Below are 56,962 nucleotides of genomic sequence, written 5' to 3'. Positions count from 1 at the left end.
CTGCGCATCACGGCGGGCACGCAATGGAATCTGCCGGCGCGGCGTCTGGCGCCAATCCGCTGGGTGTACTGCGCTGCGCCGTCGTACTTGCAGGAGCATGGTGGCACTACAGATCCGCGGGATGTGGCCGGACGCGAATGTCTGGTCTACCCGGCGATGACGCAGAACGGTGGCTGAGCGTTCGAGAACGGACGCTCGCATCTGAATGTGAAGGTCAAGGCCCGCATGACGTGCAATTCCAGCATGGCGTTGCGTCACGCGGCCATCCAGGGGGCAGGCATTGCGTGTTTGCCAACGTATGTCGTTTCCGAGGACATCCTCGAAGGACGTTTGAACGTCGTTGCCCCCGAGTACCGATGCACCATCGCCCACACGCTGTATGCCATGTACTTCCGATCCAAATACATCAATCCGGTGATCCGCAGCTTCATCGACTTCCTGGGGGAGGTGCCGCCGTGGGACGTAGCGATGATGGAGCGATACCCGTCGCTGATCCCGCGCTCAATCGCCTGACCGGATTCTAGCAGGGGGCGGTCGCTCCCGGTGACGCCCGGCTAAGGTAAAAAGGGGCATGCCGCCAGATAGGCGACATGCCCCCGCAACTGTGCTCTGCGATCAGGGATGCGCGGCGTGCCGGCCCGTTCGGATGGCGATATAGCTATGGCGCTCGGGCAGGAATGCCACCGCAACCAAGCCGATCACCAACCCAAGAATCACGTAGAAGATCGGAGCCATCGGCGATCCCGTGATGCGCAGGAGCCACGTGACGAAGAACTGCGAGAATCCGCCGAACACCATCACCGCGAGGTTGTTGACAATGGCGAGTGACGTGGCGCGCAGCCGAACGGCGTACAACTCAACCAACACCGTGCAATACACTCCGAGGAAGATCGCACTGAGCACGCCCATGACCAGTTGCGTGACCAGAAGGCGTTGGAACGACGGCTCCGCCCCAACCCAGACGTACAACGGGTAGACCACCGCCAGATAGCCTCCCAGCGAGGCCAGCAAGAGCTTCTTCCGATTGAATCGATCCGACAGCATGCCTGCTGCCGGAACGACAAGCATCATGACGATTGCCGCCAGCGTCTGAACGAGGAAGCTCTGATGCATGGGAATATGGAGCACTTCTTTCGCGTACGTGACGGTGTAGCCGAAGGTCACGTAGAACGACACAGCGCTTGCAGCGACCATTCCCATGCCGATGAAGAAGCTGCCGATGGATTGGTGCGCGGGTGAGCCATTGCCTGGGAGCTCCTCCTCCGTGACTTCTCGTACGAACGCCTGGGATTCATGCATGTTTCGACGCATGAAAAACGTAATGGGCACGATGGCCAGGCCGATGGCAAACGGGATTCTCCATGCGCCGGCATCCATCTGATCTGGCGTGAATGCCGTGGTCAGCAAGATGCCGAGGCTGGCACCGAAGACCTGCGCCAGAAGCTGACCGGCGATCTGGAGCGACCCATAGAAACCGGTCTTACCGGGCGGCGCGAGTTCGATCAGGAAGGCGGTGGATGTCCCGAACTCCCCGCCGACGGAGAATCCCTGCAGCAGGCGGGAAATCAGCACGATGATCGGTGCGGCGATCCCCGCCGTGGCATACGTCGGAGCGAACGTCATCAGGATCACCGAGACGATCATGATGGACATGCCCAGCATCATCGCGGCCTTCCGGCCTTTCCGATCGCCATACATCCCCAGAACAATTCCCCCGACAGGCCGCATGATGAACCCGGCGCCGAACAGCGCCGTCGTCAGAAGAATCGAGTTCAGTGGACTGGCGTCCGCCGAGGAGGGGAAGAAGAGCCGGTTGATGATGGGCGTCATGAAGGCAAACACCATGAAGTCATACCATTCCATGGCATTGCCCAGGACCGTTGCAACCAACTGGGTCTTGCGGCTCGGTGCGGCCCTGCCGTCGGGCCCGTGGGAAGTCAGTGCGAGGGGCATCAGTTGTCTCCTTGTGTTTATTATCTTGCGTGTCGCGTCAAAACGCCTCGACGGCGCAGAGCACCGCCCGGATGTTTTCATCGGGCGTTGCAAGGGGCAATACGCAACCCGGCCCGATCATCAGTCGTTCACCGTTCGTCTGGTCAATGGCGTCGCGGACTTCTGCTGCGACATGCTCCGGCGAGGCCCTTAATACCGTAGCATGTTCATTCAGCCCGCCGACCAGAATCTTGTGGAACTGGGTCGATGCCTGCCTGAGACCGGGTTTTGTGATGCGGTCGTGCCAGTTGAACATTTCGACGGGGTACCCGGCAAGGAGGGGAAACATGATGTCGTCCCCATGCGCATGGAGCATATTCAACCGAACCTTGCCTTGCAATGCGTCAAAAATCTCCAGGTCGTACGGACGCCCGAAACGCTCGTACTCTGCCGCGCTGAGCAAGCGGCTTGACGCCATCTGGCTTGCGAAGAAAAAGCCATGCGCTCCGGCTTCGACGGCGGCCAGACAGAATTCGATCGTCACGTCTGTGATGGTTCGCAAGCCAAGTTCGAGCGCGTCGGGTGAGCACCGCAGGTCGGTGAACACACGATCGCCTGCCAACTTGCGCGCGGTGGTCAGCGGGCTGAATACGGTCTGGAGCAGGGGCGTACGTCCGCCAAGCGCTTTGGCCACGTGACGCAATGCCTCGTTTTGCTGCGCGTAACACCCCTTCGTCACATCCAGCCGGCGCAGCGTCGCCCATTGATCCGCGTCGCGCACGACCGTCTTCACAACGCTTCTCGCACCGTTCCAGGCTCCTTCGTACGCGGTCTCCGCGCCCCAGTCTTCGACGCCATAGGTGCCCGAAGGCATGAACTTCACGAGGTCGAACTGCCACTTCCGCTGCCAGGTCAGCGTGTGCTCGACCAGCATCCCCACATCGCGGTCGTCATCGGGAAAGTGTTTCCAGAGCGATACGGGGATCCGATCGGGTTTGCCGCCGGCAAGGGAAGTTTCAATGCGCTGCCAATGATCCATGGTTGTCTCCTTGATGCGAAATCTGTGTTCTCAGGCCGGCTGGAGGACGCGATTAACGCCGGTGGTCACTTGCGTGCCGTCGACGCCGTACACGTGTACGGAAATGGCGCGACGGTCGCTGTTGTTCCGGATGCGATGAATGTGATGGAGCCCCGCAAGCGCCGACGAACCGTCGAGGCGTTTGTGCTCGAAGGTGAATTTCGGGTGCACGAGGTCCGTCTCTGCGTTGTAACCGAACACCTCCTCGCTCAGTTGGCCGTCGACCACGGCCAACGCGCACCAGACGTGATGCGCGTGCACGGGCGTGACCTGTCCGGGCTGCCAAACGATCGAAACGATCGTGAATCGGCCCGCGGGATCGGAATGCAAAACGTGGCGCTGATAGCTGGCCGAGCTTCCTTCGCAGTGCTTCGGCGCGAGCCAGCAGCCGTCGGCGAACGACTCGCGCAGCGCGTGCCGGACAACGGTGGGGAGGTTGGGCGGGCGGCGGGAAAGGGATTCCTCGATTTGAGCGAGGAGGTTGAACAGCTCGACAGGGCGAGTGTCTTGTAGTGCGGCAAGCATGCGTGACTCCGACTGATGGATTCGCGGGAACGCGAGGTTCGGTCTGCAGGACAGACCGTCGAAATGGTCGAAATCAGTGTGTCATTCGCAAAATTTCGCCACAAACGGGCATTGGCGAAGGGTGCTTTCGCCGTAGTCGAAAGGTCGACATTGTGTAATGATTGGCGCGGGGTGCAGCACCCGGATCCCCTTCCAATTGATTTGTTCACAGAACGCGGACGTCCTGATCAATGCGCTACGACCTCACGGATCTCAGACTCTTTGTTGCCATCGCCGTATCGGGAAGCATTTCCGGAGGTGCAGAGGACTGCCACCTTGCCCCGTCGTCAGCGAGTCTGCGCCTGAAGACACTGGAACAAGATCTCGGGACAAAGCTGTTCGACCGCGAGGTCCGCGGCGTCAAGCTGACGCCGGCTGGTGTCGTCATGCTTGAGCATGCAAGGCGATGCCTGGCGGATCTCGAGCAGATGCACGCGCATCTGGCGCCTTATGCGGAGGGCGTCGTCGGCCACGTCACGCTGTTTGCCAACAGCAGTGCGATCGCGTCATTCCTGTCCGATGACCTTGAACGTTTCCTGATGGATAACCCGAAGGTTCGCGTCGTGCTCGAGGAAAAGTTGAGCCACGACATCATTGCGGCTGTCGCGGATGGTCGGGCAGATATTGGTGTTGTGACCTGGGAGAACGTTCACCCCGGACTGACCTTTCACGACTATCGCGAAGACGAGTTGGTCGTTCTCTCCAAACGACGGCGCCAGGACTCCCTGCCTCCGACGCTGAGCTTCCTCGATTGCCTGAAATTTCCGTTCATCAGTCTGCAGAGTGGCGCGGCTATCCATACGTTTCTCGCTGGCAAGGCGTCGTCTGTCGGGCATCGGATGGATGTGAGAATCCAGGTGGGCAGCTTCGCGTCCATCGTGGCGCTGGTGCGCTCTGGCGCTGGCATTGCCATCGTACCTCGATCGGTGCTCAGGCCGATGGAGTGCGATGGTGTCGCTGTCTCGCAGCTGAAAGAAGAGTGGGCCAACCGGCGATTGCGGCTCTGTGTGCCGAGGCATCGGGAGATCAGCGCTTATGCCGTGAGCATGCTCGACAACCTTCTGCGCGCCGGATCGGCGAGCAAGGCATGAGGTTTGTTACAGTCGAAGATAATCTTCGGATGCAAAAAGTACATCGCCCTTGCGTGTGGGCCACAAAGGGCGCACACGTGAGGGCGATCAAGTGACCCGCTTCGGGTCGCCCTTCGCCTGAACGTCACGCCGCTTCGCGTGGCTTTGCGCCAAGCAGCGCAGTCGACGACTTAATCGCGCCTTAATCCGGCAAGGCTAAAGTGGGAAGTTTGTCTTGCGCCATGCCGAACGCTTCGTTTGGCTTTCAGATACTTTCCCTGTAGAGCACCATGAGCTTCCAACGAAAACTCGTTCTATGCCTTGCTGTGCCGGCAGTGCTGCTGAGCATTGCCCTTTCCCTCGCGGTCTGGAGTTTGCTGAGTATACAGCACGAATTCAACGTGTACATCGACCAATATCAGGCGGAGGCGACCGCAATCACCGATATGTACGCTCAGGGCCTCCAGTCGGAGCAGGCCTTGCGAAATATCGCGCTCGACCCGAACAACGCAACCGGCCACACCAATTTGCGAAATTCGAACGCCGGCTATAAAAAGACGCTCGATCTGGCCAAGCGTCTGGCGCGAGGGGGACCGTTGGAAGATCGCATGCAGAGAATCGAGAGTCTAAGCGCCGCCAAGGCAGGTGCCCAGCAACGTGTGCTTAATCTCATTGCCGAAGGTGCGCCGAACGTAACTGCTGTGCTGAATGCGGAAGAGACGCCCGCGTGGCGATCCCTTCGTGCCGAGCTTCTGGCGCAGATCGATGCGTGCCAGGCGCTTGCCAGAGGCGAGCACGACGCGACCGATAAGCATGCGCACGACATGACCTTCGCAGTTATCGCCATTGCCGTATTCGGCATATTCGTTGCGGCAGCACTTGGTTGGCATATGCGGAAAACGGTTCATCGCGAGCTTGGTGCCGATCCGGCTCTGGCGCGTCAGGCGCTAAAGAAAATTGCCGGTGGAGATCTCGGCAGCATCAACGGAGAAGGGACCTTTCCGGAGGACAGCATTCTGGGGGTGATGTCCACGACACGAACGAGTCTTGTGTCGCTGATCGATCAGGTCAAGACAGCGGCGGCCGGCGTTGCGTCTGGCTCTCGGCAGATCTCAGCCGGTAGTGTCGATTTGTCGTCCCGTACCGAGCAGCAGGCGGCATCGTTGCAGGAGACGGCCGCAAGTCTCGAGGAATTGACTGCGACGGTGAAGCAGAACACAGAAAGCGCATTTCAGGCCAGAACCTTGGCCGCCACCGCAGCGAGTGTCGCCGAAGAGGGCGGGGAAGCTGTGAGAAGGGTGCTGGGAACCATGCACGCCATCAATGCAAGTGCCACTAACGTTTCGGCAATCACCAGCGTCATCGAAGGCATCGCCTTTCAGACCAACATACTTGCGCTGAATGCGTCAGTCGAAGCAGCGCGAGCCGGGGAGCAAGGCCGAGGTTTTGCGGTAGTCGCAAACGAGGTTCGAGCGCTGGCGCTTCGCTCTTCGACCGCCGTGAAGGAAATCGGAAGCCTGATTGGCACGTCCGTTGCCCAAGCGGGGGACGGCGCAGTACTGGCGGGTGCCGCGAGCGAAACCATGAACAAGTTAACCACTGCGGTGCGAGCGGTCATGGACATCATGGATGACATCGCGAACGCGTCGCTTGAGCAAAGCCGGGGCATTGCGGAGGTCAGCCGTGCGGTGACTCAAATGGATGGCGTGACGCAACAGAACGCGGCGCTTGTCGAAGAATCTGCCTCCGCGTCGAAGTCACTTGAGGCACAAGGGCGATCTCTGCAGAGCGCCGTTGCATACTTCCGCCTCGAGAGGGCACGGTAGTTTCAACTCGGGACGCCGCCGCTGCGATGGGATGGTGGATCATGACTGATCGACCACATTTTCCACTGGGCGGAACGAGGCACGGCGGCAGCGAATTTTAAGGAGAAGCGTTTTCCACGCTGCAGACAACAGTGTTAGGCTGCGCGCTAATCCGTCTGGATGAACCCTGTCTTGATAACCGCCCCTCTTGAGCGGTCATTTTCTTCGGCGCGAATTTCGTGCGTCGCGTAACGCTGACAGTTAACCATGCGTTAACGTGGCGGAAGTATCGTCGCCGGACGTTCTCTACTGACTGGTCAGCAAGCGCACGTTCTCGCCGGCCGCTGGCGAAGCCCGCTACTTGCCATCGCGCCCATGTTCAAGAAGCTTCTCGTCGCTCTCCATCTGTTGCTCGCGCTGCTGATGGTGTCGTGGTCTGCGGTCATCCTTGCGCAGCCGATCGACGCGTCGTCGCTGCTGTCTCCGGACAAGGCATTCGCCCTTGGTGTCTCCGATGTCGACGCAGATTCACGAACGATGCACGTGACGTTCGACATCGCACCTGGCTATTACCTCTACCGCGAGCGGATCACTGCGGTCGATCCTCACACGGGCGCCGCACTTGGCGTGGACATGCCTGCCGGCGAGCAGAAGCACGACCCGAATTTCGGCGACGTGGAGATCTTCCACGGTCATGTCGCGCTTGACGTCAAACTTGCCGGTGCCGGACATGTCCATCTGGGCTGGCAAGGGTGCGCGGAAGCCGGCGTCTGTTTCCCGCCGCAGACGCGGACCATCGACGTATCGTCCGCTCCCTCGTCGGGCGTTGCATCTGAGCCCCCACCAGAAGCCTCGCACTCGACGATCAGCGCTGTAACCGCGTTGGGCGCAGACACGAGCGACGAGTCCATCGTGTGCACTCTGGGCGACCTCTCCCCGGTGTTGGCATTGCTCGCCTTGTTTGTGGTGGGAATCGCACTGGCCTTCACGCCCTGCAGTTGGCCGGTGCTGCCGATCGTGTCCTCGATGATCGTCGGGACGCGTGCTTCTCGTAATGTCGCGCTGGTGCTCTCGACGGTATTCGTGGTGAGCATGTCGCTGGTCTACGCCGCGCTCGGCGAGGCCGCCTCGCTGGCCGGTTCGACTGTGCAGGCCGTCTTGCAGTCATGGTGGGCAAACGGACTGTTCGCAGCCGTGCTTCTGCTGCTCGCGCTGTCCATGTTCGGTGTCTACCAGTTGCAGCTTCCCTTTGCGCTGCGCCAGTTGCTGTCGGGTGCCTCGGGACGCGCGAGGAGCGGCTCGGTTGTGGGCGCAATGTTCGCTGGTGCCGTGTCCGGTCTTCTCCGATCCGTCCATCGCCAGCGCCCTGACGGGTTTTTCAGTCATCCACGCCGACGTAACGGTCGCGGGCAAAGCGTCTGCAGATCTGATGCGCCAATTCGGCGTCGTGGGACCGCCTACGATCCTCCTGTTCGACAAAGGCGGCAATGAAGTCAGGACGTCGCGCATGATCGGCGAATTTTCGTCGGCCAATCTCCTGTCGCGAGTCGCCTCCATCAGTGGCTAAGCAACTTGGCCTTCCGAAAATCCAGTTTGTAAGTGAAAAGGTGTTCTATGAAGCATTCCATGTGGCGTCGGGGCACGCTCGTATCCGCGGCCGCTATGCTGGTGCTGACGGCGTCCGTCGCAGAAGCGCAGCGCATGGCAACCAGCGTCAAGCCGGCAGACCTCCCGCCTGCCGTACGTGCGTTGCAGCAAGGCGGATTGGTCGTCGTCAGTGGTGATTTGCCCGCTCCCAAAGGAATGAAGGGCTGGGCCGCTTACAAGGGGCAACAGCCGATCGCACTATATAGTTCCGACGACGGCAAGCAGGTCATCATCGGCTCGATGTTCGACGCTGCCGGCTACGACGTAACTCGCGACCCGCTCGAGCGGGCAGTAGGGCCCGCGATCAGCGGCGTGCTCTGGGGGCAGTTGCAGCAAAGCAACTGGATTCGAGACGGCAGCCCGAATGCCAAACGCGTCGTGTATGTCTTCTCTGACCCGAATTGCCCGTATTGCACTCGCCTTTGGTCCGATATGCGCCCGTGGGTAAAGAGCGGCAAGGTCCAGGTGCGCCACATCATGGTGGGGATCCTAACGCCGACAAGTCTTGGCAAGGCTGCGGCCATTCTCGCCTCAAAAGATCCCTCTGAGGCGCTGAACCAGCATGAAGTCGCGCAAACGTCTGCGGGAGGGTTTCTGACGTCGATGCACGTCAAGCTTCCGGATAACCTTGGCGTTCAACCGTTGACGACGATTCCCGATAAAGTGAAGGCCAAGCTCATTGCCAACGAGCAGCTGATGGCGTCGCTGGATGCGAACGCGACCCCGGCGATCTACTGGCAGGGCGAGAACGGCGAGATTCGTTCCACGCTGGGTGCCAACCCGGCGCTCTTGCCCAGCATCATGGGCTCGAAATAACGATCGTCCTTCCGGACGTCGCACACTGCGATCCCCATCTTCGACACCGTCTTGTGCCGGCGGGCAGCGGAGCACCGTCTGCGCCTGCCGCGTCCGTTGGCGAGTACTGCTCGCACAGCCGGCCAACATTTTCTTTCAGACAGGCATAGAAAATCTGGCTGGGCGACGGCGCGCCCTTTCGGCACACTTCGCGCGCTGCCTGCGCATCCGGGATACCCTCGTTTTCCCCGTGACTTCACGCAAGTCGATGCGCGGCTGCCTCCTGCGCGCGCTTTGAAGTCATCGTGTCGAATTCACGTCATCGCCTCGTATTTGAAGGCTGTTCGCCGACGGCGCGCTCCCAGTTAACGATGTATTAATCGGGCCATGCGACGCTGCGATACGGTAAGTCTCCAAAAAATGACTACGAGTTCAAAGAATACCGAGAGGTGACCAGTAATGACGGGAAGGAATCGACGTTCATCACGTAATGGGCGTGATGACGCATTGCATGTCAAAGGTGCGGGGCGTCAATGACATCGACGCTAGGCATCCTATTGGCGCTCAGTTTTGTCGTGTCGTTATGTGCACTCGGCATGCTCGTCTGGGCTATCGCCAACAAACAAATCAGCGCGGGCAAGAAGGAAGCGGCTTCGATCTTCCTCGCCGGCGAAGTCGGTGTCTTCGATGATCCGGCCTCGGCCGAGGTGGACCATAGCTTCGACGCGATGCGCGCCGGAGTCGACCGGCCTGGCAAAGGCGTCGTACTGCTGCTGTTGAGCGCGTCGGTGAGCTTCCTTATCGTCGGTTCGATCTTCGGCGTCATTGCGTCGCTCAAGCTCCACATGCCCGACTGGCTGGCCAGCACTGCATTCACGACGTTCGGTCGCGCGCGCACCATCCACCTGAATCTCGTCGCCTACGGTTGGCTCTCGGCCGCCGGCATCGGCATTGCGCTGTGGCAGATTCCGCGAATGTTCCATACGCCGTTGCGTCGTCCGGCAGTGGCTACGGTTGGCGCGATCGTTTGGGCGGTCGGTGTTACTGCAGGCGCGATCGCCATTGGCTCCGGCTGGTCGGATGGCCTTGAGTGGCTTGAGATTCCTTGGCAGATCGACATCGTGCTCGCCATCGGCGGCGCCATACTCGCGTGGTCGGCCGTCGAGACGGCGATTCACCGCGAGGTGAAGCACATCTATGTCTCGGGCTGGTATTTCCTCGCCGGCATGGTGTGGTTCCCGATCCTGTTCGTGGTCGCAAACACCCCGGGCATTCACACGGGCGTCGAGCAAGCCACGATGAACTGGTGGTTCGCGCACAACGTGCTCGGCCTGTGGCTGACACCGCTTGGCGTTGGGATCGCGTACTACCTGATTCCAAAGATCATCGGCAAGCCGGTGTACTCGTATAGCGTCTCGCTGCTCGGCTTCTGGGGCCTGGCGCTGTTCTACAGCCAGGTCGGCATCCACCATCTCATTGGCGGCCCGGTGCCGACGTGGGTGGTGACGCTGTCCGTCGTGCACAGCGTCATGATGTTCATCCCCGTGATCGCCGTGGCGATCAATCAGCACGTGACCGTCGCGGAGAACATGTGGGCGTTCAAGCAGTCGATGGCGCTGCGCTTCGTGTGGACAGGCGCGCTGATGTACACCGCAGCGTCGTTTCAGGGTTCGCTCGAAGCAGTTCGATCGATCAACTCGATTACCCACTTCACGCACTACACCGTGGGCCACGCCCACCTGGGCGCGTATGGCTTCGTGTCAATCGTCCTGTTCGGGGCCTTCTACTACATGATGCCGCACCTGACCGGGCATCGATGGCCCTGGCCGAAGGCGATCGCAGCGCATTACTGGCTGACGGTGATTGGCTTTGCCATCTACTTCATTTCGCTGACCATCGGTGGTTTCCGGCAGGGCATCGAGTTGCTGAATCCTGAGTCGAGCTTCGCCGACATCACTCGACACGTGATGCCATACCTGGAAGCCCGCTCGCTCGGCGGCAGTCTCATGACGCTCGGCCATATCCTGTTCGGCGTTCACTTCTTCGCGCTTCTTTCCCACGCCACGCAGCGTAAAGGAGCCGTCGCATGAACCGCCTGATTCCCATCGTCCTTGGCGCCTTCGGGATTCTCCTGTTCGCAACGTTGATGCTTGTGGTCCTGCCGGGGTGGCAGGTCAGAACCGAGCAGGCGCCGAAGTACCTGAAGCCGTACACGACGCAGCAGCTCCGTGGCCGCCAGCAGTACATCGCTAACGGCTGCGTGTACTGCCACAGCCAGCAACCTCGCTCGACCGGCCAGACGTTCTCGGACACGTTCCGCGGCTGGGGCCGTGCGTCGACGCCGGGCGACTACGCCTACGACTCGCCGCACCTGCTCGGCACGATGCGCACGGGGCCCGATCTTCTCAACATCGGCGCTCGCCAGCCGAGCCGGGACTGGAACCTGACGCACCTGTACCAACCGCGGTCGATCTTCGACTGGAGCGTCATGCCCTCGTACCCGTACCTCTTCCAGGTCAAGCCTGAAGCGCAATCCGGCGACGTGGTGGTGAAGCTGCCGAAGCAATATCAACCGACCAATGGAGGCGTGGTCGTCGCCACGCAGGACGCGCTTGATCTCGTTGCCTACCTGCAGAGCCTGGATCGCACGTATCCGGCATCGGGCGACGAAGAGCGTTTGCGAGACCAGGGTTACGATCCGCGCCAAGCGCCGGCAAAACCCAGCGTGAAGGGCGAAAACTGACATGAATGAGAGGAAAATTCAGGATCCCCGCGTTGAAGAGGTCAATGCCACGTTCGAGCCGTGGGAGCCGTCGCGGCCGATCCCGCTGCTGCTGCTGGCAATCTTCGTGGCGTTGATCGTGTGGGGCGCTCTGAGCTATTTCGGTGATCTGGCCCCCAAGCAGCCAACCGCGCCGACCATCAGCAGCGATGCCCGTCAGGCAACCCCGCAGCCAGAGGCGGCTGTGGACCCCAATGCCCCCGTGATCGTCACCACCGGTACCCCGCAAGTGTGGAGTTGTGCCTCCTGCCATGGCGCGCAGGGTCAAGGCGCAGGTGTGACACCCCGCATCGCCGGGCTGGAAGAACCGTACATCGCCAAGCAACTGCGCGACTTCGCGCATGGCTTTCGCTCTAACGAGTCCATGCAGTACGTCGCCAGGTCCTTGTCCGAGGAAGACATCGACCGAGTGGCAAAGTACTACGCGGCGTTGCCTACCGGCAACGCTACGCCGTGGGTGAGTTCGAGCGCAGTTGAGCGTGGCCGCCATCTGAACGAGAACGGCGACTGGAAGCGCAACGTCCCTGCATGCGCGACTTGCCACGGACAGTCTGGAGAGGGCGTTGTCGGCACCTTCCCGCGCTTGGCCGGGCAGCAACCTGACTACATCGCCAGTCAATTGATCGCCTGGCGCGACGGACGTCGGAAGAATTCCCCGCAATCGTTGATGGACGACATCGCTTCGCGCATGACCGACGAAGAGGTCTGGGACGCGGCCAATTACTTCGGGTCACTGAAGTGACGCGTTGCGAACATACATAGAGACAAGGAACGCGATGAACGATCCTCACGATGGCGCAAAGCGCACCCCAACCGGCCGAAGGCTTGCGTCGGCAATCGGCCTCGGCCTGATTCTGTTTGCCGTCGGGTATGGTGTCTATCGAACGCCCCTGTTCAAGAACCTGTACGCTCAAGTCGGCGGCAAGCCGACAACTGCCCCCGCTGTGCCCGTGTATTCGCGCGCCCAGATGGAGGCCGATCGCAAGCTCAGCCGCAAGGACGATGGCAAGACGCAGCCTCGCACACCCATCGGCGAGGATGGCTATTACATTCCGCCGTCCGATGCGGATATCCCGCCGGGGCCGTACGGCGATGCCATCCGCCGCGGCAAGGGAATCTTCATGAACCCGGGCCTTTACGTCAAAGATCACGTGGGTAATGCACTTGCCTGTGCGAACTGCCACCTGGACGGTGGTCGACGTGAGAACTCGGCGCCGATGTGGGCCGCCTACGGTGCGTATCCGGCGTTCCGCAAGAAGACGGGATCGGTCAGCACGCTCGAGGACCGCATCAAGGGCTGCTTCACGTACTCCATGAACGCCCAGGGCTCCTCGACAGGCAAGCCACCCGAAGCGGGCAGTCAGGTCTACCGGGATCTCGTCACGTACATGGCATGGCTGGCCGACGGGGCACCGGCTGGCGAGAAGCTGCGTGGCGCCCTGTACCCGCATATGGAGAAGCCCGCGGATGGTTACGACCTGAAGCACGGACTTGCCGTGTACGGGCAGAACTGTGCGCTGTGCCACGGCATCAACGGGCAAGGCACGCGTGACGACGCCGGCAAGGTCAAGTTCCCGCCGCTGTGGGGCAAGGATTCCTATAACTGGGGTGCGGGCATGGCCCGCATCGACACGGCCGCCGGCTTTATCAAGGCAAACATGCCGTTTGGCAAACCGTATTCGCTGACCGACCAGGAGGCCTGGGACGTCGCTGCCTACATCAATAGTCAGGAGCGCCCGAAGGACACGCGTCAGACCGGTACCGTCGAAGAAGCGGCGAAGAAATACCATGCTGGCGAAGACAGTTACTACGGGAAGGTCATCGATGGCCATCTGGTCGGGACCGGGAGCTGAACGTGACGAGTGAGACTCAATCGGGTTCCCCGTCGGACCTGGTTGACACCATGGAGAGTGCCCGTCTTGCGGGCCGCATGGTGCTGTCCGTCGACGGGATGTGGTGTGCAAGTTGCGCCATGGCCATGCAACGGGCCGTCGCGCGCGCCGACGGCATTACGTCGGCGGTCGTCAATTTCACATCCGGTACTGCGCTGCTTGTCTGGGAGCCGGACATTGTCGACTTCGAACAGATCGTCGACCGGGTCACCCGTCTGGGCTACACCCTGACACCCGTCAGTCGTAGCGGCGAGGTGGAAGCGGCCTTGGCACGTCAGGCGCAACGGATCAGGTGCCAGTTGGCGGTTGCCGTGCTCTTCGGCATGTGGAGCATGCTCGGCGCCTGGGTGCTCTATCTGGACCAGACGCTGGTGACGGATCGTCTCGGGGTGACGATTGGCTGGGCGTCGCTGCTGGTCAGCCTGCCGGTCGTCGGGTACTCGGGGCTCGATTTCTATCGGGCTGCGATCAAGACGCTTCGCGTCGGGGTAGCCGGCATGGATGCGATGGTTACCATTGGCGTCGCTGGATCGCTGCTTGCCTCTGCGTGGAATTTGTTGGGAGGGCATGCGGATATCTACATCGATGCGACCACCATGCTGATCACCTTCCTGCTGATCGGCCGCTTGATCGATATCCGAGCGCGTCAGGAGGGCCGGGCGGCCGTCGAGGCGGTAATGCAACTGACGCCGGAAATCGCCAACCGCATCAAGGGCGACAGTGAAACCGAGCAGGTGCTGCTCTCCAAGGTCATGAAAGGGGATACCGTCCTCGTAGCAGCCGGCGAGCGGGTGCCTGTGGACGGTCGTATCGTTCTCGGGACGAGCTATTTGGACCGCTCACTGGTCACGGGCGAGTCGTCGCCACTGTCGGTAGGGACCGGCGACACGGTGTTGGCTGGAGAGATCAATCTGAGCTCTCCCCTCCGGGTCAATGTCGAGAGCTGGTTCGGCGAGCGCCGGATCGACAAGTTGGGCTTGCGAATGGTCGAGCTTTTCGGGGCGCGTGCATCGTTGTCGACCACCGCTGACGTTTTCGTGCGGTGGTTGCTGCCGGTCGTCGTCGTCGCGGCCGTAATGGCTTTTTTCAAATTTTGGTGGGACGACAATCCTCCCGGCACGTCTGCGCTTTACGCCATCAGTCTTCTGGTCGCGGCCTGCCCGTGTGCCGTTGGACTGGCGATGCCGCTGGCCTATGCGCTAGGCAGACGACAGGCCGCCAGGCAGGGAACCTTGTGGCGCGATCCGGCGAGTGTCGAGAATTTCGCCAAGTCGTCAGTCATCGCGTTCGACAAGTCGGGCACTCTGACGACTGGCGAGTTCCGACTGCATGGCATTCAGTGCGCGGCCGGCTGGAGTGAAGACGCGCTGTTGCTTCTGGCGTGTCAGGCCGAGTATGGCATCAATCACCCGATCGCGCTGGCGCTGCAACGGGAGGGGCGGGATCGCCTGATATCGTCTCCCGCGGCCAACCCCGAGAGCGTTACCCGACACCGACAAGGCGTAAGCTTCCTCGACGACTGGGGCGGAAGCGTGCTGGTAGGGGCGAGGGCGTGGATGGTGCGCTCCCACATCGGCCAACTGCCAAACGACCCGTATGTACCGGGCACCATCCATGTCGCCCGCAATGGCGAATGGATCGGCAGTATTACACTTCGCGACGAAATCCGTCCGGATGCGAAGGAGATTCTCGAGCACTTTCGGGCGGAAGGTCGTGACGTGTGGCTGATCAGCGGCGATTCCCGGATTGCCACTACGAAGTTTGTCGAGGAGATCGGCTTTGTCTTCGATCGCATCGAAGCAGAGTGTTCGCCAGAAGGGAAGGCTGAGATACTGAGGGCCGAGCCGCGCAAGGTGTCGTTCGTCGGCGACGGCGTCAACGATTCGCTAGTGATCGCCGCTGCGGCCTGCGGGATTGCCGTGCCGTCGGCGACGGGCTCCGTGGTGGCGGCCGCGGGACTCGTGGTTACGCGACAGGGACTGCGCGGCGTGCTTGATGGCTATCTGGCCACTAGGCGCGTCACCCAGATCGTTCGCCAGAATCTTGCGTTCTCGATCATCTATAACGTCGCGGTTGTCGTGTTTCTGTTCGACATCGGTGTGACGCCGTTTTCCGCGGCGCTGGCCATGCTGGCAAGTAGCGCGTCCGTCTTTTTCAACGCATGGCGTATCGCGTGGATTCCGTCGTCCGGCCGTAAGGCAAGTGCATTAATGAAGGAGGCTCAAGGGTGCGAGTCTTGTTAGTAGAAGACGATATGCTGGTTTCCGCCGGCATCGTGGCGGGTTTGCGGGTCCACGGCTTGACCGTTGACGCGGTCAGCTCGGCCGCTCAGGCGTCGCTTGCGGCGTCGGCGGGCGATTTTGACGCGTGCATCTTGGATCTGGGCCTTCCGGACAGCGATGGCGTGGACTTGCTGGTCAAGTGGCGAAACTGCGGCGTTCGACTGCCCGTGCTGATCCTGACCGCACGAGCCGCGCTGGAACACCGGGTGAACGGCCTGCGATTGGGCGCGGACGACTATCTACTGAAGCCGTTTGAGCTCGACGAACTGATCGCCCGGTTGTACGCGATCGTGCGCCGCACGAGTGGATGGTCGTCCGACAAGCTGACCCACGGACGCGTCGTGCTGGAAACGACCACGCGAGAGGTGTTCCTCGATGGCAGCCACGTGCCGATGTCTCGCCGGGAACTGGCCGTGCTCGAAGCCCTGATGCTGAACCCGTCGCGTGTCCTCACGACCGACCAGCTCCATGGCAGCGTCTACGGCTTCTCGGACGGCGTCGAGAGCAACGCGCTGAACGTCCACATCCACCACTTGCGGCGGAAACTCGGTCAACAGATCGTCGAAACCGTGCGTGGCATCGGATACAAGCTGGGAAGCCCGGCGCCATGAGTTTGAGGACACGGCTGGTCCTGCTGATCGGCGGCTCACTGGTTCTGATCTGGTCGGTAGTGGCGATGTGGATGCTGGTCGACATTCATACCGAAATGTCGACGGCCTTGGATCAGCGTCTGGTGGCGTCCGCGCGCATGGTCGCGGGTCTGGTCAAGCAGATGAAGATCGATGCGCCCTATACGGACGACAAATACCAGCCCCTGACCATCATCGGTCGCGATGGACTCGAATGCGAAGTCAGTCAGGTGCGCGGGCAGGTCACAGTGGATCTGGCCAAAACCAAGGGCTCTCCAGAACTGAGTGGTTTGGCGCCGGGGTACGAAACGATCCGACACGGTGGACGTTACTGGCGAACGTACGTGCTGGTCGATGGTGGCTATCGGATCGCGACGGCGGACTTGCTGGATAACCGGGAGACGCTGTCCCGCGACATCACGCTCGCCGTCGCATTGCCGTTTGCATTTGCCTTGCTTGGTAGCATCGCTGTGCTTTGGTGGGGTATCTCCAAGGGACTTCACCCGCTGGAGCGCGTGCGACGCAGGCTGGCATCCATGGGGCCGGCCGAGAGCGGTCCGATCGAGATGGGCCCGGTGCCGGCCGAGCTCAAACCGTTGACGGATACGATGAACCATATGCTCGGCATGGTGAAGTCCATGGTGGATCGGGAACGCCGGTTCGTCGACGACGCGGCTCACGAACTTCGAACACCGCTAACTGGAGTGAAAACGCATCTGCAGGTGCTGCGAATCTTGTCGTGCACCCACCCTGACAGAGAGGCTGCACGACAGGCACTGGACAGCGCCGACGAAGGGGTGCGCCGACTCCACTACACATTGGAGCAGCTCTTGATACTCGCCCGTCTTGAAAATAGCGAATGCCAGTCTGGCCCGGCGTCATCGGCCGTCGGTGAGTCCGTGCGTACGACCATCGACGAAATCTCCGTGTTACCTGCGGCCAGTTCGCGCGTGGTACTTCAGTTCGATGCCCAGGAGTCGGCGCGGGTTGCGGTGCCGAGCACGATGCTGGTGATCGCGCTGCGAAATTTGCTGGAGAACGCCCTTCGGTACGCACCGGGAGAGTCGCCGATCGTGATCTCGGTCGTTTGCGACGGCGACAGCCATGTGGTGCTCACCGTAAAGGACGAAGGCCCCGGACTGACCGAGGACGAATGCCTTTTGGCGTTGCAACGGTTCTGGCGCAAGCCCGGCGCAGCGACGACAGGGAGCGGTATGGGCCTTTCGATTGTCGACGCGATCGCGCGACGTTACGGAGGATCCTTCGAATTGGGGCCGGGCAAGGACGACGTCGGTCTTGTGGCCAGCCTCAGGTTGCCGAGCACTGATGGCGTTGAAGTGCGATCGTCGCACTGATCGGGCGCGACCTGAGGCAATAGATGATTAGGGCGTCGCGAGCGTCCTGCCTTGAGCGGCAGGACGCTCTGTCAGTCGGCGACGCGGTTACCGACCGTCCCATCCCCATTTTGCGAAAATGGCCGCGCCAGCTTTCGATTTGAGGAATGTCACGAAATCCTGAGCTTCAGCCCGCGCAGTGCCCTTCTTGGTAAGAACGACGCCCGCATCACGATAAACGCGGTACGGCTCCTCGATATTCACGACTTGAGCCGCGTCGGGATTGGCGACTTGCCAAATGTTCCAGATTAGCCAGGCGTCAATGCTTTTGTCTTGGGTCCAGTCCGCGAGGGCGACAGCGCTGTTCGCGGCTTCCGGGAGCTTCAGATTCTTGCGGAAGGCGCTCAACGTTGCGATATCCCCGGTTCGGCCCGCGACGTCTTCCCAAAGCCCCACTTGGCCGGCGCCCGCCACAGCCATCACCTTGACTCCCGGCTTCAACAAATCCTTGAAGCCCATGATCTTCTTCGGGTTGCCGGGGCGCACCAGAATGGCTGCCGGACGTAGATAGAGCGGTTCCGCACTTGCCAGATCGAACGAACCGGGCAATGCGCGCGCGAAGTCGCTCATCATGTTTTCCGCGCCGCTATAGATGACGTCGGCGTCCTGCTTGGCCTGATCGACCCACTTCGGCGTGGGGCCGGCCACCACGTTGACGTCCACGTGGTGCGTCTCACTGAACACCTTGGCGGCCTCCTTCATGACGGGGGCGGGGCCGCCGGGCCCGTACACGTGGATCACTTCGGCGGCATGCGCCGTCATGCAAAGCACAGCGGCGAGCGAAGAGGCCGCGACGTAAAGACTGATTTTCGGGAAGCGATGGTTCATGGATGAGGTTTGGAAGTGTGGCTATTGGAACGAAGCATCCGTGGCGTCAACCACGCCGAACTCGGATGCGGCATTTGCTACTGCAGACAACGTTGGTGCAGCCGCGCACGACAACGCGCTCACAAACGCTGCCAATTCGGTGCGGTCCGCGGAAGTGCGCAGCGGTAAAAGCGAGCGGTCTCGCAACGGAATCGTCAACGTCATCTCTGCGAACGTTTCACCGCGTCCATATATTCCATCGCATCCCGTTCAGCTTTCAAGAAAGCTTTTCTTTAAGCCGGGAAACTTAATCTCGATCGTCTTTGCGAACCCGGGAACTGTGAATCAACGCTCAGGACCTGCCGATGCATATGTGGAGTTTGCCCGCCCGCTGCGAAGCGGTCATGCAGATCGCCGTGAAAAGGCGAGTGATCTTTTCTATCTCGCGACAAAAGAATAACTTGTTTGTCGCAGGGGCCTAAACATCCAACAATTGCTGACTGCTTTTCACAATTGACGTTCAACGCGACCGCCAATGTTTGCCGCCAGATCGCTTCTCAGAACCGCAGCGTCAAGGCCGTGATCCCGGCAACGCATGCGCAGGGAATAAGGGGAGATTGATGGGACGTTATCTGGCGCTACTCGCGGTCAACCAGTCCAGGTTTGGAATGAACAAGATCGCCCCCATCGGGACGGACACTGTACGCGCCCTGGCAGGAGACGACCAAAGCGTACTTCATCGCCAGGCACAGGACCAGGAAGATAAAGACGCCCCACTGCGTGACGACATCCGCTTTCTGGGCCGCCTGCTTGGCGACGTATTGCGCGAACAACAGGGCGACGATGCTTATCAGCTTGTCGAAACCATTCGCCAGCACGCCGTGCGTTTTCGCCGCGAAGGCGACAACAATGCCTCTGATGCGCTCGACACACTGCTGACGGACATGCCCAGCGAGCAAGCGATCTCCGTGGTGCGCGCATTCAGCTATTTCTCACATCTGGCCAACATCGCCGAGGACCGTCACCACAACCGGCGTCGTCGTGTACACGCCGTTGCGGGGAGCGGACCCCAGCCTGGCAGTCTTGCCTGCGCGTTGTCGCGAGTGATCAAGAAGCGCGGCAATTGCACCACAGACCTTCAGGCGTTCTTCTCCAGCGCCCAGATCGTGCCGGTGCTGACGGCACACCCTACCGAAGTGCAGCGAAAGAGCATTCTCGATGCGCAGCGCAAGATCGCCCACCTGCTCGCTGAGCGCGACGTTGCGCTCACTGCGCGTGAGCGATCCCGCAATACCGGGGCGATGCGGGCCCATGTCACCACGCTCTGGCAGACACGTATGCTTCGCAGTTCGCGCCTGACCGTGGCCGATGAGATCGAGAACGCGCTGTCGTACTACCGCAGCACGTTCTTGACGGAGATCCCGGCGCTGTATGCTGATGTCAGCGCCGAGCTGGCCGAGGCCGTGCCCGACGTGAAGCCCCAAGCCTTGGGCCGCTTCTTGCAGATGGGTAGCTGGATCGGCGGCGATCGCGATGGCAACCCGAACGTCAGTGCCGAGACGCTGAAACTGGCCATCACGCGTCAGGCCACAGAAATCTTCGCTTTCTATCTGGAACAGGTGCACTTGCTGGGCGCTGAGCTGTCAGTCTCGCAACTGCTCGCCGGCGCCAGCGACGCCCTGCTCACGCTGGCTCGCCGCTCGCCCGACGACTCGCCGCACCGTACTGACGAGCCGTATCGCCGCGCGCTGATCGGCGTGTATTCCCGACTCGCCGCAGCCGCTCGCGAATGGGTCGGCCACGTGCCGCATCGCGGCGCGGTTGGCGACGCCAACGCCTATCTGGACGCGAGCGAATTCGTCTCCGATCTGAATACCGTTGTCGCATCGCTCGTGGCGCATCACGGCACAGCGCTGGTCTCGCAACGCCTTGGACCGTTGGTGCGCGCGGCTGAGGTGTTCGGCTTCCATCTTGCCAGCGTCGATCTGCGCCAGAGTTCGGATATCCACGAAGCCGTGATCGAGGAGCTATTTTCCAAGGCAGGCGTGGTTCAGAACTATTCGAACCTCTCGGAAGCAGAAAAGCTCACGATTCTCACGCGCGAACTACAGAGCCCGCGCCAACTGTTCTCACCGTACCTCGATTACACGCAACGCACGCGCGACGAGCTCGCCGTGTTCGAAGCCGCCCGCGAGATCCGCGCCCGCTTTGGTTCGCGCGCTGTCCGCAACTACATCATTTCGCACACGGAGACCGTCAGCGATCTGGTCGAAGTGATGCTGCTGCAGAAGGAAACTGGCCTGATGCAGGGCGCGCTCGGGACGGCTGGTAGCGATGCACGCATCGGCGTGATGGTGATCCCGCTGTTCGAGACGATTGCCGACTTGCGCAACGCCCCGGCCATCATGCGCGAACTGTTCGACATCCCCGGAATGGCTGGGGTAATCACCGCGCAGGGCGGCGAGCAGGAAGTCATGCTCGGCTATTCGGACAGTAACAAGGACGGCGGTTTCCTGACGTCGAACTGGGAGCTGTACATGGCCGAACTGGCACTCGTGCGCCTGTTCGACGAGCGCGGCGTGCGCCTGCGCCTCTTCCACGGCCGCGGCGGCACCGTCGGTCGCGGCGGTGGCCCGACGTATCAGACCATCCTGTCGCAGCCACCGGGCACCGTGAAGGGCCAGATCCGTTTGACGGAGCAAGGTGAAATCATCTCCAGCAAGTTCGCAAACCCGGAGATCGGTCGACGCAATCTCGAGGCGATCGTCGCGGCCACGCTCGAAGCCACGCTGCTGCCGAGTCGTAATCAACCGGACGACCTGCCCGCCTTCGAAGACGTGATGCAGCAACTCTCGGACAACGCTTTTGCGTCGTATCGCGGGCTGGTGTACGAAACCCAGGGCTTTGCCGATTACTTCTTCGCAGCCACACCGATCGCCGAGATCGCCGAGCTGAACATCGGCTCGCGTCCGGCGTCGCGAAAGTTCTCCGACCCGAAGAACCGTCGCATCGAAGACCTGCGCGCGATTCCGTGGGGCTTCTCGTGGGGCCAGTGCCGCCTGCTGCTCACCGGCTGGTTCGGCTTCGGCAGTGCCGTGGCGGGTTATCTGGAAGGCGCGGCGACGGACGCCGAGCGCCAGACCCGCCTGGACATGCTGCAACGCATGCATCGTCAGTGGCCGTTCTTCGCGAACCTGCTGTCGAACATGGACATGGTGCTCTCGAAGACCGACCTCGCCGTGGCCTCACGCTACGCCGAGCTCGTGCCGGACGAGACGCTGCGTCGCACCGTGTTCGACCGCATCGTGCGCGAGTGGGAAGCCACCACGCAGGCGCTCGCTCAGATCACCGGGAATACCGAGAGACTGGCCGATAACCCGTTGCTCGCCCGCTCGATCAAGAACCGCTTCCCGTATCTCGATCCACTCAACCACTTGCAGGTCGAGCTGCTGCGCCGTCACCGTGCTGGCGCATCGGACGAGCGCGCGCGTCGCGGCATTCACCTGTCGATCAACGGCATCGCAGCCGGCCTGCGCAATACGGGCTAAACGCCTAATCGAACCTTGAGGGGACGGTATGCGCGATGCCTGGCAGTCCGCCTCGAGGTCGCACCAGATTTCACGAAGAGGATGGATATGACCCACACGACTATCAAGACTGACAATGCTCCGGCCGCCATTGGACCTTATTCGCAAGGCGTTGGACTCAGCGGCCTCGTGTTTTGCTCGGGGCAACTGCCCGTGGCGCCGGACACGGGTGAGGTTCCTGTTGGTATCGGGGCGCAGACGCACCAGAGCCTGAAAAATGTCGCCGCAGTACTCGCTGCAGGTGGTGCATCGCTCGATTCGGTCGTCAAGACGACCGTTTTCGTCAAGGATCTCGGGCAGTTCGCCGAGATGAACAAGGTGTACGCCTCGTACTTCGGGGAAAACGCACCAGCCAGATCGACCGTCGAGGTTGCGCGCTTGCCGAAGGACGTTCTCGTCGAGATTGAGGCCATTGCTTACGTCACGTCGAGGGCATAATCACGGCCGAAGAAAGGAGCGGCGGTAAGTTGCCGCTCCCATAGCTTCCGGCGGCGCATTCCGGAGGTTGCCTGCCGTCGCCTACTTGGGCGCAGCCAGGCTGATCTCGGTATTCGCGTTCTCGTACGATTCCACCGCGATCGGTTTCCCGATAACCACCGCGTACACGCCGGCGGCATTTGCCGAAACTGCGGAATCTTTTCGCAGAGGCTCATCCTTCTCGTCGCGCAGCCCCCTATCATCGTGCGTAGTATGGATTGTGGCAGTGGGTTCGTGGTTGCGTGTAATGCGTGTCGCGAAGAACGAGCTTGTTTGGCACCCGCGAGGCAAGATTGCAGAGCAAAAAAGAAAATTTCCACCTGAATCATCTCGTCCCCCGAGCCTTGCGTGCACGGCTGGGGGGACGAAACGTGTAGGGAAGTCTCGCGGGGAGCGGTCAGTAACTACTGCGCTCTCGTTTCAGAGGCTCTTTTGAGGTTGGAGTTCGGTGCTGGCTTTGAGATCGGCCAGCTTCTCATTTCTGATGTAGAAGCGATAAGCAACAGACACGACCGCTACCCACACGCCCGAGACGACGAGGGACATGCGCATATCCGGAAGCGCCGCAATGCACACCATCACTACGGCCACGAAAACGAGAACAATATAGTTTGCGTAAGGGAAGAACGGCATCTTGTACGTAAGACTATCCACCTCGTTGTTCTTGATCTTGATCTTTCGGAATTTCAGATGACTGAGGACAATGGACGTCCAAGCGCACACCAAGCCGAACACCGTCACCGACGAGAAGAGTTCAAATGCTTTCTCGGGAATCAGGAAGTTCAGGAGCACACCGGCGAACATTGCAATAAACACCAGCATAACAGCGCGAGACGGAACGTTTCGACGATTGACCGTCCCGAGGAAGGCAGGTGCATTCTTCTGCAGAGCCAGGTTGTAGAAGGTTCGACTGTTGGCAAAGACGGAGGAGTTGACTGCCGACAACACTGCAGTAGTGACCACCAAGTTCATGATCGATGCTGAGGCCGGAATGCCGATTCGGCTGAAGACCTCCACAAAGGGACTCCCTTTGGTTGTCAGTGCGGTCCACGGGAAGATTGTTACCAGAACTGCGATGGCACCGATGTAGAAGATCGCGAGACGCCAGAAGGTGGCGTTGACGGCCTTCGGCATGGTGGTCTTCACATCCTTCGCCTCCCCGGCAGCAAGCCCGAGATTCTCGACGCCGCCGAAGGCAAAGGCGACCATCACGATAGACAGTACCGTGCCAGTTAATCCCTTGGGGAAGAACCCGCCATGATCCGTCAGGTTATGAAATCCGACGGGGGTGCCGTTATTGCCGATGCCGAAAAAGATCATCGAGAGGCCAAAAATGATCATGGCGACGATCGCGGCGACCTTGATGATCGAAAACCAAAACTCGGCTTCTCCGTAGAATCTCACACCAATCATGTTGACCGCGAACATTACGGAAACGGCCGTCAATGCCGTGACCCAGATCGGGAGGTGGGGAAACCAGAATTGTGCGTAATGTCCCAAGGCGTTGAGCTCAGCGGCGCTGCCGGCCAAAAGGAAGATGAACGCATTCCAGCCGTTAAGGAAGCCGGCGAAGCGATGGATGTATCGATTTGAGTAGGAAACGTACGATCCCGATACAGGCTCCGCGACCGCCATCTCGCCGAGCGCCCTCATGATGAAGTAGATGGCCACGGCCGCGATAAGGTACGTGAGCAAAATCGCTGGACCCGCAGTCTTGATCGCCCACGAGGAGCCGTAGAAGAGGCCGGTACCGATGGACCCTCCGATGGCAATCATTTGAATGTGTCTGCTGCTGAGATCTCTCTTCAGATCTTCTTTCTCATAACCATGATTGTGGTTGTTCTCATTCATGTCTCAACTCCTGCTGGGTCTTGGTGCACGTGTTAGATGAAAATTCGCTTCTCAACAACCAGAGCTTTCTATTTCTTTTGTTCGTCAGTTTTTCTTATTTGAAAAACTGCGGGCGCAGCGATCCCGTCCTTTTGCGCCCATTGAATGGCGAAGGGTCTGGTTTTAGTGACGAACTCGCTGGTTATTTGGGTGTGTCGATCTGGCGCTTGCTGGGGGCGCTGAGTTCCTTCGATCTACGGTAAAAGCTATAGGACGGAGGGGAAGGCTTTATTTGACTGATTTGTTGCCTGACGGGATTTCCCCCTCCGTTTGTCGGTTACAGCTCGGAGATTGAGCTCAGCAGACGCTGGATGGCTTCATCCACGGTCGAACGCGGGCACCCCAGATTGACGCGCATATAGCCGTGTCCCTCCAGACCGAACTTCTGCCCCTTGTCCAACCAGAGACGAGCCTTCGTCAGCATGAATCGATTAAGCTCCTCTGCGTTCATACCCAGCTCGCGACAATCCATCCAGGCGAGATAGAGGGACTCGGTCGGCAGTACCTTGATCTTGCTCGTGGCGTTGTTAACCGAATCGGCAAAATGCTTGTGGTTTTGACGCAGGTAGACGAGCATGTCCTCGAGCCATGGCTCACCGTGAGTGTAGGCAGCTTCGGCGGCCACCATGCCGAGGACATTGACCAGCGGGAACATGTTGCGATCGTACTGACGCGCGAGCTCCGCGCGGAGCTGACGGTTAGGCACAAACAAGTTGGCGCTCTGCAGCCCGGGCAGGTTGAACGTCTTGCTCGGCGCCGTGCACGTGATGCTGTTGTGAGCAAATTCGGGGCTCAGCGACGCAAACGGAATGTGCTTCTTCGCCGGATTCAAGATGAGATCTTCGTGAATCTCGTCGGAAATAACGATAATGCCGTGTCGCAGGCAAATCTCACCCATGGCACGGAGCTCGTCTTCGGACCAGATGTTCCCGGTCGGGTTGTGCGGGTGACTCAGGATGAACAGCTTGGTATTGCTGCGGATGCTGGCTTCAAAGGTCTTCTCATTGAAGCGATACCCGTCGTCCGTGCGCTCAAGCGGCGCGAACGCGAGGTGACGGCCGTTGAGCAGCACATCGTTGTGGAAGTGCGCGTACACCGGCGGCTGAATCAGGATCGAGTCACCCGGTGCCGAAAACGCCTGAATCGCGGTTTTGAGCGTGGTAATAATGCCTGCGGATTGCAGCACCCAGTCCTTCTGCACGTCCCATCCGAAACGCTTCCGCTGCCACTCGATAACGGCATTGACATAGCTGTTGGTAGCGCCGCCGGGATATCCGAAGACCCCGTGGTCAACCGCCTCATGAAGGGCATCCAGAACTGCCGACGGTGCCTTGAAGTCCGTGTCGGCTACCCACATTGGAAGCGGGTCCGCTGCCGCTTCATCCGCAGCGAGAAGCTGGGCTGCATATGCCCACTTCATGGAGTTGGAGTTCTTTCGATCGACGACCTCATCGAAGATCGAGGTGCTGTCATTGCTTGCCATGGACGCCTTCAAGACGGCGGTGGATTGTGTCATGTCGTAGCTCCTGCATTTTTGTCCGGTGACCCTCCACTTCGGTGGATCTCGAACGGAGAGTAGCATCGACAAACTATGAACAGAAATGGTAAAATTTCATAAATCAATGACACGGAGGCATGAATGCTCGACCGTCAGTTTCTTGCCATTCTCAGAGAGGTTAATCGCATGGGGAGCGTGACGGCTGCCGCCGAACGGCTGAACGTGACCCAGTCCGCACTGTCGCATACCGTACGACGCATCGAAGAGCAATACCAGGTAAAGATCTGGATCAAGCAGGGGCGGGGGCTCCGGTTCACGCAAGCTGGCGAATATCTGCTTGATCTGGCGGAGCGATTGCTCCCGCAGCTTGATCTTGGTGAGAGGGTGCTGGCCGATTTTGCCATCGGGCGGCGAGGGCTATTGCGCGTCGGCATGGAGTGCCATCCGTGTCAGCGCTGGCTCATGCGAAAAACCACGCAATACCTGTCCGCGTGGCCGGACGTCGATTTCAACGTGAGAACAGCATTTCGCTTCGATGGGGTGGCGGCACTTCTTGGGCACGAGATCGACCTGCTCGTAACGCCCGACCCGGTGAATATGCCTGACCTCATATTCGTGCCCGCCATTGACTACGACCTCGTCTTGGTTGTTCATGAGGAGCATCCGCTGGCCGGCCGTAACTGGATCTCCCCCCAAGATCTCCAAGACGAAGTACTGATTACGGTGCCGGTGGGTATCGAGCGGCTCGACATCTTCACACAGTTTCTGATACCGGCTCAGTGCCGCCCCAAGCGACACAGGACGGCGGAGACGACAGACTTGATGCTGCGACTGGTGGCAGCCAATCGAGGCGTTTCGGTATTGCCCGACTGGCTCGTTCGGGAGGAGGGCGCCGATCTGCCGATTCGGACTGTCCAGTTGGGGAAGCGGGGGATACGGAAGAGCATCAATCTCGGCGTCCGCAAGGGCGAGGAGAGCGTCGCCTATATCGCCGGCTTCCTGGAGCTTGCCAAAGATTGAGCCGGCTCAGCCGGGGGGAGCGGGGCGCGAACGATCCGCTGATCGCTCAACGCGTATGCTCGCAGCGCTTTAGGTCTGCCTTTACACGCACATGTCGATGGCACTTCGCCCCAACCACTGGAGGGCTTCGTCGAGCGACGCCGACCACGCGTGACTGCAATTGAGTCGGATGAAGTTTCGATATCTCCGGCGCGCGGAAAAAATCGGGCCGGGAGCAATGCCGATGTCACGGTTCGCCGCGAATTCGAAGAGCTTGAACGAATCGACCGCCTCCGGCAGTTGGATCCAGAGGACGAAGCCTCCGGCCGGTCGCGAAAGACGGGTCTCGCTGGGAAAGTGGCTGGCAATCGCGCCCGACATCTGGTTCACGCGCTCCTGCAACTGTTGCCGGAGATTCCGCAAGTGTCTGTCATAGGCATTATGAAGCAGATAGTGGGCAATAGCGGCTTGTGGGGGAACCGATGTGCCCAACGTCGTGGCGAACTTTCGGTTTGCGATAGCTTCGCGGAAGCGACCCGCCGCTACCCAGCCAATCTTGAACCCTGGCGCAAGGCATTTGGTGAACGAGCCGCAGTGCAGAACCATGCCGTTTGCGTCGAAAGCCTTGGCGGCGCGGCTCTTCAGCAAATCAAACTGCAACTCAGCGTACACGTCGTTCTCCACAAGCGGCACACCGTGGCGCAAAAGCAATTTTACCAATTCGCGCTTCTTTGCCTCCGGCATGGTGAAGCCCAACGGATTCTGACAGTTCGTCATTAGCAGGCACGCCGCCACCTTGTGACGCGAAAGCGTTCGATCCAGCACGCCCAAGTCCAACCCGTCTTGCGGATCGGTGGGCATCTCAAGCGCGTTAAGGCCTAGTTGCTTGAGCAATTGCAAACCCGAGAAGAACATCGGCGAATCGATCAGAACCAGATCGCCCGGATGCGCGACAGCCTGTAGCGACAAGCTAATTGCCTCCATGCCGCCGCAAGTAATGACGATTTCGTCCATGGGCACAACGTAGCCCATCTCAAGGTAGCGCTTTGCGATGGCCCGCCTCAATGCTGGCAGCCCTAGTTGTAGATCCACCAACGTGTCGCCATAGCTGCTTTGTCGACTGGCGGCGCTCAGCGCCTTGTTCAGGCTCTGCATTGGAAAGAGTGAAGGGTCGGCGAAGGATGATCCGAGCGACGTTACCCGCGCACCGACCAGATCGCCAAGCGTTTCTCTCATTCGTTCGCGCGGATCGGAGCGAACGACGCTCGGCCGAGTCAGGCCAACACGAGGGAGCTGTGTCGATATCGGACCTCGGGCGCGCACATAGAATCCGGATTGTGGTCGGGCTTCGATCAGCCGGCGATTCTCCAGCACGGAATACGCCTGCACGACAGTGCCTTTGCTGATCTTGCGTTGCGCGGCGGCCGTTCGCACCGAGGGCAGAGGGTCACCAGGGCGTAGGGAGCCATCGGCAATCAAGTTGGCCATTTCCTCGACGATTTCCATGTACCGCGTCATACGCCCTCACGTGTGGCAAGCAAGTCGCATCAACTGTACCAGTAATTTACTCATCCATCTGTCACTGTACCAACATGCCGCTCGTTCTTAAAGTCGACCTTGTCGTTCAAACTTACAAGGAGACTTTATGGAAAACGCCCCTCATTCCATTCCGCGTCGCAGCATGCTGTTTGTCCCGGGCCTGCGCCCCGATCGCGCTCGCAAGGCACTCGCTTCGGGCGCGGACGTCGTATGCATCGATTTGGAGGATGCGGTTGCGGTCAGTCACAAGGACGATGCCCGCAACTTGACGTTGCCCCTGTTCGCCGAGCCGAATCCATCCGGCTGCGAGCGGGTGCTCCGAATCAACTCGCTGGACACGACGCACGGCTTGCGCGATGTCGAGGCAATCGCCAGTCTCGCGGACGTTCCCGAAGCCGTGATGATGACCAAGGTACGGTCGGCCGCCGAGGTAAAGCTTCTCGATGAACTTCTGCAGGGTCGTGCAGCTTCCATCAAGTTCTATGTGACGCTCGAAACCAACCAGGGCTTGGAGGACGTGTTCGATATAGCGGGCGCAAGTCCGCGCATGGCGTGTCTGCTGTTCGGCGAAGTGGATCTTTCTGCGGACCTGCGCTGCAAGCGCACTTCCCAAGCGCTGCTATACGCTCGCTCCCGGATGGCTCATGCCGCTGCCGCCTTCGAACTGGACGCGATGGATGTGCCGCACATCAATCTGGAGGACATGGATGGACTTCGGGTTGCGGCGGAGCACGCGGCCGAGCTCGGTTTCACCGGCAAGGCATGCATTCATCCAACGCAAGTTTCTGTCGTCCATGAATATTTCACGCCAAGCGCGGAAGAAGTCGCTCTCGCCGAACAAGCTGTTGCGGCCTTCAAGGAGAGCGGTTCAAGCGGGCTAGCTGTGCTCAACGGCCTGATGCTGCAAAAGCCGGTGCTTCGATCGTCGCAGCGAATTCTTGCGCTTGCACGCCAAGGTGGCTTGCTGCTCGAGGACGAGGTGAGGGCATGAGCGCGGAAGCCATCCTTTACGAGTTGGCCGCCGCGGACGACACCCGTTTCAGTCCGTTTTGCTGGCGCACGCGCTGGGGACTGCAGCACAAGGGGCTCTCCATCAAATCCGTTCAGATTGGTTTTCCGGACATCGGTGAGCTTGGCGGCCCGCGCCGCACGGTTCCGGTCATCCAAGTCGGCGATGCGTTCGTCGAGGACAGCTGGGACATCGCGGTGTTTCTGGACGAGCGCTTTCCCGATCGCGCACCTCTCCTGGGGTGTCCGCTAGGGCAGGGCGCAGCGCGCTTCGTGGAGTGCTTCACCGACAAAGTGATTCACCCGACCATGTTGCGTCTCGTATCGAGGGACGTATTCGACCGGATGAGTTCCCATGATCGCCCGTACTTCCGTCAGACCCGAGAAGTGATGCTTGGGTGCACCTTGGAGGAGGCACAGGCCACGAGAGATCAGACGGTGCACGCGTTCAGGAAGGCCATCCATCCGATTCGCCTGACGCTCAACAAACAACCGTGGCTCGCTGGCGAGGCCCCCGGCCACGCCGACTACATCGTACTTGCGGCATTCCAGTGGGGGCGTCTCGCCACCGACTTCAAGGTGCTCGAGGACGACGACCCGATCGCGAAATGGTTTCAGCGCGGGCTGGATCTTCACGATGGCTTCGGTCGCAAAGTGCATCCAGACGACGGCGGCCCCGGATTCGCAGGCGTAGACCACTGGGAGAAGCGGGCAGCATCGGCTGCATGACGGCGGCACCTGCGCAAGCCCGAAGCGGGCGTGCCAATGATTGGATTGCACACAAAAAAACGGACTTCGATTACCTGGACGGGCCGCGAAGTCCCAAATATTCGGAGACGATTTATGTTTAATACGAGTGGCCGCGGAGCTCTGGATGCTTCGCCAGGTGTTTCCCTGGAAGCATCGGCATACCGGAAAGCAACATGGCGATTGGTCCCGTTTCTGGCCATCTGCTTCATTTGCGCATACCTCGATCGAGTTAACATCAGCTTTGCGAAGTTGCAGATGCAAAGTGATCTCGGTCTCTCAGACGCAGCCTATGGTCTTGGCGCGGGTATCTTCTTCATTGGGTACTTCCTCTTTGAGATTCCCAGCAACATTATTCTCGGTCGGGTCGGCGCGCGAAAATGGATCGCCCGTATCATGATCTCCTGGGGGATCGCCTCGGCACTGATGATGTTCGTGCGTGAGGAGCGCTGGTTCTATGTCCTTCGGTTCATCGTGGGGGCGACCGAAGCCGGCTTCATGCCCGGCGTGATGCTTTATTTCACGTATTGGTTTCCCGCCAAGAAGCGCGCGCAAATCAACGCACTATTTCTAACGTCAGTGCCGCTGTCAGGTGTAGTAGGCGGGCCAATCGCAGGCTTCGTCATGACCTACTTCGACGGCGCGGGCAACCTGCCAGGCTGGCAGTGGCTGTTCTTGCTCGAAGGCCTACTTACCGTCGTGCTGGGTGTGGCCGTTTTCTTCTACCTGACGGATCGACCGTCAGATGCGAAATGGTTGTCGGCGGAGGAGCGGCAGGTGATCACCAAAAACCTGGAGCTTGAGTCGGACACGAGTCGTGAGCATCATTTCGGCAAGGCGCTGCGTCAGCCTGAGACACTGTTCCTCGCTGCCGTGTATCTGTTTGCGCTCATTGGGCTTTGGGGGCTGACGTTCTGGTTGCCTGAGTTGATCAAGCAGACCGGAGTGACAAACAAGGTGTCGATCGGGTTTCTCACGGCAATTCCTTATGCGGCAGGCTGCGTTGCCATGGTTTTGGTGGGCAGGAGCTCGGATAGAACCGGTGAACGCCGCAAGCACTTGGGATTTGCGCTCCTCGCCGCATGTTTGGGTTATGCCTTGTCGGGATGGTTTGGTAGTGTCACTAGTCTGTCGCTGCTCGCGCTTACCTTGGCAGCGATGGGGACAGTGGGTTGCCTCCCGGTGTTCTGGACACTTCCCCCGAAAGTCTTGGCGGGCCCGGCAGCCGCTGGCGGGATTGCGCTCATCAACTCGGTTGGCAATCTTAGTGGCGCAATCAGCCCGTATCTTGTCGGCAAAGTCAAAGAGTTGACCGGCAGCACTGAAACCGCGCTCTACATGATTGCGTGCAGCGTGTTGGTCGCGGCGCTGTTGGTGCTGATTGGTCTTCCAAACAAACTGGCGGCGCGTGATAGCGTGGTCCGTCTGTAGCCCAATTGCGCGGCCGTCAATTTTGTCGGCATGCGCGCGGCAGCGCGGATTGAGTCGAACTCAGCCGCTTCGTCACTGAGATGGCGCCCCCGAATCAGTCCGCTTTCCCAAGAATAGCAAAATGTTGGTACTCGTTTCTTTCATGACATGTGCTCATAGATTGATGATATTTTACCATTTTATTTCATAAATTGGCGATGCTACTCTGAACCTGATTGAGCTCTTCTCACTGAGTGAATGAGGCGAATATCAATCGCAGCAGTTATATAAAACAGGAGACATGATCATGAAGGTTAAGAAGGCCATTTTATTCACAGTTCTTTCGGTTTCTGCCGTGTGTGCAACTCTCGGAGCGCATGCGGAAGATCTGCTGAACACCGTCAAGAGCCGAGGCGAGCTGATGATCGGAATGGAAGGAACCTATCCTCCGTTCAATTTTCGCGATCAAAACGGTGAGCTGCAAGGCTTTGACGTCGATGTCGGAAAGGCGTTGGCATCAAAGCTGGGTGTCAAACCGAAGTTCTATACGGCGGAATGGTCAGGCCTGATCGGTGGCCTGCAGGCGGGGAAGTTCGATGTGGTGGTAAATCAAGTGAGTATTACGCCTCAACGCCGTCAGTCGCTCGATTTTAGCCCGCCTTACGCCTACTCGGCAGTTCAGGTGCTGCAGAAGCGTGATGACAAGCAGGAGTATCGAAGCCTTGAAGAACTCAAGGGAAAGCGCGTTGCGGTTACGTTGGGTTCGAACTTTGCTGACCTGGCCAAGTCGGTTCCCGGGATCATCGTGCAGACGTATCCTGGGATGAATGAGGCACTTGGCGATCTTGTGAGCGGCCGAGCAGACGCCTATCTGAACGACCGGCTGTTCGTTCCGTATCTCATCAAGACCGCGAATGTGCCCGTGCGCGGAGGCGGACTTCTGAAGAATACGAGCAATGAAATTGGTATTCCGTATCGGAAGGGAAATCCAGATTTTTCAGCATCGGTGAATGGAGCGATGACATCCATGAGACAAGATGGAACGCTCGCGACGATTTCGAAGAAATGGTTCGGCACGGATGTCACTCGTCCGGTTGGTAACTGACGTACGGCTCAATAGCATGAGCATGCGTTACGTTGGAGGATGAGTAGATGGAACATTTCAATCTAGTGCTCAATTCCGGGCCGGTTTTGATGATGGGCGCGCTATTGACCATCAAGTTTGCGGTCGCGGCAATGGTGCTCGGAGTCGTGGTCGGTGCCTTCGTTGCGGTGATGCGAGTCAGTGGCAATCGCGTTCTGGATCGGATTGCTCGAGCATACGTGAGCGTCATGCGTGGCACGCCGCTGTTGGTGCAAATATTTGTTGTGTACTACGGGTTGCCTGATGTCGGTATCTCGCTGTCACCAACGGCGGCGGGTATTCTGACGCTCACGTTGAACGCGGGGGCGTATCTTTCGGAGAGCATGCGCGGCGCGATTCTCGGCATCCCGCGCGGACAATGGAGTGCATCGCACAGCTTGGGACTGAACTATTTCCAGACGCTCAGGTACGTGGTTGGCCCTCAGGCGTTGCGCCTCGCGATTCCGTCCATGGGCAATACACTCATCAGCTTGATCAAAGATACCTCGCTCGTATCGGTGATCACCGTGACCGAGTTGCTTCGGTCCGCGCAGGAGGTCATCGCTACGACTTTTCAACCGTTGCCGTTGTATCTGGCGGCAGCAGCGCTTTACTGGGTATTGAGCTCGCTGCTATCGGTCGTTCAGCATCGTCTGGAAGGGCGATTCGCCTTGCAGACCCGGCACTAGGCGGCGCAGTGACCGTTGTCGATTCTTGAAAATATCAGCTGATCGGGTAACGCAACATGATTGACATCAACGATGTTTCGAAGTGGTACGGTCAATTCCGTGTTCTGGATGGCTGTACGACGGTTGTTCAGAAAGGTGAGGTTGTGGTGGTTTGCGGGCCGTCGGGCTCCGGTAAGTCGACGCTTATCAAGACAATTAATGGTCTTGAAGACTTTCAGCAAGGCTCGATAACTGTCGATGGCGTTAGCGTGGGTCATTCGAAAACGAACCTGACTTCGCTACGTGCACGTGTGGGTATGGTATTTCAACATTTCGAGCTGTTCCCGCACATGAGCATTCTGCAGAACCTCACATTGGCGCAGATCAAGGTCCTTCGTAGATCACGTGACGAAGCGGATGTGAAAGCTCAAACTTTGCTGGATCGGGTCGGGCTCAAGTCACACGCTCACAAGTTCCCTGGTCAGATGTCTGGCGGGCAGCAGCAACGTGTTGCCATCGCCCGAGCGTTGTCCATGGATCCGATGGCGATGCTCTTCGATGAGCCGACGTCAGCGCTCGATCCGGAGATGATCAATGAAGTCTTGGACGTCATGACCGAACTCGCTCAGGAGGGAATGACGATGGTGTGCGTGACCCACGAAATGGGTTTCGCCCGAAAGGTCGCGGACCGGGTCCTGTTCATGGACGGGGGCGTAATCGTGGAGGATTGTGTCAAGGACAACTTCTTCGATGCACCCCGATCGGACCGAGCCCGGGACTTTCTGGCAAAGGTCCTGCATTAACGAGGAGATTGCGTAGTCGTGTTTTTGGTCACCGGAGTGTCGCTATGGCGACACTCCGGTGGAGAGGATGTGTGAACCGCATACCCGACCCGATTGGTCTTGTCGGGAGCCGAGCCGCGAATCTCGGGTCCTGTGGGCGCTCATGACTGTCCATGAACAGCGCTACGTCCCATGCTTGCTGATCAGTCAGGCTCCCGCCCAGACCTAACGGCATGTTTTCCTTCATAAAGCCAGCCGCGTTCTGTAGCTCATGCATACCCGCGCCCCAGATAAACGACTTGGGACCCCAAAGGGGAGGGAAGACTGTTTTGCCGCCGCTTGCCTGCCCCTGTCCATCGGCGCCGTGACATAAGGCACAACGCCGCGCATAAACCTGCACGCCTCGTGTGTAGTCTGCCTTCTGTGGCGGACGCGTCAGTTTCGGATAGCCTCGCCCCGCGAGTTTTTAGCTTACGGGCGCGCCTTTGGCGAGCCAGTACGCGTAGGATTCGAGCGCAACCAACACCGGATCGCCCAAGGGCGGGGCTTTCCCGTTCATGCTATATACAAAACACCCCTGCAATCGCTCGGCAAAGGAGTTGACGTCGCCGTTCTTGCTTCGATAGGCGGGATACGAGATGTGCGCGGCCCAGAGCGGACTGGAATTCGGCATTCGTCCCGCGTCCAGATGGCAACTGGCACAGTTCAGCGAGTTGCTCACGTACTTCCCTGCGAATTTCTGAGTGTGGTTGAATATCTGCTCCCCCAGCTTGACTGACTTTTTGAATTCGTCCGTTGGCATGGCGCTTTCAGACGGCGGCGTGAAAGCTTTTTCTGCCGAACTCGTAGAGGCATTCGGCGCTGGTGCTGATGATGCGGTGTCAGTTGCCAGGGCATTTGCGATCAGGCCGGATGCCAGCACCGAAGCCAGGCCGGCGCGCATGCCAGGAGTCAGGATGGTCATCGGCTGCTCCCATTCGAGGCGCCGGTACCAGTCGAGCCGGACATACCCGCGTAGTAGTTGGCAACCGAGGTGATGTCGGTATCCGACAGCTTGGTAGCGATGGCGGGCATCAATGCCAGGGGACCTGGCGGCCGCACGGCGGTTTTCCAGGCGCGTAGCTGGCCCGCAATGTAGGCTGCCGGCTGGCCGGCGAGCGGAGGGAACTTTGTGCCTACACCCGCGCCACCCGGGCCATGACACTGCGCGCAGGCAGGCCGGATTCCCAGCGGCCGCGTGTGGGGAGCCACGCACCGGCGTCAGACGGCACAGCATTGCCCGGATCCGCAGCCTTGATCCCGGCGCGTGAGAGCAGTGCGCCGAAGTAGACGGCGACGGCCTTGCGGCTATCGGACGACATGTTTTTTGCGATGGGTCGCATGACAGGGTTCGACCGTTGCCCCGACGTGAAGTCATCAAGCTGGGTTGCAAGGTATTCGGCGCTCAGGCCTGAGAGCCGCGGAAAACCGGCAGCGGCGTTGCCTTCGCCTTTCGCCCCATGGCAGCCGATACACGCGGGCGCCCCTTGGGCCGTCCCTTTTGTTGCAACGGTTGCCCCCAGGTCTGCGCTGCGCGCGTGCGCCATGGTTGCTGTCATCATGACGCCAACCATGGCCAGGCGCGCCGCGCTAATTAAAAACCCGTGTGGAGTGACTGATTGGTCCATGTCTTTTTTGCCTCGGCACTGTTTTTTGCGTAGGCGACGATATTGGACCGCAGGGCTTTCACCTGTCGGATATCCCCGAGGCGCCCGGCGACGTCTTCCCATACGCCGTTCTGACCAGCGCCGTTGACGACCAGTATCTTCACGCCGGGCTTAAGGAGATCGGTGAATCGTCTGATCCGGGTGGGATTCCCGGGCCTTACCAACATCGCCATCGGCCGCAAGTACAGCGGCTCCGGGGCACTGGGGGAGAGTTGTTCTCCCGTCGCATCGACGAAGTCGGATATCATGGTTTCAGAGCCCCTTCTATGAGCAGGAAGTTGTCAAGGCTTTTCGCGAACTGACTCACGAATCATCGGCCAAGTCCTTCTGCGCCCGCCGGGCGAGCCAACTGGGGCAAACTTTCGCGAACCTACGCTGTTGCGGGCGTTTTGTACGGGCATGCAAATGCGTCAAAGCTGCCCGTAGCTGTGCAATCCGGAAAGAAACATGTTGACGCCGAGAAAGGCGAAGGTCGTGACAAGCAGGCCGACAAGCGCCCACCACGCCGCTGCCGTACCGCGCAGACCCTTCATCAGGCGCATGTGCAGCCATGCCGCATAGTTGAGCCAAACGATCAGAGCCCAGGTTTCCTTCGGATCCCAACTCCAGTAGCCGCCCCAGGCTTCGGCTGCCCACAGCGCACCGAGAATGGTGGCGATTGTGAAAAAGGCGAAGCCCACGGCGATGGCTTTATACATTACGTCGTCAAGTGTCGGCAGGCTCGGCAGGCGCGAGGTGAAAAATCCTGAAGTGAAGTCGCGGCCTGTTGCGATCAAGCGGACTTCCTCCCGTTCTCGTATCAGATATGCCACGGCGACCATGGAGGCCAGCGAAAAGGTGCCGTAGCCTATGAAATTCGCGGGTACGTGAATCTTCATCCACCAGCTCTGCAGCGCTGGTACCAACGGCTGAATTTCATACGCTCCCCGGGCAATGCTGTACCACAGGAGGAACCCGACCGCCGCGCTGACGACCAACAGGACAAACGGTCCCAGTGCCCGGGTGGCGTAACGTTTTTCGTAGTAGAGGTAGAACATCGCCGTGATCAGACAGAACAGGACGAACACTTCATACAAGTTCGAAATCGGGATATGACCTATGTCTGTGCCGATCAGGTAGGACTCATACCAGCGCACCATCAGGCCCGAGAATCCCATCAGAACGGCCGCCCAGCCGAGCGCGGAGCCGATGCTGGCGCTGAACGCCGAGCGCGCCAGCAGCCCACCCCAGTAAAACCCCGTGGCCAGGAAGAACAGCGCACTCATCCACAAGATCGCGGATTGACTGGAGAGAAGGTATTTCAGCAGGAAAACGTGTTCGGCTCGCGTCAGGTTCCCGTGGTAAAGCGCGAGGGCGCAGAGCGACAACACCGTAACGCCCGCCATGAGCGGGCGTATCGCACGCCAGTGCCAGCCCAACGCGGCAAACACCGGAACTGCTGCCAGCACGATCCCTTTTTCGTAGGGATCCATTGCACCGCCATAGCGGGCCAATGTGTATAGCGCTGCGCCCAGCAGCGCCATGGCGAACAGGCCGTCGACCCAGGAGCGGCGTCCCGACCCGTTGGCTTCGGAGTAGCCTTGTGAGATTTCCATGATGATCACCCTTGGGAAGACGAGGCCAGCAACGCCGGAAAGCGGCCACGCAGCCGATTGAATTCCCGTTCGAAATCGAGCGTCCTGCGTGTTGTAGACATGGCCATCAGAACGGTGGACCCGGAATCTCGGTCCTTGATCCACACCCACAGCCGGCGCTGGCGCACATAGAACATCGAGAAAATGCCCAGTACCAGGAGCACACTCCCTACGTATACGATCACCTTGCCGGGTGATCGGGTCAGTTGAAAAACGCTCGCCTGAACCTGATGAAACGCATCAAGCCGGAGGTAAACCGGCGCGCCGTAATAGAAGTTGTCCGATAGCGCATTGAGCGCACTGCGCACGAAGCGGCTGTTTTCGGGTGTCACAGCGGCAGGTGGCTGGCCTGCCTGCGCGCGGGCGATTTGCCACAACTGCCAGGCCGTGCCTTCTAGTACGCGCACCATCAGCTCGGCCGCTTTGTCCTGCGCGGCTTGCGGGAGTGTGTGTGCCACAAATTCGGCCACCGCTTGGAAACCTCCTGGCGAACCATTCCCTGCCTGGTCGGACGCCACCCCAGCGAAGATTGCCAGGGTTCGCGCGGCGCTCTGCATCAATTGGTCCTGCGTCTGCGTCGGGCTCTCGTTCGGCATAGCCGCACGTGCGAAACGGCTCGCTGCTTCGGCTCGGAACTCCGGGTTGAAGAGGGCCGCACGCAGCATCATCCATTGGTTGACGGTTCCGTCGGCGCCTGCAGGGATACGCAGATAGTGGAAGGGGCCGTCAGGCGTGTCGCGCATGCCGGAAAGAAAGACGCTTTCGCCGTCCAGTTGTACCGGCAACATGTAATTCTTGTACTCGTTCGCTTGACCACTGACGTCGCGCACTTTGTACTGGAACGATGGGCCGATGTTGCGCAGGTCCTTCGCCTCGCCGGGCCTGGCGCCCGAACCGAGTTGCCGGTTCAGGGCGGCGGGCAGGGAATTGCGCGGCAACGCGCCCGACCCCGGTTTCGCCTGCGCATTGGCGATGTTCTCCACATTGATTGGCCGGAAGTCGGTGAATTCCACTGTGTACGGTGCGTGCAGTGCCTGCGACGGGCGCACTGCGGTGCCGACCTCACCGTTCAGTCCGAATGTGGCGCCGCCCGAGCCTTGCATCGGAAAGGCCGTCACCTTGAGCTTGCTGCCGCCGTCGTCGAAGCCGGATTGGTAGATGGAGATCCCTCGGTAAACGAGCGGCTGATTGACCTTGACGATGGCCGGGATGCGCTTGCCGGTGGCATGGTCGATCACCACGATGTCGCTGGCAAAGAGCCTTGGCATCCCGGTCGAATAGTATTCGACGCGAAATTTCTTCAGCTGGATGGAAAACGGCAGATCCTGGATCAGGGAACCGTCGTTGACATCGAGGATCGCCGTGCTGACCTCACCGCCTTCAGGCACGAAGGCGTTCCCGCGGAAGGTGGGGTTCGCAAGGCTCAAGCGGTGTTCCGGACCGATCGAGTCGATGAGCGGGTTGTCCATGACCGGCGATTTGCCCAACAGCGCCATTTGCAACCGGATTATCAGGTTGCTGTCGAGCAGCCCCCCCAGGCATATGACGACAATCGCGACATGCGCGAGAACATAGCCGAGCTTGTTGGCCATGCCGGCCCTGGCTGCGATCAGTGTCGCACCCTCATGCTCCCGGATCACCAGCCGAAACCCCTGGTGACCAATGTGCTGCGACAGGCGTCTGGCTACGTCCGTGCGCGCCTGATCGGTGCCAAATTCAGCCTTATGGTGAAAGGCGTGCAGGCTCCTTTCACGAACATGATCTTTCCAGCTGCGGATATCAGTGACGATTCTCGGTGTATTGCGTATAACGCAGAGCGATGTGGATACGACCAAGAAGCCGAGGATCAGCAGAAACCACCAGGCACCGTAGACATTGAACAGCCCGAGAGCTCGAAATATTTCAGCCCAGAAGGGCCCGAACTGGTTGACATAGTTCGGGTATGGCTGGCCTTGGCTGATCACGGTGCCGATCACGCTGGCGATCGCCAGCAGGCAGAGCAGGCTGATGGCGAAGCGCATCGAACTGAGCAGCTCGAGTTCGTCGCGCAAGAAATCCCGCCGAGAATTCATGGCCATGCCCCGGATACGACCGCTCATGCAGAAACCTCGATCATTCTATTGATGCGGCAGCAGCGTTTCCGCGAGCGCGTACCGCGTTCAAATGCCTCGGGACGTAGTTCAACAGGGTGCCCGAGTACGCAACAAGTCGCCTGAAAAATGCACATAGAGCCCATTACACCTGATTGGGTGGTCTTTGCGCGGCACTAAGACACCGCTTGCTGATACACCGCTCGCTTGTCCACTTATATCTAGGACGGGATGAATCCCGCCTTTATTCCATCCTTCGTCAGTCTGGCGTTGCAACTGCGCGAGGCAGATGGAATATGCCGCCCGGCTATATGTCTACTCTTCATGCGGGATGCTCATTCCCGTGCTACGAGCAGCGAAGTTGGGTGCGAACGTTGAACTGACCGGGACTGAAAAGATGACTAGGAAGCGAGGATGGACGCTGATGTTGGGGGGCTATCATCGCGGGGGGCCGCAGCGGCGCTTGGGATTGCTGCGCGACCGGTGGGGGACCGCGAAGCGGCATATGGGCCAGCGATTGCAGGCCGTACGGACGGGAGCGTCCTGACCGGGCAAGATGCGGTGTCCCCAGGTGGCTTGATGCAATCACGTTTTCCAGACTTGAAGGGCAAGGAACAGAACCTGGCTCTATGGAAGGGCCGGGTGCTGGTGGTGAATTTCTGGGCCACGTGGTGCCCGCCGTGCCGTGCTGAAATCCCTGCGTTGATCGATGATCAGGAAAAATACGGGGCGCAGGGGCTGCAGTTCGTCGGAATCGCCGTCGACCGTGCCGAAGACATCCGGGAATTTGCGAAGGAATACGGCATCAATTTCCCCGTCCTGCACGGAGAGGCAGAAGGTATGGAGCTTGCGGCTTCGTTGGGCAACTCTGCCTACGCATTGCCTTATACCGTAGTGATTGACCGTACGGGCAAAATCACGGGTACCGCGATCGGCTTCATGGGTGACGACCGGTTCAATGCGTTGGTGCGGCCACTGCTTTGAGACGAGGGGCGGACGCGGGGCCCACTTTCCGGCCTATTGCTGTGCTTTTATCGTAAAAATTGCGGATACGTTATAGGTACATTAAAGTGTATTCGACAGGGCAGCATGAAGATCACCAAAGTTGAAATTTTCGATTGCGAGGTCAACCGAAAAGATCCATCCATGGCAAAGTTCAATCCTGTCATGGTTCGCGTTCCGATGAAGGCGTCAGCGGCATCGGTGAGGTTGGGCTTGCGTACGGTGCCGGCGCGAAAGCCGCCGTGGGAATTCTGCGTGATTTCGCGCCGTTCGTCATCGGCCGCGATCCCATGAACGTCGAGGCGTTTTGGGAACTTCTCTTCCGGACCACACAGGTGGCCCGGTCATGTATGGCGGCATGAGCGCTTACGATATTGCGCTTTGGGATATTCACAGCCGGGTAATGGGGTAACCGATTTATCAACTGCTTGGCGGAAAAGCGAACGACGATCTTCGTACTTACGCCAGTCAGCTTCAGTTCGGTTGGGGTGACGTATATGCGCAGAACGTGACGCCGGAGCAATACGCTGCCAGCGCTCGAACCGCAATCGAGGAGGACTACGACGCGGTCAAGGTGGATCCGCTCCAGATCAATCGTGAAGGCGTGAAAACCGGCGTTGCCAATATCAATCAGAAGAACTACGGCGTTTTGCGATATGACGATCTTCAGATGGGCGTCGAACGTATCGCGGCGATTCGGGAGGCGGTCGGGCCGAGTGTCGACATCATTTGCGAAATTCATTCTCTGCTTGGCACGAACTCGGCGATTCAGTTTGCGCGTGCGATTGAACCATACAACATCTTCTACTATGAAGAGCCGGTCAACCCGTTTAACGCGAAGAACTTCGAGAAGATCTCCAGCAAGACGCACATCCCGCTTGCGACCGGAGAGCGTTCATATACGCGCTGGGGATATCGAGAGCTTCTGGAAAAGCAGACATTGGCCGTTGTGCAGCCCGATCTCTGCCTCGTCGGCGGAATTACCGAGGGAAAGAAGATCTGCGATATGGCGAATATCTACGATGCCACGGTCCAAGTTCACGTTTGCGGCGGCCCGGATTCGACCGCTGCTTCGCTCCATTTCGAAGCCGTCATCCCCAACTTCATCATTCACGAGCACCACACTTACGCGCTGAAACCGTGCATACGCGAACGTTGCGTGAACGATTACCAACCGGATAACGGGCGCTTCAAGGTTCCCGATGCGCCAGGTTTGGGGCAGGCGCTCAACGAGGAAGTGGTCAAAGACTATCTGGCCTATACGATCGAGTGATCGTTCATCGCGCCGTCCCGCAACTAGCTTGATGGCAAGGTGGTCGCCACGGAACGCCTGCGGGCGCCGTGGCGACGTGCCATTTTCTTCCGCTAACGCGGCAATCGAGACGATCTGCTGCCAGTGCTGAAAAGCAAAAAATTCCGTTTCTATATACGTAATGTCGGATAGTCGACAGACAGCCACGAAACGACGCGCTAAATTGAGGTCGGTGGCCTGACACTGAAAAGCAGTCAACTTGGGGCCGCTTGACGGCGTGGTACATGCTGCCGTGCCGACCAGCCGGCACGGCGACTCATCCAGGGGAGGGGAATAATGGACGATTCTTCCGGCAAGATCAACAGACGCGTCGCTCTGAAGAATATTGCTTCGGCGACATTGGGCGCGGGTGCTGTTTTGAGTACCGGTAGCCGAGCAGAGTCCGAGTCGGAGCCGATACGTCATCGTGCGGGCTGGAAGCCGGAGCCGCCCAATCCCGCGAATCTACCCCCGAATCGCCCCGCCTGGATGATGACGCCGGGGCGGGGGCTGACCGGGTACGGTTCGCCGTCTCCCTATGAAAAAAGCGTCCTGCGAGTTCCGACAACCGTGACGGCGATTGATTTCGCGTCGTGGAATTTCACCCCCCTGCAACATCTTCACGGGATCGTAACGCCCAGCGGGCTGCATTTCGAACGCAATCACGGCGGGGTACCCGATATCGATCCATCGCAGCACAGGCTGCTGATAGAGGGTATGGTTAAGCGGCCGTTGCTCCTGACGATGGATGAGTTGATGCGCTATCCGACGGTCTCGCAAATGCACTTTATCGAGTGTTCGGGAAACACATCGAAGGAATGGCGCAAGCCGACAGGGAAAACCGTGCAGCAGACGCACGGGTTGCTCAGTTGCTCCGAATGGACCGGGGTGCGCCTGTCGACAGTGCTGGATGACGTCGGGGTCGACCCGAAAGCGACCTGGGCGCTTGCGGAGGGTGCCGACGCAGCCGCGATGGATCGCAGTATTCCCGTACGCAAGTTGTTCGACGATGCGATTCTCGCCTTTGCTCAAAATGGCGAGATGCTCCGCCCATCGCAAGGTTATCCACTGAGGCTGCTGGTGCCGGGCTACGAAGGAAACATGAATATCAAGTGGCTGCGACGCTTGAAATTCGGAACCGCACCGTCCGAGACCTACGAGGAAACCGCGTACTACACGGAATTGATGAAGGACGGAAGGGCAAAGCAGTTCAATTTTGTGATGCAGGCGAAATCGGTGATCACGTATCCTTCGGGCGACATGCAGCTCGATGGGCCGGGCTATTATGAGATCTCCGGTTTCGCTTGGTCGGGGGAGGGAAAGATTCGGCGGGTCGATGTATCGACCGACGGAGGGCGAACCTGGCATCGCGCGCAGCTTCAGGAGCCCGTGCTCACGAAGTGCCTTACCCGATTCAGATTCGACTGGGTGTGGGATGGCTCACCGGCCGTCCTTCAGAGCCGGTGTGTCGACGAAACGGGATACGAGCAGCCGACGATAAAGAGCATTATCGCTGCTCGTGGCCTCAATTCGAATTATCACTTGAACGGTATCCAAAGCTGGAAGGTCGATCGCAATGGAGGGGTGACCAATGTCCACGTTTAGTCGGTCCGCACACACGTTGCTGCTCGCCGGTGTGGTATGTGCTGGCACATCGTTGACGGCAGTTGCACAATCCACTTCGAAGCCGCCAATGGCATTTGGCCACCGGCCAAGCGCCGAACAGATTGCCGGATGGGATATTGACGTTCATCCCGATGGTAGGGGGCTGCCTGCAGGGCACGGGACGGCGGCGGAGGGGGCAAAGATTTATGCGGACCGATGTGCCGCATGCCATGGCGCAAACGCGGAGGGCGTTCCCATTGCCGGGCGAGGTGCCTTTCCGCGCCTTGTTGGAGGCATCGGCACGTTGGCTGACGATCAGCCCGTAAAAACCGTAGGCAGCTATTGGCCGTACGCGACTGTGGCGTTCGACTATATCCGGCGGGCGATGCCGTTGACCGCCCCGGGCTCGTTGACGAGCAATGAGGTGTATTCGCTCGTCGCATTCATTCTTTCCCGTAACGGGATTATCCCCGACGAGGCCGTGATGAACGAAACGTCGCTCCCTGCTGTGAAGATGCCAAACCGGAACGGTTTTTATCGCAGCGCGCAAAGCGAGAAGGTGACACGTCCGAGATCCGATAATGCCGTCGGTTTCCATTGAATCGACATTCTTGTACTCAAAAATTTCGTGCATCTCGGATATGGGCGAGACGAAAGCCACCGATACAAGATCATTGCCGCGCGTCGCGCGGCGTCCGCTGCGAGAGCAGATCAATCTGAAGCACCTTGCTGCTTTTACGCAGATCACTGTTTTTGTCAGGATCGCGGAACAGGGGAGTATGTCTGCTGCCGCCCGAGAATTGAATTTGTCACCTTCGGCCGTCAGCAAGAGCCTGGCGCAATTGGAGGAACGGCGCGGGGTGCTGCTTGTCAAGCGTACGACGCGAAGCCTGACACCGACAGATAGCGGCCGGATCATATTCGAGCGCGCGAACGACATATTGTCCGATCTGGAAACGACACTGGACGCGGCTCGGCAGACGAAGAGTCCTGAAGGAAATCTTCGGGTTACATGCTCAATGGCTTTCGGATCGAAGCAACTTACGCCAATCGTGGGCCGCTACCTGGATGGTCTCCGAACGTCAGTACATCCATTGCATTGGATGACAGGTTGTCCAACCTCGTCGAAGAAAACTATGACCTGGCGGTGCGGATAACCAGCAGAACCGATTCCGGCTACGCTGCGCGAAAACTGGCAACGATTCACTGGGTCTACTGCGCAGCACCCCATTACCTCGATTCGAACGGGGCGATTCGCAAACCGATCGACCTCATGCGGCACCGGTGCGTCGTATACCCGGCGATGACATTGAATGGTGCGTGGGGGTTCCAAGGCGAAAAAGACACGCAACAAGTCGTTGTCAAGACAGCGTTGGAATCGAATTCCAGTCTGGCATTACGTGAGGCTGCACTGCATGGTCAGGGCGTGGCATGTTTGCCGACGTATCCGGTTTCGTCCGACATCATTCAGGGTGCGCTGAGGATAGTCCTGCCCGAGTATAGATCGGCCATTACGCATACGTTGTACGCAATGTACTACCGGTCGCCGGTCGAAACACGCGAATGCGGTAGTGCGGACCTTCATTGACTTCGTGGTCGACGACATAGGCGAGGTACTCCAATGGGACAAAGCGCTGCAGCAGGCCGTCGACCTTCCGCGGTTCGAGCGCGACGCGACGTATCAGCGCTGCCGTAACGCCAACGCGAACGCGAACGCGTGAACGACACGTATCGCCGCAAGCAATGCAAGAGCCGGTGGGGCGCGGTCATGTTGCCGCGTAAGCGATGCGGCCGCTTTCGCCGAGAGCCGTCGGCGAGCAAAGCACCGGCGGAGGCACGGTGGATTTGTGAAGAAAGTTCCCAGCTGAATCGCGAAAAAGTCAATTGTTTTGAAAATTACGGCTGCGGATACTCAGGCCGTACTGTCTGGCACGGACGTCGATCGTCGGTTGGGTCATTAGCGTATTGGCCAACTTTAGAAGACCAAGTGCAAAGAAGCATCGACAACCGTTAGTTGTTCCATGTAACCGAGGAGGAGAAACTCATGTTGAAGCGAATTGCCGGCCTTGCGTTGGTTGCCACTGCGTCTGCGCTCCTGGCTGCCCCTGCCCATGCGGGGAAAACCCTCGACGCAATCAAACAGCGCGGGCAACTTGTTTGCGGCGTCAGTACCGGAGTGGCCGGCTTGTCTCAAGCCGATACCAATGGCAACTGGAGTGGCCTCGATGTAGACGTCTGCCGTGCTGTGGCCGCCGCAGTCATCGGCGACCCCAAGAAGGTCAAATATGTGCCACTGACGACGCCGCAACGCTTCACCGCGCTCCAATCGGGCGAGATCGATATGCTTTCGCGCAACACGACCTGGACGCTATCGCGCGATGCCTCGCTGGGTCTGGAGTTCACGGGCGTCACCTACTACGATGGCCAGGCCTTCATGGTCCCGGTCAAGAGCAAGATCACGAGCGCGATGCAACTCAAGGGCGCGACGGTGTGCGTGCAGGCAGGCACGACGACGGAAAAGAACCTCACCGATTTCTCGCGTGCGAACAAGCTGAACATCAAGCCGGTGGTGTTCGAAAAGACGGAGGCCGTCGATGGCGCGTACTTCGCCGGCCGCTGCGCGGCGGTCACGTCCGATGGCTCTGCCTTGGCATCGATGCGCAACAACGAGGCCAAAAATCCGCAGGACCATGAGATTCTGCCGACCCTGATCTCGAAAGAGCCTCTCGGCCCGGCGGTGCGACGTGGCGACGATGAGTGGGCTGCGATCGTCAAGTGGGTGGTCTTCGGCCTGATCGAGGCCGAAGAATACGGAATTACGCAGGGCAATGTCGACAAACTGGCCGCGGAGAGTGCCGATCCGGCCGTGATGCGCATCCTCGGCAAGACCGAGGACACCGGCAAGTGGCTTGGCGTGAACAGGGACTGGATGGTCAAGGCCGTCAAGGCGGGGGGCAACTACGGGGAGATCTTCGCGCGCAATCTCGGCCCTACGTCTGCGGTCAAGCTGCCCCGTGGTCTGAACAACCTCTGGAACAAGGGCGGCATCATGTATGCCCCCCCGATTCGCTGAGGGCGGTTGAGCATACCTGAGGAGAGAAGGAGGAAGCGGTGACAAAGCGCCCCCAGCAAACACGCCACATAGGGTGGCGCTCAAAAACCTTTCGTGGCTTGTTCTACCAAGCACTGCTTCTCTCGCTCTGCGTGGCGGGTGTCTGGTATCTCACGCACAACACCCTGCTCAACATGAGCGCCCGTGGCATCCAGAGCGGCTGGGGCTTCCTGAGAGACTCGGCGGGATTCGACATCAGCGAGTCGGCCATTCCCTACGATGCGCTCGATCCGTACTGGAAGGCGTTCCTGGTGGGTATCCTCAACACGGTGCGCGTGGCGGTGGTCGGCATCGTCGCCGCCACCGTGCTAGGCACGCTGCTCGGCGTGGGCCGCCTCTCCAGCAACGCCATCGTGCGCGGGTTCTGCTACGCCTACGTCGAGCTTTTTCGCAACGTGCCCGTTCTGCTCCAGTTGCTGATGTGGTACTTGTTTCTGACTGAGGCGCTCCCCAGCCTCGATCAGGCGATCTCGTTCGGCGGCATAGCGTTGCTGAGCAAGGACGGCCTCACACTGCCTGTCCCCGTCTGGAAGCTCGGCCATGCAACGGCTGGCATCGGCGTAGTCCTTGGGCTTATCGTGGCTGCGCTGTATCGCCGTGCGGCTCGCCGACACTTCGAGACCACGGGCAGGCAGCGCAGCATGGTCTGGCTACCGATCGTGATCGTGGCTTGCGGCGGTCTGGTCGGCTGGTTGATCGGCGGCGCGCCTTCGGCCTGGAGCATTCCCAAGGTAGATGGCATGCTGGTGCAAGGGGGCGTCCCGGTCACACCTGAGTTCCTGGGGGTATCGCTGGGGCTCGTGCTGTATACCACCGCCTTTATCGCCGAAGTCGTGCGCGCCGGCCTCAACGCCGTGGCGCACGGACAGAGCGAAGCAGCAGCGAGTCTGGGCCTGCCACGGCACCAGGCGATTCGGCTGGTTGTGCTTCCTCAGGCGATGCGCGTGATCATTCCGCCTATGACCAGCCAGTATCTCAATCTCACGAAAAACTCGTCACTGGCTGTAGCCATCGGCTATCCCGACATCGTCTCCGTCGCCAACACATCGCTCAACCAGACAGGGCGTGCCGTGGAGTGCATCGCCATCATCATGGCCGTATATCTGACGACGTCGCTGTCGACCTCCATGTTCATGAATTGGTACAACCGCCGCGCGGCGATCAAGGAGCGCTGAAATGTCGGCAACGATCTCCGATGTCTTCCAACCCATCCCACCTCGGCCGGCACCGGAGAGGATGGGAGGAGTGCTGGCCTGGATTCGACTGAATCTCTTCAGCAATGTCTGGAACTCCGTAGCGACCCTCGCCGCGCTGGCTCTGATCGCCTACGGCGCGAGCCGGCTGCTCAGCTGGGGATTGCTTAATGCAGTGTTCGCACCCAATGTGGGCCAGTGCCAGGCCGCGCGCGGCAGCGGTGCGTGCTGGGGCGTGGTGAGCGAGAAGTTCAGTTTCATCGTCTTTGGACGCTACCCGATGGCGGAGCGTTGGCGATCCTTCGCTGCGACGGCATTGCTGATCGCACTGCTGGCGGCAAGCTGCATGAGGCCATTCTGGAGGCGCTGGCTGGTTGGCGTGTGGATTGCTGTCGTGCCCATATACTTCATCCTGATGCGTGGCGGCATGTTTAGCCTGGCTGAGGTTCCGACGGACCTGTGGGGCGGCCTGCCGTTGACAGTGATGCTCGCGGCGTTCGGGATCGTTCTCGCGTTCCCTATTGCCGTGCTTGTCGCACTAGGAAGACGTTCAAAGCTGCCGGCGGTTCACTCGCTCTGCGTGGTGTATATCGAGCTGATCCGTGGTGTTCCGCTGATTTCCGTGCTGTTCATGGCGTCATTCATGTTCCCGCTGTTCCTGCCGGCCAATAAATCACCGGATGTTCTGGTGCGGGTGCTGGCCGGGATCACGCTGTTTTCCGCGGCGTACCTGGCCGAAGTGGTGCGCGGCGGTCTGCAGGCCATTCCCAAAGGACAGGTCGAGGCGGCCGACACGCTGGGACTCAGCTACTGGCAGACGCAGCGCAAGATCGTACTGCCGCAAGCGTTGACGCTGGTGGTGCCGAACATCGTGAGCAGCTTCATCGGCATCTTCAAGGACACATCGCTCGTGACCATCGTGTCGCTTTACGAGCTGACCGGCTCGATGGAGCTGGCCTTGGACTCGGACGCTGCCTGGCGACCGTTCAAGATCGAAGGCTACCTCTTCATCGTTCTCATCTATTTCCTCTTCTGCTTCTCGATGTCGCGTTACAGCCTGTGGATCGAAAAGCAAGTCAAGCGCAGCAAGGCTCGATAAACATCATGAGTGAATCCATCATCAGCTTCGATAAAGTCAACAAATGGTATGGCAACTCCTTCCACGTGTTGCGGGACATCGATCTCAAAGTGCGAGCCGGTGAGCGTATCGTAGTGTGTGGTCCCTCGGGGTCCGGCAAGAGCACGTTGATCCGTTGCGTCAACCGACTGGAAGAGCATCAGGAAGGCGTCATTCGTGTCGACGGCGTGGAGCTGTCGGACAACAGCAAGGCCATCGAGTTGGTGCGCAGGCAGGTCGGCATGGTGTTCCAGCAGTTCAACCTGTTCCCGCATCTGACCGTGCTCGAAAACCTTACGCTGGCACCGATGTGGGTGATGAAAATGCCCAAGGCCGAGGCCGAAGAGCGGGCGATGCAGCAGCTCAAGCGCGTGCGCATTGCCGAGCAGGCGGGAAAATATCCCCTGCAGTTATCGGGCGGCCAGCAGCAGCGCGTAGCCATCGCGCGTGCGCTCTGCCTGAAACCCAAGATCATGTTGTTCGACGAGCCGACTTCCGCGCTCGATCCGGAAATGATCAAGGAAGTGCTCGACGTGATGACCGAACTGGCTCAGCAGGGCATCACGATGCTGTGCGTGACGCATGAAATGGGCTTTGCCAAGGCGGTCGCTGACCGAGTGATCTTCATGGACCAAGGGCAGATCGTCGAGCAGAACTCACCAGGCGAGTTCTTCAACAACCCACGCAATGAGCGTAGCAGGGACTTCCTGTCAAAGATTCTCGGTCATTGAAACGGTATACGACGGTGTGAACGTGAAGGGAACGAACTTCACCACCTCAGCGTCACTCCGTGCTCAGGAGAATTGATGTGACGCAGCAGCTTCGCACTCACAGTGCCCATTGGGGGGCGTTCCACGCTGGTATGGAGGATGGGCGGCTGGTCGTCCGGCCACATCCTGGCGACCCCGACCCCAACCCTCTGATCGACAACTTCCCGGACGCGCTGCGTCACCCGGTGAGGATTGCCGCGCCTGCCATTCGTCGCGGCTGGCTCGAACGAGGGCCAGGCGCGGACGACATGCGTGGCCGTGATGAGTATGTGCAGGTCAGCTGGGACCAGGCGCTGGACCTGCTCGCCCGTGAGTTGCAGCGCGTGCGTGGCGCGCATGGTCCACGCGCTGTCTTCGGCGGATCCTATGGCTGGTCAAGCGCTGGTCGGTTCCACCACGCACAGAGCCAGATTCACCGGTTCCTGAACGCGGCCATGGGCGGCTACGTCAGATCTGTGAATTCCTATAGCGCGGGCTGCGCGGAGGTTCTGATACCGCACATCCTCGGGTCTTACGAGAAGGCTGTGCGCCGGAACGTTACCTGGGAGCAGGTCGCGTGCCACACGGAAGTCGTGCTGGCGTTCGGCGGGATGGCGCTGAAGAACGCCCGCGTAGCTGGCGGCGGCGTCAGCCGACACGTCGAGCGTGGAGCCATGCGCGAAGCGACCGGGCGAGGTTGCCGCTTTGTCTGCATTTCGCCCCTGCGTTCCGATCTGTCCGAGGAGGCCGTCGCCGACTAAATGCCGGTCACACCTGGAACCGATGTCGCTCTTATGTTGGGTTTGGCGCATACGCTGGTCAGCGACGGCTCGCATGACTGTGAGTTCCTCGCGCGTTACTGCAGCGGCTGGGAAGAATTCGAGGCCTACCTGACGGGCGGCGAGGATGGCGTGGCAAAAGATGCCGAATGGGCCGCCAGCATTTGCGGCGTTCCTGCAGCAGGGATTCAATCCCTCGCCAGGTCCTTGCCTGGGCGGCGCGTGCTGGTCACGGTGTCGCACTCCCTGCGGCGGGCCGAGCATGGTGAACAGCCGGTCTGGATGGGGGCAGGTCACTGAGACAACCTCCCCTGAACTGCCTGTCCTGCAATATCAGGGGCAGGTCGTTGACACCGTAATCACGCGCTCGATGCCGCCGTGGGGCGGCGCGAGAAATAGGTGCAAGCGCGAGGCACTTGCCCGCAGCGAATCAATTGCGGCCGGCCATCACGCCGCCGTCCACGTCCCAGATCGAGCCGGTGACCCAGCTCGCCTTGTCCGAGAGCAGGAAGGTGACGACTTCGGCGACATCCTGCGAGGTACCGATACGGCCGATCGGGTGGAAGCCGTTGAATCCTTGCAGCGCACTGTGCACCTCGGCCTTCGGGATGAAGCCCTCGTAGATCGGGGTCTGGACCACCGCCGGTGACACTGCGTTGACGCGGATGTGTTTCGGAGCCAGCTCCATCGCCAGGTGTTGGGTCAGCGAATGCAGACCGGCCTTGGCCATCGAGTAAGCCGAAGACGGTGTGGCCGCAATGGCCTGCTTCGCCCACATCGAACCGATGTTGACGATCGCGCCTGGGCGACCCTTGGCGACGAGATTGGCGGCGACCTTCTGCGTGATGAAGAAGAACGCTTTGTTCAGCTTCATGTACTGGTCGTAGTCCAATTCCTGATGTTCCAGGAAGGGCTTCGGGAAGAAAATCCCTGCCGCATTGACCAGCAGGTCGATGTCCGAATGCTGCTCGTCGATGACCTTGAGCAGCGCAGCCAACCCTTCGTCGCTGGACAGATCCGCGGCCAGTGCCGCGACTTGGCCCAGTGCGGCCAGTTCGTTGCGCGCCTCTTCGGTCTTGTCCGCGCGGTGGCCCACGAGCACTGCGCTACCGCCTTCGGCGACGACCATTCGGGCAGTCTCCAGTCCCATGCCGCTGGTGCCACCGACGACTAGCAGCTTCTTGCCTTTGAATTGAATACTCATTGTGAAATCTCTCAAGATTGGAAGAAAATCTATTCAACTAAAGCCCGCTTCGATCGGAGTGATTAGATATCGATCAAAAGCGGCCATACCAAATAATGAGAATTTTTGTGCAATATCTTTCCGAAGACAAATGAGATAAAGTGTCTATCATTAAAAGAAAAACTTTATCGATGGGGCCGCCGACTCCTTGACTTGTCGGAACCGACTCACGCCATCGTCTAGCGAGTTTCACAACGGCTACCGAGGGGCCTTTGCGTCGTACCGCATGAAGCCGTAACGCTCGAAGATACGAAAGGCCGACGGCGATCGAATGAATGCGAGCCACTTTCGGGCCGCTGCCGGGTGGGGCGCGCCCCGCACCATGGCGCCCGCGTAGATTGCGGTGGTGTTCTCCGCGTCCGGAATGTCGACATGATTCAACGGATGGCCGGCTTGCTCCTGAAAGATCGCCTCGGACTTCCAGACCACGCCCGCATCGGCGTCGCCGTGCATCAGGAAAAGCGCCGTCTGCCGGTGGTGGATATGCGTGAGGACGGTGACGCCGCTTTTGACCTTGTCAACGTAGACGGCTTTCGAAAGGGGGGCACCGCCCACCTTTTCGAGTGATGCCTTAATCTGACGCGCCACACCCTCAAACTCGGGATTGGGCATCGCAAGGCGCAAATCGGACCGCCCCAGGTCGGACAACGAGGTCACCTGTTTGGGGTTTCCCTGCGGAACGAGAATCGCAAGCTTGTTCGTCACATAGGGCACGGCAGGTCCCGTAAGAGTGCCGTCTGCGATCAGTCCTTCGACTTTTTTCAATCCCGCGAAATATGCGTCCGGTTTGACAGTCCAGGTCATGTTGCCGACAGTGATTGTGCCGCCCGCCTTGATCTGCTTGACAAGGAGGCCTGGCGGAATCGTTTCCCAGAAGATTCGGCCCCGGTACTCCGGATTTTCCTTCTCGAAACGCTCAACAAGCGGCGCCATGGCGAAGAAATAGTTTCCCCCTACAAAAAGGACGAGCTTTGGTGCCGAAAGGTCGCCGTGAAAATCAGCCAACACGTCGGCTTCCGGCACCGTGAACTCGAACCCTCGGTTCAATGCGTCGTTGTTGCGACCGTTTTGCCAGGGAGGGAAGACGCTTTCTTGAGCGCTTGGGGCCGATGTGGCGAAAGCAGCTGCCTGGATACCGCAGAGAAGGAAGAACGCCACGCTGCGCCAGTGGTTCATCCGAGTTGTCCGGGGCTGGGTCATGATCGGCTCCTATTTCGAGTACTGGAATCCCACACTTTGTAATTCGAGTTGAGTGGCGACGGCGCCGGGCACCACTATCGCCTCCGGGATGACGTGGTTGGTCAGCTCGGCTGCCAACGCGGTGACCGGGAGTTTGTCGGGATTGTTCCCGCTGGCAATCAGTTTTTCTGCCAGCTCCCAGAGGGCGTTATGGCACGAGATGAAGACGACGCCTCTGCGAAGCAACGCGGCAATGCTGTTGTCGCGGGAAGAGAATGCTCCCTCATTGTTTTCATAGTCGTGAGGATCCATCGCGCCACTGGGCGTCTCGAGCAGCAGCGTGTTGGTTTGAAACTTGCCGGAGGTTAACTTTGCTATCCCGTACTTATCCCATATGGCCTGATCCAACAACGCCAAGTTGGCCGTACCATGTGTCGAGGACACAACCAGGAATTCGGGGTGCTTGAAGGACCAGATCTGAGCATTCAATGAATTTCGCATCAGGTTGAGCCATGGTCCCCCGATATCGACGTTGTCCCATACCTGTCGCCGGCTGCTCCGGTACGTGAGCACCTCGGTGAGCGCCTCGTGGTCCCATTGATCGGGGCTTTGCAAGATCATCGGTACCGTTTTTAAGTCCCTGCGGCGGGGTGCTGCGGCCAGCCGGTGCATAAGTTGACGTAAGCTGCCGGCTCCATTGGGCAGGAGCGATGCGGCGTCGGCCGACTTTGCTTCGGATTGGCCGCTTACGCTGAGAATTGCGGCGCCTGCTGCGACACCGAACGTTCTAAGGGCAGCGCGTCGGTCTTCCTTGATAGCCATGACTTGGTCTCCTTCAGGTGTGAATATGGTTGGTCTACTGCTTTGTGAGCAGGTCACCGGGCAGGGACGAAATGTAAGCGGCGATACTCTTCAGCTCGCTCAAAGTGAACGAGCGTGGCTTGCCGCTTGCGTCCCTGATCCCGGGGTTCTGCATAACCTGGGCTTTCATGATTGCGTTGGAACGGCCCACGATGATCCCGGCATCGGTCCGATACGCACGAAGTGCGGAATAGAGGTAGTCGGCATACTGGCCCGCAATTTTCGGATAGTCGGGGCTGACGGGCTTGTTAAGCCCCGCGCCGTGACACGCAGCGCAGTTGCCCGCTTCTACGAGCGCCTTGCCATTCAGGATATCGGCGGCTTCAACGCTTGAGGTCACCATCATTGCTGCGGCGATTGCCGCAATTTCCTTTCTCATGAGTTCTCCTGTCCAGCCGATGCCATGATCACTTCAGCGTCGAGCTCTTGCTGCCTGCCGTCTGCGCGGCGTAGTACGCGGCGACATCGGCGATGTCTTGTTCGCTCAAGCTCGCCGCAATGGCGTGCATGGTCTGGAAGCGGCGATCTCCGCTCGCATATGCCTTCAGCGATTTCTCCACGTATGTGACGTTCTGCCCACCCAGCTTTGGCGCGTGGTACACCTCTGGATATGCCGTCCGGTAACCTGGAATGCCATGGCAGCCGATACACATCGCCACCTTGGTCTTGCCCGCTTCGGCATTGCCTGTAAGCTCGCCGGCATGCGCGCCTGGCATGCCGAGCGCCAGCATCCCCAATGTCAGCGCGTATCGCTTGTTTGCCTTCAAGGGAGTCTCCTATCGTTAATCACAGCCAGTACACCACGACATACAAGCCCAGCCAAACAACATCGACGAAGTGCCAATACCAGGCGGCACCTTCAAAACCGAAGTGATGTTCCGGCGTGAAGTGCCCCTTGAGAATGCGAATCAGGATCACGCTCAGCATGGTTGCGCCCATCATCACGTGGAACCCGTGGAATCCGGTCAGCAGGAAGAACGTAGAGCCATACATGCCCGAAGTCAGCTTCAGGTTCAGTTCCTGATAGGCATGGAAATATTCGAAGGACTGGAAGCCAAGGAAGATGAAGCCAAGTGCAATCGTCAGGAAAAGCCAGAACGCTGCCCGGGCACGGTGAGCTGCGCGTAGCGCGTGATGGGCGATCGTCAGTGTCACACCGGAGGTGAGCAACACTGCCGTGTTGAGCGTGGGAATCGGCCACGGGCCCATCGGCTTGAACGTTTCGACGAGGCCTGCCGGTCCTGCGTTCGGCCACGTGGCGGTGAACCCCGGCCACAAGAGCTTGCTGTCCAGACTGCCGAGTTCAGGCGTCGCAAGGGTGCGCGCGTAAAACAGCGCGCCGAAAAACGCTCCGAAAAACATGATTTCGGAAAAGATGAACCAACTCATGCTCCAGCGGTACGAACGGTCGATGTTACGACCGTAGCGGCCGCCCTCCGACTCGCCGATCGCATCACCAAACCAACCACGCAGCACAGTCAACAGCCACAGCAGCCCAAGCGCAAGCGTCCAGTGCGCCCAAGGCAAGCCATTGATCCATGCCGCGGCGGAAGCCACGATTACAAGCAGGCCCGCGCTGGCCATTGCTGGATGGCGTGACGGGGCAGGCACAAAATAGCCGGGTGACGTTTGACGGGAAGCACTCACTTTTGTTTCTCCAGTTTAAAGGCGGATGTCTGAGTGATGCCGTGTTTGGAACTGATCAGCCTTATTCAATTGCACCCGCGGCCTCACCTGGACTCGGTGCCAACTTTCGGCGCGGTTCCGAGGTCAAAGAAGGTGTATGACAGCGTGATCGTATTCACGTCCTTCGGTAGCTTCGGGTCCACCACGAAAACCACCGGAAATTCCTTGGCCTCCTTGGCCTGGAGTGTCTGCTCTGTAAAGCAGAAACACTCGATCTTGTTGAAATAGCTGGCCGCCAGTGCCGGTACGTAGCTCGGGATGGCCTGCGCGCGCACTTGATATGGCTTCTCGTTGGCCACCTCGTAGTTGATCGTCGCCATCTGCCCTGGATGTACCTGCATGCTGCTGTGCTCCGGCTGGAACCGCAGCGGACCGCGCCCGTTGGCGTCGAACTCGATCGTGATGGTGCGGCTTTTGTCGACCTGCGTATTGCGCGCGATGATTGCGCTCTCGCGATCGCCCAACTGGTTGATGCCGGCGAACTCACAGAACGCGTTGTAGAACGGCACCATCGCGTAGCCGAAGGCGAACATTGCGGCCACCAGCAGCAACAGCTTGCTCAAGGTGCGGAGGTTGAATCGTCGTATTCGGCTCATTGCGGTTCTTCCAAAGAGTGCCGGGAGCACATGCTGCCGGCCTACATCCCCATGAGCTTGGTCTTGACCATCACGCCGAAAAAGAAGGCCGCCGCGATCGCGGCGAAGATCAGTCCCGTGCGCAGGTTGCGCCTGCGTATTGCAGAAGCTGTGGCGGCGGCGGACGACGGGCTTTTTCCCTGGAGCGAAGGCATTTCAGGTTCCGTTGTTAAAGGAGATGGCGCCGTAGTGCCATCTCGTCGTTGCGAACTGCTTGATGTGGACGACGTGCGCGATCCGCGCGGGCGAGCTACTGGCTCAATGGATCTTCGGCGGCGTTTCGAAGGTGTGGAATGGCGCCGGGCTCGGCACAGTCCACTCGAGGCCTTCGGCGCCATCCCACGGCTTGGCTTCGGCCGGCTTGCCGCCGCGATACGACGGCAGCGCCACGAAGAACAGGAAGTACACCTGCATCAGGCCGAAGCCCAGCGCGCCGATCGACGCGATCTGGTTGAAGTCGGTGAACTGCGCCGGGTAGTCGGCGTAGCGTCGCGGCATGCCGGCCAGACCCAGGAAGTGCATCGGGAAGAAAGTGACATTGAACGTGATCAGCGAGCCCCAGAAGTGGAACTTGCCGCGCCACTCGTTATACATGTAGCCCGACCACTTCGGCACCCAGTAATAGAAACCTGAGAACAGCGCGAACAGGGAACCCGCGACCAACACGTAATGGAA

The 56,962-nt window shown here is 59.6% G+C and carries 51 protein-coding genes and 5 pseudogenes (1 of these 56 cut by a window edge); 35 read left to right on the top strand and 21 right to left on the bottom strand.

Annotated elements, in window-relative coordinates; genetic code table 11:
- Nucleotides 1–513 (top strand): annotated as a pseudogene (locus PTE30175_RS28650) (substrate binding domain-containing protein); it begins 285 nt to the left of the window's first position.
- A gap of 102 nt (nt 514–615) precedes the next feature.
- Here PTE30175_RS28650 and PTE30175_RS12375 read toward each other — a convergent pair.
- The 3 genes from PTE30175_RS12375 to PTE30175_RS12365 are packed head-to-tail and all read right to left on the bottom strand — an operon-like array spanning nt 616 to nt 3,535.
- A complete protein-coding gene (locus PTE30175_RS12375; RefSeq protein WP_338044441.1) occupies nt 616–2,046 on the bottom strand; it encodes an MFS transporter in 1,431 nt (476 codons plus the stop codon).
- Entirely contained in the window at nt 1,991–2,971 is a 981-nt protein-coding gene (locus tag PTE30175_RS12370) for a uroporphyrinogen decarboxylase family protein (protein WP_150697361.1), read from the bottom strand. Before PTE30175_RS12370 ends, PTE30175_RS12375 begins: the two co-directional genes overlap by 56 nt.
- 30 nt (nt 2,972–3,001) lie before the next feature.
- Nucleotides 3,002–3,535, bottom strand: a complete 534-nt coding sequence (locus tag PTE30175_RS12365; RefSeq protein ID WP_150697360.1) for a cysteine dioxygenase family protein — start codon at nt 3,533–3,535, stop codon at nt 3,002–3,004.
- A gap of 230 nt (nt 3,536–3,765) precedes the next feature.
- On the opposite strand from PTE30175_RS12365, the gene PTE30175_RS12360 reads away from it, so the two are divergent.
- From PTE30175_RS12360 to PTE30175_RS12310, 11 genes are all read left to right on the top strand, one after another.
- Entirely contained in the window at nt 3,766–4,665 is a 900-nt protein-coding gene (locus PTE30175_RS12360) for a LysR substrate-binding domain-containing protein (protein WP_150697359.1), read from the top strand.
- 269 nt (nt 4,666–4,934) lie between these two features.
- A complete protein-coding gene (locus PTE30175_RS12355) occupies nt 4,935–6,470 on the top strand; it encodes a methyl-accepting chemotaxis protein (protein WP_150697358.1) in 1,536 nt (511 codons plus the stop codon).
- Between the two features lie 354 nt (nt 6,471–6,824).
- On the top strand, nt 6,825–7,940 hold the full coding sequence (locus tag PTE30175_RS12350; protein ID WP_150697357.1) for a cytochrome c biogenesis protein CcdA: 1,116 nt from the start codon (nt 6,825–6,827) through the stop codon (nt 7,938–7,940).
- 123 nt (nt 7,941–8,063) lie between these two features.
- Nucleotides 8,064–8,912 (top strand): thiol:disulfide interchange protein DsbG, encoded by an 849-nt coding sequence (gene dsbG / locus PTE30175_RS12345; protein WP_224788741.1) that lies wholly within the window; start codon nt 8,064–8,066, stop codon nt 8,910–8,912.
- A 512-nt stretch (nt 8,913–9,424) separates the two neighbouring features.
- Nucleotides 9,425–10,981, top strand: coding sequence for a cbb3-type cytochrome c oxidase subunit I (locus PTE30175_RS12340; protein ID WP_150697356.1), 1,557 nt, complete (start codon nt 9,425–9,427; stop codon nt 10,979–10,981).
- Nucleotides 10,978–11,634: a cbb3-type cytochrome c oxidase subunit II gene (locus PTE30175_RS12335; protein ID WP_150697355.1), complete on the top strand. Its 657-nt coding sequence runs from the start codon at nt 10,978–10,980 to the stop codon at nt 11,632–11,634. Before PTE30175_RS12340 ends, PTE30175_RS12335 begins: the two co-directional genes overlap by 4 nt.
- Before the next feature lies 1 nt (nt 11,635).
- Complete coding sequence (locus PTE30175_RS12330) at nt 11,636–12,415, top strand: c-type cytochrome (protein ID WP_150697354.1); 780 nt, start codon at nt 11,636–11,638, stop codon at nt 12,413–12,415.
- A 34-nt stretch (nt 12,416–12,449) separates the two neighbouring features.
- Nucleotides 12,450–13,526, top strand: coding sequence for a c-type cytochrome (locus tag PTE30175_RS12325; protein ID WP_150697353.1), 1,077 nt, complete (start codon nt 12,450–12,452; stop codon nt 13,524–13,526).
- A gap of 2 nt (nt 13,527–13,528) precedes the next feature.
- The gene (locus PTE30175_RS12320) at nt 13,529–15,808 is read left to right on the top strand and encodes a heavy metal translocating P-type ATPase (RefSeq protein WP_224788740.1); all 2,280 of its coding nucleotides are present in this window, start codon (nt 13,529–13,531) and stop codon (nt 15,806–15,808) included.
- Nucleotides 15,809–15,819: 11 nt separating this feature from the next.
- Nucleotides 15,820–16,458 carry a winged helix-turn-helix domain-containing protein gene (locus PTE30175_RS12315; RefSeq protein ID WP_338044440.1) on the top strand — a complete coding sequence of 213 codons (639 nt, stop codon included), beginning with the start codon at nt 15,820–15,822 and terminating at the stop codon, nt 16,456–16,458.
- Nucleotides 16,455–17,831, top strand: coding sequence for an ATP-binding protein (locus PTE30175_RS12310; protein WP_150697351.1), 1,377 nt, complete (start codon nt 16,455–16,457; stop codon nt 17,829–17,831). The genes PTE30175_RS12315 and PTE30175_RS12310 overlap by 4 nt, the downstream gene beginning before the upstream one ends.
- An 87-nt stretch (nt 17,832–17,918) precedes the next feature.
- On the opposite strand, the gene PTE30175_RS12305 is transcribed toward PTE30175_RS12310, so the two are convergent.
- Complete coding sequence (locus PTE30175_RS12305; protein ID WP_150697350.1) at nt 17,919–18,698, bottom strand: extracellular solute-binding protein; 780 nt, start codon at nt 18,696–18,698, stop codon at nt 17,919–17,921.
- Between PTE30175_RS12305 and PTE30175_RS12300 the strand changes: the two genes are divergently transcribed.
- The 3 genes from PTE30175_RS12300 to PTE30175_RS12290 all read left to right on the top strand — a co-directional run bounded on the left by PTE30175_RS12300 (nt 18,697) and on the right by PTE30175_RS12290 (nt 22,702).
- Nucleotides 18,697–19,137, top strand: coding sequence for a hypothetical protein (locus PTE30175_RS12300; protein WP_150697349.1), 441 nt, complete (start codon nt 18,697–18,699; stop codon nt 19,135–19,137). The genes PTE30175_RS12305 and PTE30175_RS12300 overlap by 2 nt on opposite strands.
- Nucleotides 19,138–19,297: 160 nt before the next feature.
- Nucleotides 19,298–22,225 carry a phosphoenolpyruvate carboxylase gene (ppc, locus tag PTE30175_RS12295; RefSeq protein ID WP_224788739.1) on the top strand — a complete coding sequence of 976 codons (2,928 nt, stop codon included), beginning with the start codon at nt 19,298–19,300 and terminating at the stop codon, nt 22,223–22,225.
- Nucleotides 22,226–22,312: 87 nt separating this feature from the next.
- On the top strand, nt 22,313–22,702 hold the full coding sequence (locus PTE30175_RS12290; RefSeq protein WP_150697348.1) for a Rid family detoxifying hydrolase: 390 nt from the start codon (nt 22,313–22,315) through the stop codon (nt 22,700–22,702).
- Between the two features lie 459 nt (nt 22,703–23,161).
- Here PTE30175_RS12290 and PTE30175_RS12285 read toward each other — a convergent pair whose 3' ends face one another.
- Nucleotides 23,162–24,592, bottom strand: coding sequence for an amino acid permease (locus PTE30175_RS12285; RefSeq protein ID WP_150697347.1), 1,431 nt, complete (start codon nt 24,590–24,592; stop codon nt 23,162–23,164).
- A gap of 316 nt (nt 24,593–24,908) precedes the next feature.
- Nucleotides 24,909–26,147 (bottom strand): MalY/PatB family protein, encoded by a 1,239-nt coding sequence (locus tag PTE30175_RS12280; protein ID WP_150697346.1) that lies wholly within the window; start codon nt 26,145–26,147, stop codon nt 24,909–24,911.
- Between the two features lie 123 nt (nt 26,148–26,270).
- Between PTE30175_RS12280 and PTE30175_RS12275 the strand changes: the two genes are divergently transcribed.
- Complete coding sequence (locus PTE30175_RS12275) at nt 26,271–27,149, top strand: LysR family transcriptional regulator (protein ID WP_150697345.1); 879 nt, start codon at nt 26,271–26,273, stop codon at nt 27,147–27,149.
- Nucleotides 27,150–27,230: 81 nt separating this feature from the next.
- On the opposite strand, the gene PTE30175_RS12270 is transcribed toward PTE30175_RS12275, so the two are convergent.
- Nucleotides 27,231–28,634: an aminotransferase-like domain-containing protein gene (locus PTE30175_RS12270; RefSeq protein WP_191629016.1), complete on the bottom strand. Its 1,404-nt coding sequence runs from the start codon at nt 28,632–28,634 to the stop codon at nt 27,231–27,233.
- Nucleotides 28,635–28,773: 139 nt separating this feature from the next.
- Here PTE30175_RS12270 and PTE30175_RS12265 point away from each other — a divergent pair, with 139 nt between their 5' ends.
- The 6 genes from PTE30175_RS12265 (at nt 28,774) to PTE30175_RS12240 (ending at nt 34,426) form a co-directional block, all read left to right on the top strand.
- Entirely contained in the window at nt 28,774–29,658 is an 885-nt protein-coding gene (locus tag PTE30175_RS12265; protein WP_150697343.1) for an HpcH/HpaI aldolase/citrate lyase family protein, read from the top strand.
- Entirely contained in the window at nt 29,655–30,404 is a 750-nt protein-coding gene (locus tag PTE30175_RS12260) for a glutathione S-transferase N-terminal domain-containing protein (protein ID WP_150697342.1), read from the top strand. The genes PTE30175_RS12265 and PTE30175_RS12260 overlap by 4 nt, the downstream gene beginning before the upstream one ends.
- A gap of 114 nt (nt 30,405–30,518) precedes the next feature.
- Nucleotides 30,519–31,853 carry an MFS transporter gene (locus tag PTE30175_RS12255; RefSeq protein ID WP_150697341.1) on the top strand — a complete coding sequence of 445 codons (1,335 nt, stop codon included), beginning with the start codon at nt 30,519–30,521 and terminating at the stop codon, nt 31,851–31,853.
- A 286-nt stretch (nt 31,854–32,139) separates the two neighbouring features.
- Complete coding sequence (locus tag PTE30175_RS12250; RefSeq protein ID WP_150697340.1) at nt 32,140–32,937, top strand: transporter substrate-binding domain-containing protein; 798 nt, start codon at nt 32,140–32,142, stop codon at nt 32,935–32,937.
- A gap of 47 nt (nt 32,938–32,984) precedes the next feature.
- On the top strand, nt 32,985–33,644 hold the full coding sequence (locus PTE30175_RS12245) for an amino acid ABC transporter permease (protein WP_150697339.1): 660 nt from the start codon (nt 32,985–32,987) through the stop codon (nt 33,642–33,644).
- A gap of 56 nt (nt 33,645–33,700) precedes the next feature.
- Nucleotides 33,701–34,426, top strand: coding sequence for an amino acid ABC transporter ATP-binding protein (locus tag PTE30175_RS12240; RefSeq protein ID WP_150697338.1), 726 nt, complete (start codon nt 33,701–33,703; stop codon nt 34,424–34,426).
- 118 nt (nt 34,427–34,544) lie between these two features.
- On the opposite strand, the pseudogene PTE30175_RS12235 reads toward PTE30175_RS12240, so the two are convergent.
- The 5 genes and pseudogenes from PTE30175_RS12235 to PTE30175_RS12215 form a co-directional block, all read right to left on the bottom strand.
- Nucleotides 34,545–35,348 (bottom strand): annotated as a pseudogene (locus tag PTE30175_RS12235) (c-type cytochrome); the annotation flags it as partial.
- A 17-nt stretch (nt 35,349–35,365) separates the two neighbouring features.
- A pseudogene (locus PTE30175_RS29220) lies at nt 35,366–36,072 on the bottom strand (c-type cytochrome).
- Nucleotides 36,039–36,359 (bottom strand): substrate-binding domain-containing protein, encoded by a 321-nt coding sequence (locus PTE30175_RS12225; RefSeq protein WP_150697337.1) that lies wholly within the window; start codon nt 36,357–36,359, stop codon nt 36,039–36,041. The pseudogene PTE30175_RS29220 and the gene PTE30175_RS12225 overlap by 34 nt, the downstream one beginning before the upstream one ends.
- Nucleotides 36,360–36,521: 162 nt before the next feature.
- On the bottom strand, nt 36,522–37,706 hold the full coding sequence (gene ccsB / locus PTE30175_RS12220; protein ID WP_150697491.1) for a c-type cytochrome biogenesis protein CcsB: 1,185 nt from the start codon (nt 37,704–37,706) through the stop codon (nt 36,522–36,524).
- 5 nt (nt 37,707–37,711) lie between these two features.
- The gene (locus PTE30175_RS12215; protein WP_150697336.1) at nt 37,712–39,844 is read right to left on the bottom strand and encodes a cytochrome c biogenesis protein ResB; all 2,133 of its coding nucleotides are present in this window, start codon (nt 39,842–39,844) and stop codon (nt 37,712–37,714) included.
- Nucleotides 39,845–40,414: 570 nt separating this feature from the next.
- Here PTE30175_RS12215 and PTE30175_RS12210 point away from each other — a divergent pair.
- From PTE30175_RS12210 to PTE30175_RS12165, 13 genes and pseudogenes are all read left to right on the top strand, one after another.
- Complete coding sequence (locus tag PTE30175_RS12210) at nt 40,415–40,819, top strand: TlpA family protein disulfide reductase (protein ID WP_191629014.1); 405 nt, start codon at nt 40,415–40,417, stop codon at nt 40,817–40,819.
- A 134-nt stretch (nt 40,820–40,953) separates the two neighbouring features.
- Nucleotides 40,954–41,199, top strand: a complete 246-nt coding sequence (locus PTE30175_RS28645) for a hypothetical protein (RefSeq protein WP_224788738.1) — start codon at nt 40,954–40,956, stop codon at nt 41,197–41,199.
- A 146-nt stretch (nt 41,200–41,345) separates the two neighbouring features.
- The gene (locus PTE30175_RS28640; protein ID WP_224788737.1) at nt 41,346–42,110 is read left to right on the top strand and encodes a mandelate racemase/muconate lactonizing enzyme family protein; all 765 of its coding nucleotides are present in this window, start codon (nt 41,346–41,348) and stop codon (nt 42,108–42,110) included.
- Between the two features lie 315 nt (nt 42,111–42,425).
- The gene (soxC, locus tag PTE30175_RS12200) at nt 42,426–43,733 is read left to right on the top strand and encodes a sulfite dehydrogenase (RefSeq protein WP_150697334.1); all 1,308 of its coding nucleotides are present in this window, start codon (nt 42,426–42,428) and stop codon (nt 43,731–43,733) included.
- Nucleotides 43,720–44,334 (top strand): c-type cytochrome, encoded by a 615-nt coding sequence (locus tag PTE30175_RS12195; RefSeq protein ID WP_150697333.1) that lies wholly within the window; start codon nt 43,720–43,722, stop codon nt 44,332–44,334. The genes soxC and PTE30175_RS12195 overlap by 14 nt, the downstream gene beginning before the upstream one ends.
- Nucleotides 44,315–44,635 (top strand): annotated as a pseudogene (locus PTE30175_RS28635) (LysR family transcriptional regulator); the annotation flags it as partial. The gene PTE30175_RS12195 and the pseudogene PTE30175_RS28635, both read left to right, overlap by 20 nt.
- A gap of 110 nt (nt 44,636–44,745) precedes the next feature.
- Complete coding sequence (locus tag PTE30175_RS28630; protein ID WP_224788736.1) at nt 44,746–45,321, top strand: substrate binding domain-containing protein; 576 nt, start codon at nt 44,746–44,748, stop codon at nt 45,319–45,321.
- The gene (locus PTE30175_RS28625) at nt 45,305–45,454 is read left to right on the top strand and encodes a hypothetical protein (RefSeq protein ID WP_224788735.1); all 150 of its coding nucleotides are present in this window, start codon (nt 45,305–45,307) and stop codon (nt 45,452–45,454) included. Before PTE30175_RS28630 ends, PTE30175_RS28625 begins: the two co-directional genes overlap by 17 nt.
- A gap of 323 nt (nt 45,455–45,777) precedes the next feature.
- The gene (locus PTE30175_RS12185; protein WP_150697332.1) at nt 45,778–46,806 is read left to right on the top strand and encodes an amino acid ABC transporter substrate-binding protein; all 1,029 of its coding nucleotides are present in this window, start codon (nt 45,778–45,780) and stop codon (nt 46,804–46,806) included.
- Nucleotides 46,807–46,844: 38 nt separating this feature from the next.
- Nucleotides 46,845–48,020, top strand: coding sequence for an amino acid ABC transporter permease (locus PTE30175_RS12180; RefSeq protein ID WP_224788734.1), 1,176 nt, complete (start codon nt 46,845–46,847; stop codon nt 48,018–48,020).
- Between the two features lies 1 nt (nt 48,021).
- The gene (locus tag PTE30175_RS12175; protein ID WP_150697331.1) at nt 48,022–49,137 is read left to right on the top strand and encodes an amino acid ABC transporter permease; all 1,116 of its coding nucleotides are present in this window, start codon (nt 48,022–48,024) and stop codon (nt 49,135–49,137) included.
- Between the two features lie 5 nt (nt 49,138–49,142).
- Nucleotides 49,143–49,886, top strand: coding sequence for an amino acid ABC transporter ATP-binding protein (locus tag PTE30175_RS12170; protein WP_150697330.1), 744 nt, complete (start codon nt 49,143–49,145; stop codon nt 49,884–49,886).
- A 59-nt stretch (nt 49,887–49,945) separates the two neighbouring features.
- A pseudogene (locus PTE30175_RS12165) lies at nt 49,946–50,974 on the top strand (molybdopterin-dependent oxidoreductase); the annotation flags it as partial.
- A gap of 139 nt (nt 50,975–51,113) precedes the next feature.
- Here the strand turns inward: PTE30175_RS12165 and PTE30175_RS12160 are convergent.
- The 9 genes from PTE30175_RS12160 to PTE30175_RS12125 all read right to left on the bottom strand — a co-directional run.
- Nucleotides 51,114–51,887 (bottom strand): SDR family NAD(P)-dependent oxidoreductase, encoded by a 774-nt coding sequence (locus tag PTE30175_RS12160; protein WP_150697329.1) that lies wholly within the window; start codon nt 51,885–51,887, stop codon nt 51,114–51,116.
- Between the two features lie 237 nt (nt 51,888–52,124).
- Complete coding sequence (locus PTE30175_RS12155; RefSeq protein WP_150697328.1) at nt 52,125–53,126, bottom strand: molybdate ABC transporter substrate-binding protein; 1,002 nt, start codon at nt 53,124–53,126, stop codon at nt 52,125–52,127.
- Nucleotides 53,127–53,135: 9 nt separating this feature from the next.
- Nucleotides 53,136–53,927: a thiosulfate dehydrogenase gene (gene tetH, locus PTE30175_RS12150; protein ID WP_150697327.1), complete on the bottom strand. Its 792-nt coding sequence runs from the start codon at nt 53,925–53,927 to the stop codon at nt 53,136–53,138.
- Between the two features lie 34 nt (nt 53,928–53,961).
- On the bottom strand, nt 53,962–54,345 hold the full coding sequence (locus PTE30175_RS12145; RefSeq protein ID WP_150697326.1) for a c-type cytochrome: 384 nt from the start codon (nt 54,343–54,345) through the stop codon (nt 53,962–53,964).
- A gap of 28 nt (nt 54,346–54,373) precedes the next feature.
- Nucleotides 54,374–54,697: a c-type cytochrome gene (locus PTE30175_RS12140; protein ID WP_150697489.1), complete on the bottom strand. Its 324-nt coding sequence runs from the start codon at nt 54,695–54,697 to the stop codon at nt 54,374–54,376.
- A 55-nt stretch (nt 54,698–54,752) separates the two neighbouring features.
- Nucleotides 54,753–55,613 (bottom strand): cytochrome c oxidase subunit 3, encoded by an 861-nt coding sequence (locus tag PTE30175_RS12135; RefSeq protein ID WP_150697325.1) that lies wholly within the window; start codon nt 55,611–55,613, stop codon nt 54,753–54,755.
- A gap of 83 nt (nt 55,614–55,696) precedes the next feature.
- A complete protein-coding gene (locus PTE30175_RS12130; protein ID WP_150697324.1) occupies nt 55,697–56,248 on the bottom strand; it encodes a cytochrome c oxidase assembly protein in 552 nt (183 codons plus the stop codon).
- 41 nt (nt 56,249–56,289) lie between these two features.
- Nucleotides 56,290–56,442: a cytochrome oxidase small assembly protein gene (locus PTE30175_RS28220; protein ID WP_191629012.1), complete on the bottom strand. Its 153-nt coding sequence runs from the start codon at nt 56,440–56,442 to the stop codon at nt 56,290–56,292.
- A 103-nt stretch (nt 56,443–56,545) separates the two neighbouring features.
- On the bottom strand, nt 56,546–56,962 hold a 417-nt coding region (locus PTE30175_RS12125; RefSeq protein WP_191629010.1), incomplete at its 5' end, for a cbb3-type cytochrome c oxidase subunit I.

The sequence above is a fragment of the Pandoraea terrae genome, assembly GCF_902459695.1.
In the GTDB taxonomy this organism is placed as follows: Bacteria; Pseudomonadota; Gammaproteobacteria; order Burkholderiales; family Burkholderiaceae; genus Pandoraea; species Pandoraea terrae.
This window is presented reverse-complemented; position numbering and strand designations above follow the sequence as displayed.

What these genes read in the sequence shown, in the direction of transcription:
- PTE30175_RS12290 (WP_150697348.1), top strand. Translation starts at nt 22,313, where the DNA reads ATGACCCACACGACTATCAAGACTGACAATGCTCCGGCCGCCATTGGA.
- PTE30175_RS28630 (WP_224788736.1), top strand. Translation starts at nt 44,746, where the DNA reads ATGCTCAATGGCTTTCGGATCGAAGCAACTTACGCCAATCGTGGGCCG.
- PTE30175_RS12270 (WP_191629016.1), bottom strand. Translation starts at nt 28,634, where the DNA reads ATGGAAATCGTCGAGGAAATGGCCAACTTGATTGCCGATGGCTCCCTA.
- PTE30175_RS12330 (WP_150697354.1), top strand. Translation starts at nt 11,636, where the DNA reads ATGAATGAGAGGAAAATTCAGGATCCCCGCGTTGAAGAGGTCAATGCC.
- PTE30175_RS12265 (WP_150697343.1), top strand. Translation starts at nt 28,774, where the DNA reads ATGGAAAACGCCCCTCATTCCATTCCGCGTCGCAGCATGCTGTTTGTC.
- PTE30175_RS12195 (WP_150697333.1), top strand. Translation starts at nt 43,720, where the DNA reads ATGTCCACGTTTAGTCGGTCCGCACACACGTTGCTGCTCGCCGGTGTG.
- PTE30175_RS12255 (WP_150697341.1), top strand. Translation starts at nt 30,519, where the DNA reads ATGTTTAATACGAGTGGCCGCGGAGCTCTGGATGCTTCGCCAGGTGTT.
- ppc (WP_224788739.1), top strand. Translation starts at nt 19,298, where the DNA reads ATGGGACGTTATCTGGCGCTACTCGCGGTCAACCAGTCCAGGTTTGGA.
- PTE30175_RS12350 (WP_150697357.1), top strand. Translation starts at nt 6,825, where the DNA reads ATGTTCAAGAAGCTTCTCGTCGCTCTCCATCTGTTGCTCGCGCTGCTG.
- PTE30175_RS12175 (WP_150697331.1), top strand. Translation starts at nt 48,022, where the DNA reads ATGTCGGCAACGATCTCCGATGTCTTCCAACCCATCCCACCTCGGCCG.
- PTE30175_RS12240 (WP_150697338.1), top strand. Translation starts at nt 33,701, where the DNA reads ATGATTGACATCAACGATGTTTCGAAGTGGTACGGTCAATTCCGTGTT.
- PTE30175_RS12225 (WP_150697337.1), bottom strand. Translation starts at nt 36,359, where the DNA reads ATGATATCCGACTTCGTCGATGCGACGGGAGAACAACTCTCCCCCAGT.
- PTE30175_RS12285 (WP_150697347.1), bottom strand. Translation starts at nt 24,592, where the DNA reads ATGAATGAGAACAACCACAATCATGGTTATGAGAAAGAAGATCTGAAG.
- PTE30175_RS12325 (WP_150697353.1), top strand. Translation starts at nt 12,450, where the DNA reads ATGAACGATCCTCACGATGGCGCAAAGCGCACCCCAACCGGCCGAAGG.
- dsbG (WP_224788741.1), top strand. Translation starts at nt 8,064, where the DNA reads ATGAAGCATTCCATGTGGCGTCGGGGCACGCTCGTATCCGCGGCCGCT.
- PTE30175_RS12185 (WP_150697332.1), top strand. Translation starts at nt 45,778, where the DNA reads ATGTTGAAGCGAATTGCCGGCCTTGCGTTGGTTGCCACTGCGTCTGCG.
- PTE30175_RS12305 (WP_150697350.1), bottom strand. Translation starts at nt 18,698, where the DNA reads ATGAACCATCGCTTCCCGAAAATCAGTCTTTACGTCGCGGCCTCTTCG.
- PTE30175_RS12145 (WP_150697326.1), bottom strand. Translation starts at nt 54,345, where the DNA reads ATGAGAAAGGAAATTGCGGCAATCGCCGCAGCAATGATGGTGACCTCA.
- PTE30175_RS12300 (WP_150697349.1), top strand. Translation starts at nt 18,697, where the DNA reads ATGGATGAGGTTTGGAAGTGTGGCTATTGGAACGAAGCATCCGTGGCG.
- PTE30175_RS12335 (WP_150697355.1), top strand. Translation starts at nt 10,978, where the DNA reads ATGAACCGCCTGATTCCCATCGTCCTTGGCGCCTTCGGGATTCTCCTG.
- PTE30175_RS12215 (WP_150697336.1), bottom strand. Translation starts at nt 39,844, where the DNA reads ATGAGCGGTCGTATCCGGGGCATGGCCATGAATTCTCGGCGGGATTTC.
- PTE30175_RS12280 (WP_150697346.1), bottom strand. Translation starts at nt 26,147, where the DNA reads ATGACACAATCCACCGCCGTCTTGAAGGCGTCCATGGCAAGCAATGAC.
- PTE30175_RS12140 (WP_150697489.1), bottom strand. Translation starts at nt 54,697, where the DNA reads ATGCTGGCGCTCGGCATGCCAGGCGCGCATGCCGGCGAGCTTACAGGC.
- PTE30175_RS12250 (WP_150697340.1), top strand. Translation starts at nt 32,140, where the DNA reads ATGAAGGTTAAGAAGGCCATTTTATTCACAGTTCTTTCGGTTTCTGCC.
- PTE30175_RS12155 (WP_150697328.1), bottom strand. Translation starts at nt 53,126, where the DNA reads ATGACCCAGCCCCGGACAACTCGGATGAACCACTGGCGCAGCGTGGCG.
- tetH (WP_150697327.1), bottom strand. Translation starts at nt 53,927, where the DNA reads ATGGCTATCAAGGAAGACCGACGCGCTGCCCTTAGAACGTTCGGTGTC.
- PTE30175_RS12160 (WP_150697329.1), bottom strand. Translation starts at nt 51,887, where the DNA reads ATGAGTATTCAATTCAAAGGCAAGAAGCTGCTAGTCGTCGGTGGCACC.
- PTE30175_RS12360 (WP_150697359.1), top strand. Translation starts at nt 3,766, where the DNA reads ATGCGCTACGACCTCACGGATCTCAGACTCTTTGTTGCCATCGCCGTA.
- PTE30175_RS12170 (WP_150697330.1), top strand. Translation starts at nt 49,143, where the DNA reads ATGAGTGAATCCATCATCAGCTTCGATAAAGTCAACAAATGGTATGGC.
- PTE30175_RS12130 (WP_150697324.1), bottom strand. Translation starts at nt 56,248, where the DNA reads ATGAGCCGAATACGACGATTCAACCTCCGCACCTTGAGCAAGCTGTTG.
- PTE30175_RS12340 (WP_150697356.1), top strand. Translation starts at nt 9,425, where the DNA reads ATGACATCGACGCTAGGCATCCTATTGGCGCTCAGTTTTGTCGTGTCG.
- PTE30175_RS12310 (WP_150697351.1), top strand. Translation starts at nt 16,455, where the DNA reads ATGAGTTTGAGGACACGGCTGGTCCTGCTGATCGGCGGCTCACTGGTT.
- PTE30175_RS12275 (WP_150697345.1), top strand. Translation starts at nt 26,271, where the DNA reads ATGCTCGACCGTCAGTTTCTTGCCATTCTCAGAGAGGTTAATCGCATG.
- PTE30175_RS28220 (WP_191629012.1), bottom strand. Translation starts at nt 56,442, where the DNA reads ATGCCTTCGCTCCAGGGAAAAAGCCCGTCGTCCGCCGCCGCCACAGCT.
- PTE30175_RS12260 (WP_150697342.1), top strand. Translation starts at nt 29,655, where the DNA reads ATGAGCGCGGAAGCCATCCTTTACGAGTTGGCCGCCGCGGACGACACC.
- PTE30175_RS12245 (WP_150697339.1), top strand. Translation starts at nt 32,985, where the DNA reads ATGGAACATTTCAATCTAGTGCTCAATTCCGGGCCGGTTTTGATGATG.
- PTE30175_RS12210 (WP_191629014.1), top strand. Translation starts at nt 40,415, where the DNA reads ATGCAATCACGTTTTCCAGACTTGAAGGGCAAGGAACAGAACCTGGCT.
- PTE30175_RS12370 (WP_150697361.1), bottom strand. Translation starts at nt 2,971, where the DNA reads ATGGATCATTGGCAGCGCATTGAAACTTCCCTTGCCGGCGGCAAACCC.
- ccsB (WP_150697491.1), bottom strand. Translation starts at nt 37,706, where the DNA reads ATGGAAATCTCACAAGGCTACTCCGAAGCCAACGGGTCGGGACGCCGC.
- PTE30175_RS12365 (WP_150697360.1), bottom strand. Translation starts at nt 3,535, where the DNA reads ATGCTTGCCGCACTACAAGACACTCGCCCTGTCGAGCTGTTCAACCTC.
- soxC (WP_150697334.1), top strand. Translation starts at nt 42,426, where the DNA reads ATGGACGATTCTTCCGGCAAGATCAACAGACGCGTCGCTCTGAAGAAT.
- PTE30175_RS12315 (WP_338044440.1), top strand. Translation starts at nt 15,820, where the DNA reads ATGCTGGTTTCCGCCGGCATCGTGGCGGGTTTGCGGGTCCACGGCTTG.
- PTE30175_RS12355 (WP_150697358.1), top strand. Translation starts at nt 4,935, where the DNA reads ATGAGCTTCCAACGAAAACTCGTTCTATGCCTTGCTGTGCCGGCAGTG.